Origin of the sequence: Jiangella aurantiaca (genome assembly GCF_004349105.1) — a bacterium.
GTDB lineage: Bacteria > Actinomycetota > Actinomycetes > Jiangellales > Jiangellaceae > Jiangella > Jiangella aurantiaca.
The window spans coordinates 1-55,728 of record NZ_SMLB01000040.1 but is presented as its reverse complement, the minus strand read 5'-3'; the positions used below and the strand labels follow the sequence as shown (position 1 = coordinate 55,728).

Sequence of the window (55,728 nt, the reverse complement as noted above, 5' to 3'; positions counted from 1 at the left end):
GCCGATCCCCCGTCCGGAGCGGAGGATCGGCAGCCCACCGAGCTGCCACAGCCCGGTGAGCAGCGGCCCTGACGATTCGTCGGCCGCCCCGGGGCGCGTCCGGTGACCCCACCATCACCGGACGCGCCCCTTTCAACTCGGTGCCTCTTCAATAGGCGCTCATCCCGAGCGCGTCCTGGACCTCGGTCAGCGTGGACTCGGCCAGCGCCGACGCGCGCTCGGCCCCGTCGGCCAGCAGTGACCGGACCAGCCCCGGCTCCGCCGCGAACGCCGCCCGCCGCTCTCGTACCGGCCGCAGCTCCTCGTTCACGACCTCGGTGACCAGCGCCTTCAGCAGTGCCGACCCGCCGGCGCCGACCTGTGTCGCGACCTCCTCCGGCGCGACGCCCAGGCACAGCGCCGCGACCTCGACCAGCGACGACACGCCCGGCCGCTCGGCCGGGTCGTAGGTGATGTCACGACGAGCATCGGTCACCGAGCGCCTGATCAGCCGCGCCGTCTCGTCCGCCGTCGCCTTGAGCGCGATCGCGTTGCCACGGCTCTTGCTCATCTTGCGGCCGTCGACGCCGAGCAGCCGCGGGGCGGGTGACAGCAGCGCCTGCGGCTCGCCGAACACCGCCCGCCCGCCGGCGTACCGCTCGTTGAACCGCCGCGCGATGGTCCGGGTCTGCTCGACGTGCGGCAGCTGGTCGTCGCCGACGGGGACCAGATTGCCGTGGCAGAAGAGGATGTCCGCCGCCTGGTGCACCGGGTACGTCAGCAGGAGCCCGCTGATCGACGCCAGGCCGGACGCCGCCGCCTCGTCCTTCACCGTCGGGTTGCGTTGAAGCTCGGCCACCGTCGTCAGGGAGAGGAACGGCAGCAGCAGCTGGTTCAGCGCCGGCACCGCGCTGTGCGCGAACACCGTCGTCCGGTCCGGGTCGATGCCGGCGGCGAGATTGTCCAGGACGACCTCGCGCACGTTCGCGGCGATCTCGCCCGGCGACAGCCGGTCGGTGATCACCTGGTAGTCGGCGACGACGAGGAAGGTCTCGACGCCCTGGCGCTGCAGGCGGACGCGGTTGAGCAACGTCCCGAAGTAGTGGCCGAGGTGCAGCGGGCCGGTCGGCCGGTCGCCGGTGAGCACGCGGTACCGCGACGGATCGGCCGCCACGTCGGCCGGATCGGCCAGCAGCGGGATGTCGAGGGTGGTGGTGAGGGTCATGACGCTCTCCGATCGGTGGGCAGGGCCACCGCGAGAGCTGTCACCTGTCCGGCCGCCGTCGCGGCGGCCGATGAGCATGCTGAAGTGGGCCGCCTACGAAGGCAGCCACCACACCAGCACGAGGGACTTCACCCCCCTACCTTACCGTGCGGGCGTCAGCCGATCGGCGCGCAGTTCGCCCCGAGCTGCGTCATGCCCTCGACGAAGCCGGCGGTCAGCTCGGCGGCCTGGGCGACCTGCTCCGCGCTCGTCTCGGCGGAGCTGTCCGTCAGCGCCGTCCACGCCTGCGCGGCCTGGTCGCCGACAGCCACTGCGGCGCTCGCCTGCGCCTGCTCGGCCTCGTCGGCCGGCAGCGGCACGTCGTGGACGGCCGCGACCAGCGCGCTGGTCCCCGTCTGAACCGCGGCGAGGTTTGCGACGTCCAGCCGCACCTCGGGACCCTGCGCCATGATCGGCTGCTCCGCCGCGACCGTCGTGCAGGCGTCGGTGACGCCGGCGGCCCAGTCCGCGATCGTCCCGGACGGACGCGGCTCGCCGTCCGCGGCCGAGCCACCCGACCCGCCGCTGGACGCGACCAGCACTACGCCGACAACGGCCGCCACCAGCAGGAACGCCGCGGCCAACCCGAGGGTCAGCTTGGTGCGGCGCGGCGGCGGGCGGTGGGCGACGGCCGAGGGGACGTCCTCGAGCAGTTTCACGACTCACACCTTTCGAGCCTGACGTGGTTCCGGGTCTCTTTTCGTGCCGGAACCCTCGCCCCCCGTGACCGGCGACACTCTAGTCCAAAGCCGACCGCGTGGTCCCGGGCGGCGGCGAGTCCCACAAGGGAATGGAAACTACGCCATGGCTCCGGCCGGCATGGCACATACCCGGTTGCGCGCCGGAGACCCGGTTCGGACAAACCGGACGGCCTGCGGTTAAACCTGTGCACGTGTTCGGCTTGCCTCCCCACGCGGGCGGGGTTCGCGAACTAACCTCCGGGGTGTGAGGCATCCGGTTCCCCAGCTCCCGATCCCGTGAGCGCGATGCGCAGCGACGCGGTCGCCGGCCCCGTTCCGACCCGGTCGGAGCTGGTCGCTCACGCCGTCGAGCGGTGGAGTGGCGAGCTCGCCGCGCTCGGCGGGCGGGATCCGCTGCTGTCCTATCGCGACCTCAAGGTCGGGACGCTCGACCTCGCCGCCGCCGAGCCGGAGGCACGCAAACTGCTGCTCGAGGGCGAGCCCGTCCTGGTCTCCAAGCTGTTCCCGTACGAGCCACTGCGCACGTCGGCGCTGCGGTCGGTGCGGGCCATCCGCGACAAGTCCCACGAGCTGGCCGAGGAGCGCGGCATCGCCGTGTGCTACCTCGCGGTCGGCATCGCGACCTGGGCGAACCCGTTCGCGGCCCGCCGGCCGACGGCGCCGGTCATGCTCCGGTCGGCGGTCGTCGAGGCGCGCGACCCGGCCGAGACAGACTTCACCATCACCATCGCCGACGACCCGTTCGTCAACCCGGTCCTGCTGTGGGCGCTGGACTCCCAGCTCGGGCTGCGGTTCGCCACCGACGACCTGCGCGACCCGGCCGGGCGGATGCGGTATGCGACGGTCGTCGAGCGGCTGCGCGAGTTCGCCCCGCCGCACGTCGTCGACGGGTTCGCCATCGCGCACCGGGCGGTGCTCGCGACGTTCACCACGGTCCCGCTGGCGCTCAGCCGCGACCTCGCCGCGCTCGGCGTCGACCTGCAGGGCAACGACGTCGTGGCCGCGCTGGCCGGCGACCCCGCCGCGCTGTCCGCCATCACCCGGCCCGGCAGTCCGGGCGAGCTGCGTTATCGCGTGCTCGACACCGACAGCGAGCAGGACGAGGTGGTTGCAGCCGCCGCCGGCGACGGCCACCTGCGGGTCGCCGCGGCGCCCGGCACCGGTCGCACGCAGACCGTCGCGGCGCTGGTCGCGGAGCTGGTCGGACGGGGTCAGCGGGTGCTCGTCGTGGGCGAGAAGCGGGCCGTCCTCGACGACCTCGTCGCCCGGCTGGACTCCGTCGGCCTGCGCGACGTCGTCCTCGACGCGGGCCGCACGCCGCCAGCTGTCACCGTCCAGCAGATCGCCGAGACCGCCCGCCGGCTGCGGCAGGCTCGTCCCGGCGAGTTCGAGCACGTCACGCCCGGCACCGCCGCCGCGCTGGCCGCGGAGCTCGACGCCTACCGCGACGCGATCCACGCGATCCGCCAGCCGTGGGGCTCGACGGCGCACGAGGCGATGGTGCTGGTCGCGACGGCGCAGGAGTTCGCCCGGACGTCCGCGCGGGTCGATCCCGACGTCCTCGCGCGGGCCGGCAGCACGGCGCACGTCCGGCTGCAGCTGCGCGACTTCGCCAACATCGAGGGCCTGACGCTGACGGAGTCCGGCTCGCCGTGGTTCGGCTCCGACGTCCCCGACATCCGCGCCGCCGACGCCCTGCTCGGCACCGTCACCGAGCTGCGCGAACGGGCGCTGCCGCGGCTGAAGAACGCCGCCACCCGGGCCGCCGTCGAGGTCGGGCTGGCCGGGCCGGGCACCGTCGCGGAGTGCCTCGAGACCGTCGACCTGCTGGCGTCGGTCGGGCGCACCGTCGAGACGCTCGGCGGGCAGATCTGGGACGAGCCGCTCGACGAGCTCGCCGCGGCCAGCGGCGACCGCGCCTACCGCGCGTCGCACGGCATGGCGACCGGCTTCTTCGCCCGCCGAAAGCTGCGCAAACGCCTCGCCGACCTCACCGGCAAGGCGGGCCGGCAGCACCGTCCGCGGCTGCACGAGGGCCTGATCGCCGCGCAGCAGCAGTTGGCCACGTGGCGCGAGCGGTCCCGCGACGGCAAGCCGCCGCGCACCGGGCCGCACCTGGCCAACGCTGTCGACGCCGCGAAGGGCGTCCGGCACGCGCTGGCCTCGCTGGCCGAGGGCAACCCGCGGACCGCCGACCTCGAGCACCTGTCCTTCGCCGATGTGGCGAAGCGGCTGGACGAGCTGATCGCCGACAGCGGTCACCTCCGTTCGCTGCCACGGCTGTACGAGCTGCAGGCCGAGCTGTCCGCCGCCGGGCTGGACGACCTCATCGCCGAGCTGCGCCGCCGCGGCATCGGCCCGGACCACGTCGAGGCGGTCTTCGATTACGCGTGGTACTCGTCGCTGCTGGACCTGTGGCGCTCCACGGACCCCGCGCTCGGCCGGTTCGACCGGTACGCGCACGAGCGGCGGCTGGAGGAGTTCCGCGCCGCCGACATGGTCGAGGTACGGGCTGCCGCCGGTCGCGTGCTGGAGGCGCGGCGGGCGCTGTTCGCCGAGGCCGCCGAGCAGCACGAGGGTCAGGCCGCGGTCCTGACCGAGTCGCCTGACAGCGCGCTGCCGGTCGCTCCGCGCGCGCTGGTCGAGGAGGCGCCGGAGCTGGTGCTGGCGACCGTGCCGTGCTGGGTGGCGTCGCCGCTGTCCGTCGCCGAGCTGTTGCCGCCGCGGCCGCTGTTCGACGTGGTCGTCGTCGAGGACGCCGGCCGGCTCGCCGTCGCCGAGGCCGTCCCGGCGCTGGCCCGCGGCGCCCGCGTCGTGCTCGTCGGCGACGATGACGTCGCGCGCCCCCCGTTCACCACCGCCGTCGAGCCCGCGCCGGATCCCGACGAGCAGGAGGGTCCGTGGGGGCAGGACCCGCCCGCCTCCGTCGTCGACCTGCTCCGCGACGCACTGCCGGAGCGGCTGCTCACCGGGCAGTACCGCGTCCGCGACGACCGCCTCGTCGGATTCGCCGAGCGCACTACGCACGCCGCCCGGCTCACGACCGTCCCCGGCGTCGGCGGCAACGACCGCGTGACCATGGAGATCGTCGACTCCGACCCGATCGCCGACGACCCCGTCGACAGCTCGTCCGACGAGGTCGACCGCGTCGTCGAGCTGGTACTCGACCACGTCCGCAAGCGGCCGCACGAGAGTCTCGGCGTCGTGACGCTCGGGCCGCGGCACGCCGAGCGGCTGGACGCGGCGCTGCGGCACGCGCTGATCCGGGCCCCCGAGGTCGCGCCCCACCTGCGCGGCGACCGCGCCGAGCCGTTCTTCATCAAGGACGTCGAGCGCGTCTCCGGCGACGTCCGCGACGCGATCATCCTCACGCTGGGGTACGGCCGGTCGGTCGACGGCCGCATCCTGTACCGGTTCGGAGCGCTGGGCCGGCCCGGCGGCGAACGGCGGCTCAGCGCGGCGACCCTGTGCTCGCGCGAGCGGCTCACCGTCGTTGCGACCTTCGGCGCCGACGACCTCAGCCCCCGGCGGCTGACCACGCCCGGTGCGCAGGCGCTCGGCCAGTTCCTGGCGTACGTGCAGAAGGGGCCGCAGCCCGACTGGGTCGAGGGCGCGACGGCGGCGCCCGGCCGCTCCGGCGTGCTGGCCGAGACCGTCGCCGAGCGTCTCCAGGAGGCCGGCGTCGAGGCGGACGTCGTGCTCGGCCACGGCGGACCCGGCGGCGTCGCCGTCGCGGTGCGCCACCCCACGCGGCGGTCGCGGTTCGTGCTGGCGATCGAGACCGACGGCGAGACGTACGCGGCCCGGCGCGGCGCGCGCGAGCGGGAACGGCTGCGGCAGGAGCAGCTGACCCGGCTGGGCTGGACGGTGCACCGCATCTGGTCAGCGGCGTGGGCGGCCGATCCGGACGCCGAGACCGAGCGGCTGCTGGCAGCGTACGAGCAGGCGGTCAAGGACGCCGACGCCTACGACTGGGCGGTCGCGGCGGCCGAGGCGGACATCGTCGCGGGGATGCCGGAGGACGAGCCGGTGCCGGCTCAGGGCGCCGTCGCCGCTCAGCGGCCGCCTGTCGGTCAGCGGTCGATAGCTGGCCGAGGGGCGAAGGGCGCTGCGTCCAACGGCGACGGCGCCGCGGCGGCGGGGCCGGCCGGCGACTCGGCCGCGGGCACGCCGTCCGGTGACGGCGCGACGGCGGAGGCATCGCCGCAGGCCGAGTCCGCCGGCCAGGAGCCGGCGGCCGGATCGTCCGGCGTAGGATCCGCGGACACCGAGGCACAGTCCGAGCCGGTGCGTCAGGGCAACCGCCCGCTGATCGTCAGCGGGCGCTCGGTCAGCGACTACACCGGTCGCGAACTGGCCGCCCTGGCCCGCTGGACCGAGTCCGACGGCGTCGCCCGCCGTGTGGACGACGTGGTCGCGCTGCTCGCCACGGACCTCGGCCTCGACGTCGCCGAAGCGCGCACCGCCGACGTCTTGCGCCACGCCGTCCGCGTCGCACGCGCCGGCTCGCCCGCGGCGTAGACCCCGCCCCCTGATCAGGGGAGCGGGTCGCGCTGCCGGAGGTGGTCGGCCCACGCGGACTCCATCCGCTGCTGGTAACCGTCCAGCCAGACGAGCCGGTCGTGCAGGCGGGTCAACCGCCGGCGGGGACCGTCCTGGTCCGGAGTGAGGCTCGCCAGCAGCTCCGTGATGATCGCCGCAGACCGGAGCAGCTGTGGCCGGTCGTGGCCGACCGCGCCGTCGCCGAGATCGTCTGCTGCCCGGAACCAGTGCCGGCGCGACGCGGCCACCCGGACCTCCCGGACGTCGCCGCGATCGGTCAGCTCGCGGATCGCCGTCGACACCGAACCGGCGCTGGCGCCCAGCTCGGCGGCCAGATCGGCGCTGGACAACGGCTCGTCCGTCAACATGAGGACGGCCAGGACGCGGGCGGCCGCGCGGCTCCAGCCGGCCCGGGTCAGGACGGCCGCGAGGTCGTCCGCCGGCGTCATGTCGAGACCGGGCCCGTGGGGAAGAACCAGTACAGCACTCGGACCGGCCGGCTGCCGGGCGGACGGTCCGTAGCGTGCGCCCGCCGGGAGCGGGGGAGGATGTGCTCCTGCAGGAGCCGCTCGTAGGCCGCCTGGAACTCCGCCGCCTCCTCGGCGGTGAGCCAGGTCCAGCAGTCGCTCTCGACCGTCGTCTCGGCCCAGGCCGGCTCCTCGCGGCGGCGCGCACGCCAGTCGCGGATCGCCTGCACCTGGCGCTCCAGCTGGACGTCCTGGACGGCGTCGAGGGCGCGCTCCAGTTCGCCCGACATCTGGTCGACCCGGCGAAACTCCAGGACGAGCCGCCAGCGCCGGGTGCGTCCAGGCCCGGTGCCGGCCTCCTCGACGTAGCCGTAGCGGGCCAGCTGCCGCAGGTGCCACGAGCAGTTGGCGGGCGACTCGTTCAGCCGCGCGGACACCTCGGTGGCGGTGGCGGTCCCGAGCTCCGCCAGCAGGTCCAGGATCGCCAGGCGCAGCGGATGCGCGAGCGCGCGCAGCTCGGCGGGGTCGCGCAGCTCACGCCGCGGCACGGCGGGCGGCTGGTCGCTCATGGCGCGCAGGGTAGCCCTCGAAGGACTCCTTTCGCAACAGTCCTTTCGACGTGACCCCAGACGGTGGTCCGGTCGCTGACCGGCGGATCCAGAAATCAGGCGCCGGTCTCACAGGAAGGTGTTCTACGCTGGTGATCTTCCAGCAAGTGGGTCGTTCAGGGGGAGCAGAGAACAGTGCGCGTCGCCGAGATCATGACCAATGCCACCATCACCGACTCCACCACGGGGACGCTGCGCAGTGCCGCGGAGCAGATGTGGAAGCAGCAGACCGGGTCGGTGGTCATCGTCGACGGTGACGCGATCGTGGGCATCGTCACCGAGCGCGACGTCATGCGGGCGGTCGGCCGGGGCGCGGACCCGGACGAGGCGTCGATCGCCGAGGTCATGACCCGCGACGTCATCACCGCCGAGCCCGACACCCACGTGCGCGACGCGGCCCGCCTGATGGCTCAGCACTGGATCCGGCACCTGCCGATCGTCGAAGCCGGCCGCCTGGTCGGCATCCTGAGCCAGCGCGACGTCACCGGCGTGTTCGCGGCGCTCTGGCACGAGACCGGGGCGCCGGAGATCGACGTCGACAACCTGGTCCGGGAACGCCGCCTCGCCCGTGTCGAGGCCGGCGACCTGGACTGAACCGCGGATCGACCGGCCGGCACCGGAGCCGGCCGGAGGGTTCGAGCAACGAGAGGAACCACGGGCATGAGCAGTGCATCCGGGTGGGAGGACGACCTCGAGGTCCTGCCCGACACCACCTCTGACGAACGCCCCACCGGTTGGGGCGACGACGACTCCTCCAACGACGCGCGGCTGCTCGAGGAGCGTCCGCCGCACTGGTGACCACCGTGACCGCCGGGGCGCCACCCGCTCGAGGCGGCGCCCCGGCGATCGCCGGTCAGACGCGGTCGCGCAGGGCGTCGCGGATCTCGCGGAGCAGCAGGATGTCCTCCGGCGGCACCGCCTCCTCCTCGGCCTCCGGCTCCTTGGCCCGCATCTCACGCAGCTTGTTGATCGGCAGGACGATGAAGAAGTAGACGGCCGCCGCGACGCAGAGGAAGTTGAAGATCGCGGCCAGGACGACGCCGATGGAGAACTGTGCGTCGTTGATCTCGAAGTTGCCGACGGCCGCAAGGTCCGGCCGGCCGAAGACCGCCGCGATCAGCGGGTTGATGAACCCCTCGACGATCGCGGAGACGATCGCCGTGAACGCGGTGCCGATGACCACCGCGACGGCGAGATCGACGACGTTCCCCCGGCTGATGAACTCCCTGAAGCCCTTGAGCATCCGCTGTCCCTTCTCCCGTCCGAGGACGCTTGGCCGGGGCCACCTTAGTCGCAGAACAGCCGTGATCAGGGGAAATCACGACACACCGACGGTGAACGACAGACGTGACGTGACAGCGGCAGCGGCGAGCCCTGCGGCCTGATCGGGGGTCGCGGCGACGAGGACCAGCGCACCTTCGGCGAGCGTGGCCTCGCCCGCCGCCGGCACCGCCAGCACCGGGACGTCCGCCGCGACGACGTCGGTGCGCGCCGCGCCGTCCAGGGCCGTCGCCAGTAGGTCGATCCGGTCACCGGGACGCAGGTAGCCCGCCGCGCCCGCGTCGGCGACCCGCACGGGAGCCGCGACGACGTCCGGACCCCACCCGTCGAGCAGGCCCGGCCCGAGCAGTCGCCGGTCGGTGATCGGCTCGCCGGCCCGGACGGGCGCCGCGAGCAGCGCCCCCTCGGCGTCTGGCCGGGCGACCGCGCCCCTGGGGACGGCGCCGGGCGGGAACGCCGCTGTGGTCAGGTCGTCGTCGGCGAGGACGGTGCCGCCGGGCAGGTCGCGGGCGGCGACGAGCACGTCGACGGTGGCCGGAGCGGCGGGCGAGGCGGCCTGGATGGCGAACGCCACCGCCGCCGCGGCCAGCCCGCCGGCGAGCAGCCGGCGATGCCAGCCGGCCGCGCGGACCAGACGGTGCAGAGCGGAGCGGGGGTCGTCCATGCCGACGACGCTAGGCGCTCCGGAGGCCGCCGAACGGCTTGTCCACAGGCCGGGTTCGAGGAATCCCAGCCATCCACAGGAAGCCGTCGCGGCTGGACGATCAGGCGGCGGGGGAGGAGGCCTTCGAGCCGGAGGAGTCCTTCGAGGTCTTCGTGGACGAGTCGCCGCTGCTCTTGCTGGAGTCGCCGGACGAGCCGTTGCTGCTGGCCGAGGAGCTGGAGGACGTGGTGGAGCGGCTGTCGTTGCGGTAGAAGCCCGAGCCCTTGAACACGACGCCGACGGCGGAGAACACCTTGCGCAGGCGGCCGCCGCACGCGGGGCACTCGGTGAGCGGGTCGTCGCTGAACTTCTGCACGGCCTCCAAGGGCTCGCCGCAGTCAGTGCAGACGTATTGGTAGGTGGGCACGCGTGGATCCTCCTGGTCGCCGTCGAAGGCCGACGGCTCTTAGCACTCTCAACCCTCGACTGCCAAGAATAATGCCCGTTTCGGTGGGTCGTTGTCCACGCGGGCGCCTCACCGCTGCAGGGTGAACACGACACCGACCGCGGCGACCGCCCAGAGCACGCTCGCCAGCGTCCCGATGATGAACCGCTCGGACGCGGCCGACTGGCTCAGTTCGGGGAACCGGCCGATGCCCTTGCCGCCCAGGACGATCGCGATGCCTTCCGGCCACCCGGCCAGGATCGTGACGGCGACCGCGATCCGCTCGAGCACCCCGATGGACGTGCCGCCGCGCAGCGTCTGAGGGTCGGAGACGCTCGCGGACGCGTCGCCGGTGACACCGTCCTCAGCGGTGACGGTCTTGCCGCGGTCCGCGACGCGCAGCAATGCCGTGACGACCAGGCTGCCGCCGGTGATCGCGGTGACCACGGCCGCCACCCGCGCGACGTTCAGGAGTGCCGGACCCGCCGGGTCGCCGGCCAAGCCGAACAGCGTCGCCGCGGCCACCAGCGTGACCGGGACGGCCGCGCCGAGCAGCCAGGTCCGGGTCGTCGCCTCGGGCCGGCGTTCGTGCTCGACGAGGTACCAGACGATGCCACCGGCCACGGCCGCGACGGCCAGCAGGACCACCGCCACCGCCGTCATGCGGCCTCCTGGAGCAGCCGCGCCACGACCGGCCGGGCGTCGCGTTCCTGCTGCCAGAGCGCGACCGCCAGCCGCTGCCCGACGGCCTGTCGGGTGACACCCAGGATGTCGGCGGCCTCGGCGAACGTGTGGCCGGCCTCGACGAGGTCGATGGCGGCCCAGCCGGCGGTGCTGCGCCGCGCGACGACGGCCGCGATCAGCGTCAGGACGGCATCGGCCTCCTGCGCGCGCCCGGCGTCGGGCCCGGCGACGGCGACGTGCTGCGGCCGCTGCTTGGCGGCGTCCAGCGCCTCGCGTGCGTGGATGAAGGCCGGGCCGCGCGCCGACCGGGTGCTGTTGGGCAGGGGCTCCTCGACCGGCCCGGCGCCGATGCCGATGCTCCACGCGTCGACCCGCAGCAGCAGCCGCGCCGCCTCGACCGCCGCCTCGGGCTCGGCGAGCACCCCCTGGAACTCGTCGCCGGCGGTGCGCTCGAACGGCAGCAGCGGCTCGTGGACCAGCTGCTTCAGCGTGGACAAGGCGTCTTCGACCAGATCGCGGCTGCGGCGGCTGCCGCGCTGGTCGACGGTCAGGACGAACGGCACACTGCAAGGCTACGACCTGGCGTCCAGTCGCGCAAGGCTGAAACCTTGCTAGCCACAGCGAAAGGCCCAGACGTTGCCAACCGCTATGCCAGCCGGACGGCTTGACACCCCGCGAATCGGGCGCCGAGCGGAACCCGGCGACGGCAGTCGGGCGGCCGTGATCGGTCGCCTACTCTGTCCCGGTGACTCGTCGCCGCATCGCCGCCGGACTCGCCGTCCTGGCGGGGCTGGTCGTGCTGGCGCTCGTCGCCACCGCGTCCGTCGGCGTGTGGTCGGTGCGCCGCGCCTACCCCGACTACGAGGGCACCGCCGAGATCCCGCGGCTGACGGCCGAGGCCGAGGTCATCCGCGACGAGAACGGCATCCCGCACGTCTACGCCGACACCCCGGAGGACCTGTTCCGGGCGCAGGCGTACGTGCATGCGCAGGACCGGTTCTGGCAGATGGACTTCCGCCGGCACGTCACGTCGGGCCGGTTGTCCGAGCTGTTCGGCGAGGACCAGGTCGAGACCGACGCGTTCGTCCGGACGCTCGGCTGGACCGAGGTCGCCCGCGCCGAGCTGCCGCTGATCAGCCCGGAGAGCCGCCGCTACTTCGACGCCTACGCCGACGGCGTCAATGCTTGGCTGGACCAGACCGACGGCGGCGAACGCGGCCTCGCCTACACGTTGCTGGGCGTGACCGGCGGCGACGACGCGCCGAGCCGCTGGACCCCCGTCGACTCCCTGAGCTGGCTGAAGGCGATGGCGTGGGACCTGCGCGGCAACATGCAGGACGAGCTCAGCCGCTCGCTGCTCGCGGCCAGCGGGCTGCCGGCCGACCGGGTCGAGCAGCTCTGGCCGGACCCGCCCGACTCGCTCACGCCGCCGATCGTCCCGGACGAGTACGTGTCGCCGCGGCTGCCCGACGCGCTGACCGGGACGGACGGCGCGCCCGTGTCGCTGACGCCCGCGGCGGCCGACGCGATCAGCCGGGCCGCCGTGGGCCTCGACGCCGCGCCGGTCACGTTCGGCGACGGTGACGGCGTCGGCTCGAACTCGTGGGTGGTCGGCGGCGACCACACCGAGTCCGGCGCGCCGCTGCTGGCCAACGACCCGCATCTGGCCCCGTCGATGCCGTCGATCTGGTACCAGGTCGGCCTGCACTGCCGCGAGGTCGGCCCGGCCTGCCCGTTCGACGTCGTGGGCTACTCGTTCGCCGGCCTGCCGGGCGTGATCATCGGCCACAACCAGGACGTCGCGTGGGGGTTCACGAACCTCAGCCCGGACGTCACCGACCTCTACCTCGAGCAGGTCCGCGGCAACTCCTACCGCGTCGGCGACGACTGGGTCCCGCTGGAGGCACGCGAGGAGACCATCCGGGTGGCCGGCGCTGACGACGTCACCATCACGGTCCGCAGCACGCGGCACGGTCCGCTGCTGTCCGACCGCGACGACGACATCGAGGACGTCGGCGAGGCAGCCCGCGTCGAGGGCGAGTCGCCGCCGGAGGACGGGTACGAGGTCGCGCTGCGCTGGACGGCGCTCGAACCGGGCCGCACGGCGGACGCGATCTTCGCGCTGAACCGGGCCACCGACTGGGACACGTTCCGGGCCGCCGCCGCGCTGTTCGACGTGCCCTCGCAGAACCTCGTCTACGCCGACACCGACGGCAACATCGGCTACCAGGCGCCCGGGCGCATCCCCGTCCGCACGACGTACGACGGCCGCTACCCGGTCCCGGGCTGGACGGGCACCTACGAGTGGGCCGGCTACATCCCGTTCGCCAGCCTGCCGAGCGTGCTCAACCCGGCCCAGGGCTACGTCGTCACGGCGAACCAGCCGGTCACCAGCGACCGCTACCCGTTGCTGCTCACTGCCGACTTCGACCCCGGGCACCGGGCCGGGCGCATCAACGAGCTCCTCGCCGAGCGGATCGACGACGGCGAGCCGCTCGACGCCGCGGACATGGCCGCGATACAGGTCGACGCGCACAGCGACGCCGCCGACATCCTGGTGCCGTACCTGCTGGAGCTCGATGCTCCCGACGGCTACTACGGCGACGGCCTGCGGCTGCTGCGCGACTGGGACCGGTCGATGACGGCGGACTCCGCGGCGGCGGCCTACTTCAACGCCGTCTGGCGCAACCTGCTCGAGCTGACCTTCCACGACGACCTGCCCGAGGACGAGTGGCCCGACGGCGGCGGCCGCTGGTTCGAGGTCATGCGCGGCCTGCTGGAGGTCCCCGGTGACCCGTTCTGGGACGACGTCGAGACCGAGGGCGGCACCGAGACGCGCGACATCGTCCTCGTCGAGGCGGTCCGCGACGCCCGCGACGAGATGACCAGGGAGCAGGGCAAGGACGCGTCGAAGTGGGAGTGGGGCCGGCTGCACGCGCTGGAGCTGACCGAGCCGACGTTCGGCACGTCCGGCATCGGGCTGATCGAGTGGATGTTCAACCGCGGGCCGGTCGAGGTCGGTGGCGGCGACTCGATCGTGCTGGCCAACGCGTGGGACGCCGCCGAGGGCTACGAGACGGTGTGGTCGCCCTCCATGCGGATGATCGTCGATCTCGGCGACCTCGACGCGTCGCGCTGGATCGACCTCACCGGCGTCAGCGGCCACCCGTTTCACGACAACTACGGTGACCAGACCGAGCTCTGGCGCGACGGCGAGACGCTGCCGATGCGCTGGGACGAGGACTCCGTCCGCGAGGCCGGCGAGTTCAGGTTCACGTTCCAGCCGCCCGAGCCGACCCAGTCCCCGTAGCGCGGTCGGTCGTCTCGGTCGTCCTCTGCAATGGGGCTCTCCGACGTGTTCCGTGGGTCATCGCCGCTCGGTTCGGCCGGGCGTGTAGCGGATGGTGAGTGATCCGGGGTTGCCATAGCTGCACGAATCCCGCAACCATGCCATCGGAGTCGGCCGCCGGCCCAGTTCGGGGCAGGGACGCGAGCCCCTTGCGACCGGAGTCGTCTGGACGGCCAGCCGGCACTCGCCCGAGCGACACCTCACCCGCGTCAGGGCCGTTGCGGGGACCCGAGCGCCCGGTGTGTGAGGTACTCACGCGAGTGAGGTGTCCGCATCACGGGTGACGACACAGCGCGCCGCACACAACTGTCGTCCCGCCCCGCACACGGGCCGGCTCAGCGCAGCCGGTGCACCCCGCTCGGAGTCGCGACGGCGTCGACGGGGACGTCGTGCGGCTCGCGGGGGACCGGGATGTCCAGCACCTCGCCGTCGTGCAGCAGCACGCAGGTGAACACCGGCGTCGTCGACCCCAGCACCCGGGCCAGCACGCGGTCGTACGACCCGCCGCCCCGGCCCAGGCGGTGGCCGCGCCGGTCGACGGCCAGGCCCGGCACCAGCAGCACCGGCGCCGCCGTCACCGCCGCGGGCCCGAGCCGCTCGCCGTCCGGCTCCAGCAGTCCACGTGCGGCCGGCACCAGGTGCTGCGGCCCGGTGTAGCGGGCCCAGTCCACGTCGCCGCCGGGCAGCAGCACCGGCAGCAGCACGTCGACGCCGTCGTCGCTGAGCGCCTCGACCAGTGGCCCGGTGCCGGGCTCGCGGCCGACCGAGACGTACGTGGCCACGGTGGAGGCGGCGGCCACCTCGGGCAGGCCGAGGACGACGTCGCGCAGCCGGCTCGCCGCCGACGCCAGCGCCGTCGCGTCGAGGTCGCGGCGGCGGGCCAGGATACGCTCGCGCAGCGCCCGCTTGGCCTCGCGCACCGTCGTCGTCACGTCTTCACCGTACGGCCGACCGCACGTCGCCCTTCTGCCTGTCCGCCGGTGTTTGTAGGGTGACGCCCAGAATGGAGGGCCATCCATACCGGCGACGACCGGGGGCCGGAGGCTCCCGCGAGTTGTCGGTCGGGACGGAGCGGGTACCTCAGCCTTGGAACGAGGCATGCATGGCCCGACTGGATGAGGAGAGCAATGACTGCAGCGCGAACGGAACAGGACGCTCCGGCCGGCGCGGTGACGAAGGTGGTCATCCCGGTCGCGGGGCTCGGGACGAGATTCCTGCCGGCCACCAAGGCGACGCCGAAAGAGATGCTGCCCGTCGTCGACAAACCAGCCATCCAGTACGTCGTCGAAGAGGCGGTCGCGGCCGGGCTGTCCGACGTGCTGCTGGTCACCGGGCGCAACAAGGACGCCATCGAGAACCACTTCGACCGCGCCTGGGAGCTGGAGAAGGCGCTGGAGCAGAAGGGCGACCAGGAGCGGCTGCGGCGGGTCATGAAGTCGCAGATCCTGGGCGACATCCACTACGTCCGCCAGGGCGACCCGCGCGGCCTCGGCCACGCCGTCCTCTGCGGCGCGCTCCACGTCGGCGCCGAGCCGTTCGCCGTCATGCTGGGCGACGACCTCATCGACCCCCGCGATCCGCTGCTGCCGCACATGCTCGACGTCCAGAAGCGCTACGGCGGCAGCGTCATCGCGCTCATCGAGGTCGACCCCGCCTTCGCCCACATGTACGGCTGCGCGTCGGTCGAGCCGGCCGAGGACGACGTCGTGCGGGTCACCGACCTGGTCGAGAAGCCCGAGCCCGGCACGGCGCCGAGCAACCTCGCCGTCATCGGCCGGTACGTACTGCACCCGGCGATCTTCGACGTGCTGCGGCGCACCGAGCCCGGCCGCGGCGGCGAGATCCAGCTGACCGACGCGCTCAAGACACTGGCCGGCATGCCCGCCGAGCAGGGCGGCGGGGTGCACGCCGTCGTGTTCCGCGGCCGCCGCTACGACACCGGCGACCGCCTCGACTACCTGCGCACGACCGTCAGTCTGGCCAGCGAGCGCAGCGACCTCGGCAAAGAGTTCCGGGCGTTCCTGCGCGAGTTCGTTGCGCAGCTTCCGCCCGAGGTTGAGGATGACTGAGTGAAGCGTGTCGCCGACCATCTCTCTGACATCCTCGCAGCGGTCCGGCCGCTGAGCGAGCTGGACTTCCAGCTGCTCGACGCGCACGGCTGCGTCGTCACCGAGGACGTCATCGCACCGTGGTCGCTGCCACAGTTCGACAACACCGCCATGGACGGCTACGCGGTCCAGGCCGACGACGTCGCCGCGGCGTCCGCGGACGAGCCGGTCGAGCTGCCCGTCGTCGCGGACATCCCGGCCGGCGACACGCGCGTCAACGCGATCGGGCCGGGGTTGGCCGCGCGCATCATGACCGGTGCGCCGGTGCCGTCGGGCGCCGACGCCATCGTGCCGGTCGAGCAGACCGACGCCGGCACCGCGCGGGTCCGCATCACGGCGCCGGCGAAGCCGGGCGCGCATATCCGGCGGGCCGGGGGCGACGTCCAGGAGGGCGACGTCGTGCTGGGCGCCGGGACGTACCTCGGCGCCGCGCAGATCGGCCTGCTCGCCGCGGTCGGCCGCGACCGCGTCGTCGTCCGGCCGCGGCCCCGCGTCGTCGTCATCTCCACCGGCAGTGAGCTGGTCGAGCCGGGGTATCCGCTGACCACCGGGCAGATCTCCGACTCCAACTCGTTCACGCTGACCGCCGCCGCGCGCGAGGCCGGCGCCGTCGCGTACCGCGTCCCGCCGGTCCCCGACGACAAGGACCGGCTGCTCGGGCTGATCGAGGATCAGCTGATCCGCGCCGACATGGTCATCACGACCGGCGGGGTGAGCGCCGGCGCCTACGACATCGTCAAAGAGGTGCTCTCCGGCCTCGGCACGGTGCAGTTCGACAACGTCGCCATGCAGCCGGGCAAGCCGCAGGGGTTCGGCACCATCGGCGACGACCACACGCCGATCTTCGCGCTCCCCGGCAACCCGGTCAGCGCGTTCGTCTCGTTCGAGGTGTTCGTGCGGCCGGCGATCCGCAAGATGCTCGGTTCGCCGCGGCTGCACCGCCCCAGCGTCAAGGCTGTGCTGCAGGAGCGGCTGCGCTCGCCGGAGGGCCGCCGGCAGTTCGCCCGGGCCCGCGTCCAGACGGCGCAGGACGGCTCGCACCAGGTGCGGCCGATCGGCGCCCAGCAGTCGCACCTCATGGGCGACCTCGCTTACGCCAACGCGCTGATCGTCGTGCCTGAGCACGTCACCGAGGTCGCGGCGGGCCAGGTGGTCGACACCGTCCTGCTCGAACGGCGGCGAGAGTGAGCTCGTCCGGTTTCACGCACCTGGACGATGAGGGTGCGGCGCGCATGGTGGACGTATCGGCGAAGGACGTGACGGTCCGGACGGCGACGGCGTCGGGCCGCGTGCTGGTATCGCCGGCCGTGGTGACGGCGTTGCGGGCCGGGGACGTGCCCAAGGGTGACGCGCTCGCCGTCGCGCGGCTGGCCGGCATCATGGGCGCGAAGAAGACCCCTGACCTCATTCCGCTGTGTCACCCGCTGGCGCTGCACGGGGTGGACGTGACGCTGACGGTGTTGGATGACGCCGTGCGTGTGGTTGCTGTGGTTCGGACAGCCGATCGGACCGGCGTCGAGATGGAGGCGCTGACCGCCGTCGCGACCGCCGCTCTCACCGTCGTCGACATGGTGAAGTCGATCGACAAGGGCGCCGTCATCTCCGACGTCCGGCTCGAGGAGAAGACCGGGGGCAAGTCCGGGACCTGGCGGCGACCATGAGAGCCCTGGTCGTGACGGTGTCGACGCGCGCGGCCACAGGGGTGTACGAAGACCGCGGGGGACCGCTGATCGTGGCCGGGCTGGCCGCTCTGGGGTTCGCGGTGGCCGACCCGACGGTCGTGCCGGACGGCGACGAGGTCGAGGCCGTGCTGCGGTCCGCCGTCGCCGAGGGCTACGACGTCGTCGTCACCACCGGCGGCACCGGCCTCAGCCCCACCGACCACACGCCCGAGATGACCCGTCGCGTCCTCGATGCCGAGGCGCCGGGGCTGGCCGAGGCGATCCGGTCCTACGGGGTCGCGCAGGGAGTGCCGGCGGCGGCGTTGTCGCGCGGCGTGGCCGGCCGGGCCGGGCGCACGCTCATCGTCAACCTCCCGGGCTCGCCCGGCGGCGTGCGTGACGGTCTCGCCGTCCTCGCGCCGGTCCTCCCGCACGCAGTCGACCAGCTCCGCGGCGGTGACCACGCGCCTGGAGGTGGGGCGTGAGGTCCCGGTCCACGCGGCTCGGCTGGCCGGTCGAGCTGAACGAGGGCCCCGTCGGGCTGCGGCCGCTGCACGGGCGCGACCTGCGCGCGTGGACCGAGGTGCGGCAGCGCAGCGAGTCGTGGCTGCGGCCGTGGGAGGCGACGCCCCCGCCGCCGGCCGACCCGTACACGATGAGCTTCCGGCAGATGGTCCGGCTCCACGCCGCCCAGGGCCGCGCCGACGAGTCGCTGCCCTGGGCCGTCACGTACTACGGGCGGCTGGCCGGGCAGCTCAACGTCTCGAACATCATCTGGGGCTCGGCGCGCATGGGCACGGTCGGCTACTGGCTCGACGTCGACCTCGCCGGCCGCGGCATCATGCCCACCGCCGTCGCCATGGCCGTCGACTACTGCTTCTTCGTGTGCGGACTGCACCGGCTCGAAGTGAACATCCGCCCCGAGAACCGCGCCTCGCTGCGCGTCGTCGAGAAGCTCGGCTTCCGCGAGGAGGGGCTGCGGCCGAAGCTGCTGCACATCGACGGCGAATGGCGCGACCATCGTTCGTTCGCGCTGACCGCCGAGGACGTGCCCGAGGGCCTGTTGCGCCGGTGGCGTTCGTCGCGTCTGGCTCCCTGAGCTGTGCGCTGGCGCCGTCGCTGAGCTGCGGCGATGACGCTGCGTGACCGTTTCGATGTGTTTTGCCACCATCTGCAGTTGTTTGACTGTGCGATTATTGCTGCGTACCGCAATGTGGCGACGTCGAATCGAGGCTCTCGGGGGATTGCATGAACGACTCTGCTGGTGTGCGGCTCTGGAACGGGGCGATGCTCCCTACGCCCGGGGTCTTCCAGATCGATCCCGCGCACACCACGGCCGGCTTCGTCGCCCGTCATCTCATGGTCACCCAGGTGCGTGGCCGGTTCGAGAAGGTCGAGGGCACCGTCCACATCGCCGACGACCCGCTGGACTCGTCCGCGAGCGCCGTCATCGACACGGGCTCGATCACCACGGGCGCCGCTGAGCGGGACGCCCACCTGCGCAGTGCTGATTTTCTGGACATCGAGGCGTTCCCGAAGATGAGCTTCATCTCCCGCCAGGTGCACGGTGGCTCGTCGGGACCCAAGTGGTCGGTCGTCAACGGCCAGATGGTCCGCCGTCGCCGCGGCGGCGCCGGCAAGTTCGTGTGCGTCGGCGAGCTGACGATCAAGGGTGTCACCCGTCCGATCGAGCTGGATGTTTCCATCGACGGCGTCAAGGGCGACCCCTGGGGCGGCGAGCGGCTCGCCCTGTCGGCGACGGGCGAGATCGACCGCGAGGCGTACGGCATGACCTGGAACGTGGCGCTCGAGGCCGGCGGCTGGCTGGTGTCGCAGAGGGTCCAGATCGAGATCCGGGCACAAGCGATCAGGATGACCTGAGGTCCCTCTGGTCACACCCGTCACGTGCGTTGCGGACGACACACCGAAGCAGGTCCACCGTGTGAGTTGCATTGCACCGTAGCGTTTTGAGGCATGGGGTACAGCGGTCTCATCTATGCGGCGATCGTCGCAGCGTGGGCCGCCTTTCTCGTGCCCCGCTGGATCCGTCGCAACGAAGAGGTCGAGCGCGCCCGCGAGGCCGATGTCGAGCGCGGCGTCCGCGTCCTGTCGCGTCGCGCCGGCCCGCCGCAGGCTCCCCACGGCGCCGTGACGCTGCCCGCTGCGCCTGCCGCGGCTTCTGAGGCGGCGGTTGCGGCCGCGACCGCGCCGCCCGCTCCGTCTGATGATGCCTTCGCAGTAGCCGCCCGCCGCCGTCGTCGCATGCTCGGCATGCTGCTGGTTCTGCTGGTCGCTTCTGTCGCCCTTGTCGTAATCGGCCGCGTGCCCGCCTGGGCGCCCGCTGGCCCGGCGGTGCTCCTGGTCCTCTTCCTCTTCGTCGCCCGCCGCGCCGCTGTCGTCCAGGCCCGCCGGCGACGCATCCAGGCCCGCCGTGCGGCCACCCAGCGCCGTCGCCCGGAGGCCCGTGACGCCTCCGCCGTCTGGGCCTCGCCCTCCGAGTCCGAGGAAGGGGCTCCTCGCCGCCTGGTGCTCCCTGACGAGCTCGTGGCGCCGGCGCCGTCGGTTGGTGAGGGCGAGGAGTGGTCGCCCGTCGCCGTCCCGCTGCCCACCTACCTCACGAAGCCCAAGGCGACGCGCCCGGCGGCCCGCAAGATCGACCTCACCCAGCCGGGCGCCTGGACCTCCGGCCGGCTGGACCCGGCCAGCTCCATCCAGCTCCCTCACCGCGCCCCCGGCGAACGCCCCGCGGCGTCCTCCGAAACCGCCGCGACCGCCGACGCAGACGAGTCCATTGAGCAGCCCCGCCGCGCCGTCGGCGACTAGGGCCCGATTGGGTGTCCGGCCGGTCCGGGTGGTAAAGTCGCGGGGGTTCCAGGGGCTGTGGCGCAGCTGGTAGCGCACCTCGTTCGCAACGAGGGGGTCAGGGGTTCGAGTCCCCTCAGCTCCACCCTCAGCTCCACCCAATGAGGCTTACTAGAGCCCTCACCGAAGGAGTCAGGGCGTGAGCCCATGCGGGTTGCAGAAGAGGGGCCGGTCCGCACGGACCGGCCCCTTCTTCGTTTGCCTGCCTGCTCGTGGGTCAGGATCGCCGGAAGGCAGCGCCTCCAGCTGGTCAGGGCTCATCTGCCGGTCGACGGCTCGTGCGGCCGCCTGGCTGGCCAGCAGGGCGTGGTGCACGGTTCGTTGGCGTCGCTGGCGCCTACTTCGGTATCCTCGTCCAGCTCGGTAACAACTCCACGGTAGTCGCTCATCTACCGGTAGCGGTGCGTCTATGTCGTGGCTGCAGCCGTCCTGTTTGCTCCGAACTGACGACGCATTGCTCATGGCCAGACGCATCGTTGACACTTCAACAACCGGTCATGGGCGTCCAATGAAGGGAGCTTGTCGAGTTTCTGTATAAGGAGCCGGTCGTTTCTTCTCTCGTGAGTGGTGTTAGAGGTGGGGATTGATGCGGTCGGGGTAGGTGATGGCCAGTTGGGCAAGGGCCTGTTTCCAGTTGGTGACGACCTGGCCTTCGACGAGTCGGCGGGAACCTGTCGGTGCGTCCCGCTAAGTTGAGTCTGAGACCGGTACAGAACCTAAGCACACGCCGTCGGGGTGAAGGAGATACACCTGAAGATGAGCCACCTGACAGCAGCCTGCACCACCAACCTCAGTGCGAGGGTGGTGACGTAATAGTGGCTCCATCGAGCAAGGAAGCTCAGCGCGCTGAGCTTCACAAGACAATCTGGCGCATCGCCAACGACCTGCGTGGCTCGGTCGACGGCTGGGACTTCAAGAGCTATGTCCTGGGTATCCTCTTCTACCGCTTCATCTCGGAGAACCTGACCGCCTACATCAACGAGGGCGAGCGCAAGGCTGGTGACGAGTCGTTCGACTACGCCAAGCTGAGCGACAAGCAGGCCGAGTTCGGTCGTCGGGAGACGGTGGCCGAGAAGGGCTTCTACATCCTGCCGAGCGAGCTGTTCGCCAACGTCCGCAAGCGGGCGGCCAGCGACGAGAACCTCAACGAGACGCTCGAGCGGATTTTCGGCAACATCGAGGGCTCGGCGAAGGGCGCTGACTCTGAGGACGACCTCAAGGGTCTGTTCGACGACCTCGACGTCAACAGTGCCAAGCTCGGCAACACGGTGGCTCGGCGGAACGAGAAGTTGGTCAAGCTGCTCAACGCCATCGGGGACCTGAACCTGGGCGACTTCAATGGGCACACCATCGACACCTTCGGCGACGCGTACGAGTACCTCATGCAGATGTACGCCGCCAATGCCGGCAAGTCGGGTGGCGAGTATTACACGCCCCAGGAGGTCTCCGAGCTCCTCGCACGCATCACAGTGGTCGGCAAGAAGTCGGTCAACAAGGTCTACGACCCGGCGGTCGGCTCGGGCTCGCTGCTGCTGAAGTTCGCCAAGATTCTCGGCAAGGAAAACGTCCGCCAGGGCTTCTTCGGTCAGGAGATCAACCTGACCACCTACAACCTGGCCCGCATCAACATGTTCCTGCACGACGTGAACTACGAGAAGTTCAGCATTGCGCACGGCGACACCCTGATTGATCCGGCCCACTGGGATGACGAGCCGTTCGAGGCGATCGTCTCCAACCCGCCTTACTCGATCAAGTGGGAGGGTGACGCCAACCCGCTGCTAATAAACGATCCGCGCTACTCGCCCGCGGGCGTACTGGCCCCGAAGTCCTACGCTGATCTCGCGTTCACGATGCACATGCTCAGTTGGCTCGCAGTGAACGGTACTGCGGCCATCATTGAGTTCCCCGGCGTCCTCTACCGTGGAGGCGTTGAGCGCAAGATTCGCAAGTACCTCATCGACAACAACTACGTCGATACTGTGGTCCAGTTGCCGCCTGACCTCTTCTTCGGTACGAACATCGCCACCTGCATCCTGGTGCTCAAGAAGTCGAAGAAGGATGCCTCAGTTCTGTTCATTGACGCATCTGCGGAATTCGAGCATGTGGGTAGCAAGAACAAGCTTCAGCCGCACAACCAGGAGAAGATCCTGGAGGCTTTCGTGTCGCGCAAGGACGTAGATCACTTCTCTAGGCTCGTGCCAACAACGGAGATCGCGGAGCGTGAGTACCTCATTTCGGTATCCGCCTACGTCGCAAAGGCAGATACGCGTGAGGCAGTCGACATCGCCGAGCTCAACGCGGAGATCGCTGAAATCGTGGCTCGCCAGGCCGAGCTCCGCGCCATTCTCGATGAAATCGTTGCCGAGCTAGAGGACGCGTCGTGACTCCAATTGAGGCCGCCATATCTAGGCTTTGTCCACAAGGTGTCCCGATGCGCACTCTCGGTGAAGCGGGCACCTGGTACGGAGGTGGCACGCCGTCGAAGGCCGTTTCCGAGTACTGGGAGAACGGTACGGTGCCTTGGTTGTCGCCAAAAGACATGAACGGCGGCAAGGTGCTGGCTACCGAGGACCACATCACGGAGGCAGCACTCGGCAAGTCGCCAGCCAAGCTAGTCCCTGCCGGTTCGGTCGCATTCGTGATGCGGTCGAACATCCTCCGCCGACTGCTCCCTATCGCGCTAGTGCCGTTCTCGGTGGCGCTCAATCAGGACATGCGCGCAGTCGTCCCCCATGAGGGTGTCCTGCCTGAGTATCTGGCTCACGTGTGCCGCGCCCGTGCGGCGGCAATCCTGGGTATTGCGGGTCGCACAGACGGATCGATGGCTGCCATCCAGACCTCAATGTTGATGAACTACTCCATCCCTGTTCCACCAGTGAAGGTGCAACGTGAGATCGTCCGGATCTTGGATGCTTTCGCCGCGTTGGATGCTGGAATCGAAGAAGAACTGGCGGTCCGCAAACGGCAGCGTCTCGCGCTGGCCCGTACCTTGCCACACGCGCCATACGCTTCTTCTTCTAGGTCTGGTGATCGGCAGCATGTAGAGCTTGGCGAGGTGGCGACGCACTACGTGGATCCGGTGCGTGTAGAGTCGGATGGCACGTACACGAACCTCGGAGTTAAGTGGTACGGCGAAGGTGCCTTTGCTCGGGAGCCAAAGCTTGGCCGCGCCATCAAGGGGACGACGCTCTACCGAGTTAAGCCGCAACAGCTCATCTACAACAGAATGTTCGTCACTGAGGGATCGTTCGCGGTTGTTCCCGCAGAACTGGCTGATGGAGTTGTTTCCAACGAGTTCCCCGTTTACGACCTCGATACCTCGCGCGTGCTGCCTGAGTGGCTACTGCTCTACTTCAAAGACGAGTACACGCTCAAGCGCATCGAGGGAGAGGTCACGGGTACCGAGCGAGGCTCAACTAAGAGTCGTCGACGCTGGAAGGAAGACCAGTTCGAGGCGTTCGAGATCGAGCTGCCACCGATCACCGCTCAGAGAGAGTTCTTGCACGTAATCGGCACCATCACCGCTCTAGAGTCGGCTTTGAGTGACGAGCTCGCCGCCCGTCGGAAGCAGCACGAGTATCACCGCGACAAGCTCTTGACCTTCAAGGAGCTGGCGGCATGAGTGATGCTCCAGCACGTCAGTACGACCCGATCGCCGTCAGCTCCGAGAGCACGGTCGTCGCGGAGTTCGTCCCGGACGTCGCCACCGCCACGGCCTACCAGTCAGAGGCCGAGCTTGAGAAGGAGTTCATCAAGCTCCTGCAGGGCCAAGCCTACGAGTACCTACCGATCACGTCGGAACAGCAGCTCGTCGCCAACCTTCGCGCCCAGCTCGAGCTTCTGAACGGCATCTCGTTCAGCGATTCGGAGTGGGACCGGTTCTTCACGGAGAAGATCGCCGGAGCCAATGAGGGCATCGTCGAGAAGACCGTCCGCATCCAGGAAGATCACGTTCAGATCCTCAAGCGCGACGACGGTACGACCAAGAACGTCACGCTGCTCGACAAATCCAACGTCCACAACAACCGCTTGCAGGCGATCAACCAGTACGAGATCGGAGCGGGCGAGGGCGGTGCCAAGCACGCCAACCGCTACGACGTGACTGTCCTGGTCAACGGCCTCCCGATGGTCCACATCGAGCTGAAGCGTCGTGGTGTGGACATCCGCGAAGCGTTCAACCAGATCGACCGCTACCAGCGGGACGGCTTTTGGGCCGGCTCCGGGCTGTTCGAGTACGTCCAGCTGTTCGTCATCAGCAACGGCACGCTGACGAAGTACTACTCCAACACGACCCGTCGTCAGCACATCAACGAGACCGGCGGCAAGAAGACCCGCAACACCAGCCACTCGTTCGAGTTCACCTCATGGTGGGCCGACGCGCAGAACCGGCCGATCCAAGACCTGACCGCGTTCGCCAAGACGTTCTTCGCTCGCCACACGCTGCTCAACATCCTGGCGAAGTACTGCGTGCTGACCGCTGACCGGCTGTTGCTCGTCATGCGTCCGTACCAGATTGTGGCGGCCGAGCGGATCCTGAACCGCATCGAGATCTCTACCAATTACAGGCAGCTCGGCACCCTCAAGGCCGGCGGCTACGTTTGGCACACGACCGGGTCGGGAAAGACGCTGACTAGCTTCAAGGCGGCCCAGCTCGCCAGTCGAATGCCTAGCGTTGACAAGGTGCTGTTCGTGGTCGACCGCAAGGACCTCGACTACCAGACCATGCGTGAGTACGACCGATTCGAGCGAGGAGCAGCCAACTCCAACACCTCGACCGCCGTGCTCAAGCGCCAGCTCGAAGACCCGACTGCGCGGATCATCATCACGACGATCCAGAAGCTGTCGACCTTCATCAGTGGCAACAAGGGCCACGACATCTACAGCGGCCATGTCGTGATCATCTTCGACGAGTGCCATCGCTCGCAGTTCGGTGACATGCATTCGGCGATCACGAAGGCGTTCAAGCGGTACAACCTGTTCGGCTTCACGGGCACCCCGATCTTCGCCGTCAACGCGGGCACCAGTGGCAACCCGAAGCTGCGCACCACGGCTCAGGCTTTCGGGTGCTTCCTGCACGGCAACCCGACGAACTGCCCGCCAGAGAGTCACCAGATGGCCATCCACGCCTACACGATCGTCGACGCCATCAGCGACAAGAACGTCCTGCCGTTTCGTATCGACTACGTCAACACGGTCAGGCTCCCTGACGGCATCCAGGACAAGCAGGTGCCGGCCATCGATACTGAGCGTGCCCTACTTGCCCCGGAGCGCATTGGGCAGGTGGTCGAGTACACGCTTGGACACTTTGACCAAAAGACCAGGCGGTCGAAGCGGTACACGCTGGGTGAGCGCCGTGTCCACGGCTTCAATGCACTGTTCGCGACCGCCTCGATTGAGGCCGCCAAGCGCTACTACAACCACTTCTATCTACAGCAGTGGGACTTGTCGCCGGACCGCCAGCTGAAGGTCGGGCTCATCTACTCCTACGCTGCCAACGAGGCTGTGGCCGACGACTATCTCGATGAAGAGGGCTTCGACACGAACGGTCTCGACCAGTCGTCGCGTGACTTCCTGGAAGATGCGATCCAGGACTACAACGACATGTTCGGCACGAGCTTTGACACATCCAGTAACAAATTCCAGAACTACTACAAGGACCTGTCGCTACGTCTCAAGAACCGCGAGATCGACCTGGTCATCGTGGTCAACATGTTCCTGACCGGCTTCGACGCCACGACGATCAACACACTGTTCGTCGACAAGCGTCTGATCAATCACGGCCTCCTCCAGGCCTACTCGCGGACCAACCGCATCCTGAACTCGGTCAAGACCTACGGTAACATCGTCAGCTTCCGCGACCTGGAGGAAGAGACGAACGACGCCATCGCCCTATTCGGCAACAAAGACGCCAAGGGCATTGTCCTGCTCAAGCCATACGCCGAGTACTACGACGAGTACGCCGAGAAGGTCCAGGAGCTGCTGGAGCGGTTCCCGCTCGGCCAGCCGATCATCGGAGAGGCGGCCCAGAAGGCGTTTATTGCCCTCTTCGGCCAGATCCTGCGCCTGCAGAACATCCTGACCAGCTTCGATGACTTCGCTGGAAACGAGATCCTGACCGAACGCCAGGGCCAGGACTACCGCAGCGTTTACCTCGATCTCTACGCCGAGTTCAAGAAGGACGCGACCGTCGAGAAGGAGTCGATCGTCGACGACGTCGTCTTCGAGATCGAGCTGATTAAGCAGGTCGAGATCAACGTCGACTACATCCTGATGCTGGTCCAGAAGTACCGCGAGGCCAAGGGCGACGGTGATGATCGTGAGATCCGGGCAACTATTTCGCACGCCATCGATGCCAGTCCGAGCCTGCGCAACAAGAAGGATCTGGTCGTGGACTTCGTCGACTCCATCTCCGCTACCGGCGACCTCGACGAGGAGTGGGCGGCCTACGTCGCCAAGCGCCGTACTGAGGAGCTCAACGCAATCATCGAGGACGAGGACCTCAAGCCGGAGGAGACCCGGGCGTTTATCGACACCGCCTTCCGTGACGGCGAGATCGAGACCACCGGCACCGCCATCACGAGAGTGCTTCCGCCGGTCTCACGCTTTGCGGTTGATGGCGGCCACGGCGAGAAGAAGCAGCGCGTGCTAACGAAGCTCGGCGCGTTCTTCGAGCGGTTCTTCGGTCTCAGCTCTAGCGGAGGCGAGGTATAGGAGTGCCCATCACGGTGTCTGACCCTGGCGACGATGACCGGGCGATGAGCTGACGCCAGAGCAGGGTGAGCGCCTCCAGAGGCAACTTCAGGGCATCTACAAGGACCTGATGGCGAAGTTCGACATCAAGGTGCCGCAGCTGGATCTTGGCATGAGTGCGATCCCCAAGATTGTCGCCGACGTGGCCAAGATCGGCCGGATTTCGATGCCTGAGTCCGTCCTCAAGAACCTGTGTGGCCTCCGTTTCGCCGAGCAGAACCCCAGCTCGTCGCTCAGCCGATCACCGGCTGGCCACCGCCGCGTGTCAACGGACGACGGCGGCACCGTGCCGAGCGGCTCGCCGACTCCAACGACGTCAGGGCCGACGGTTGAGTCACCGATGACTGGCGGAACTCCCACGCAAGAGGATACGCATAATCGGGTGATATCTTCGGCTCATGCGTAGTGAGGGGCCTGTCCTTGCGCCGACGTTCCGGTCGCGCCTGCAGGGCGACCTGCTTGCGCTCGTCCTGCCATGGCCCGACCGGGAGTGGTCCATCTCGGAGCTCGCAGCGCGACTTCACGCGCCGTTGACGACCGTTCAGAGCGAAGTCATGCGCCTCATTGACGGCGGCGTGCTCGCCACGCGGCACGTGGGTCGCAGCCGGCTCCTCCGCGCCAACGGCGACAATCCTGCAGTAGCGCCGCTGACGCAGCTGACCTTGATGACCTTCGGGCCGCATTCTGTGATTGCCGACGAGTTCGCGGACCTAGGTGCTGACCTCGTGTTGCTGTTCGGATCATGGGCGGCGCGCTATCACGGCGAGCCCGGTCCGCCGCCGGCCGACATCGACGTGCTCGTGATCGGGGATCACGTCGATCGAGCAGCGCTGTATGAAGCGGCGGAACGTGCCGAACGGCGCCTCCAGCGGCCCGTGAACCCGGTCTTGCGCAAGAGCTCTACGTGGGCGCAAAGAGACGGTGATCCGCTGTTGAATGAGATCGTCCGCCGGCCGTATGTCGAGGTCATCGGAGAGGCAGAATGAAATGGACCCGCGGTGCAGAGACCGTGGAACGCCTGCTGAAGGAGGGCCGTCTCGAACCGATTACAGGCGCCGCTGCAGCGGGCGACATGCATCTGCAGTCGGCCCGGGCCATGCTGGCGTCAGCCGAACGCGAAGCTGACCACAATCCCGAGGCTGCCTACGTCCTTGCCTATGACGCTGTGCGCAAGGCGGCCACTGGCCTGTTGGCCCAGCAGGCCCTGCGGCCGAGGCAGAACGGCCACCACGTCACCGTGGAAGAGGCCGTGCGTGCGCAGTTCAACGGTGACTTTCATGAGATGGCGGCTTTGCGTCGGCGCCGTGGGGAGATCGAGTATCCGATAGCGCCCGGCGACAACGTCACTTCTGAGGAAGTCGCCGACGCCATCCAGGTCTCGGCTCGGATTGTGGCGGCTGCTGGAACGATCCTGCCCACACTCAGCTTCTACCGATGAGCGCCTGCCGGAAGACGCGGGACCGGGCGCGAAGGACTTCACCGACCGGCTCATACCCGCAAGGCCTCGGGGGCCGCGAGCACGGATCGTGTCGCTAACGTTTGGCTATGGCGGCTGGGCCTAGCTGGAGATCGGTGGTGCGCTCGACCGGGGTGACCGCCGACTCATTGATGGACGGCGTGCTGGAGGCGGGTCCGAATGCTTGAGGCTGTGTGCGATGCGGCGGGCCGGGCGGCTGCCGATCTTGACGCGCAGGGACGTCGCCTTGGCGCTGCTGGCCAGGCCGGCTGCGGAGGCTCTGGCCGAGCTCCCTGCGCTGCGCCGGGAACTGATGGCCGCCAGCAACCCGATGTCGACGACGTTCTGGGCGAGCGCCGAGGCCGTGCTGTCGTCGATCAGGGCGGGTGGCGCGAGCATCGGGAGCGTGCGGGAGTGGCTGGAGGCAACGGGCACCGAACCGATCCAACTGATTCCGGGCGAGATGTTCATGTGGCCGGATGAGAACGAGCGCAGCGCGCTCGCCGCGGAGTTGCATGCGCTGCTGGTGGCTCATCTCGAGGCGCTCGTCGCCGACGGGGTGATCGACCCGGATCGCCTCGCGGCCGGCGACGCGGCAGCGCTCGCGGCCTATCGGCAGATCCAGGTCGATTGGCTGCGTTCGCCGCTGCCGGACGGGCGGGTGCCGGCCTCTGCGCTCGATGAGGAGGGGATCGCCGAGTTCGTAGCCGAATGGAACGACGCGCAGGCCGACGCGCGTCACATCCTCGGCGAGATGCTGGAGGAGGTCGGGCCGCGCCCCTGCCCGGAGGATTAGCTGCGGGCGGCCTGTGCCCGGATCCGCGACCGGCTGGACAGCGACGATCCGCGGTACCGGTTGTTGCGCACGGCCGCAGACGTGGATTCCGCGGGTCTGCCCGCTGACGACCGCCAAGCACGGCTCACCCTGGCGGCTGCAGTCGTGTCGCAGCGGGGCGAGGTCCCCGAGGACGTACTCGACCGTGACAGCCAGGTCGCGCGGATGATGCTCGAGCTCTCGGACTGGATCGCCGCCGCCGTCGTGCTCGCCCGCGGCGGCCCGGGGACGGTGGTGGACCAGGACAGCTTGTCCAAGGAGATCGTCGCGTTCGACCTCGACCAGGCGGACGACGACCTCCTCGACGTCGACGTCGACGTCGAGGACGAGGACGAGGACGAGTGGTTCGACGACGAGTCGTTGGAGGACGCCGCATTGACGGTGAGCCTTGGCCTGTTCGCCGCCGTCCTCGTGTGGCGGGTGCTCGGAGCCATCGACGAGGACGACCGCCTCACCCGCCTCGGCTGGTGGGGTGTGCCCGAGTCGTTCCTTCACGCGTGGCAGCCCCGCGACGAGTCTGCTTGAGGCGACGTAGTGTCGCCGATTGACGGTGCCTCGCCGTGTCGGCGTGGCTGGACCTCGGCGGCCGAGGCGCCCCGATAGGGTGCTGCCTCGTGCGGGGGAGGAAGGGTCCTGCGCGGAATGCTGGCAGTCCATGGGTTCTGGCGGAGTGGGCACGGTCTGTGCCTATGGGCCGAGGACTCTGAACGAACGGTCAAGAGCCCGAGCCAGGCGTTGCGCTCCGCGCGGGAGCATCCGTTCGCCGCACCGGCCGACGAACTGGGCGCGATCCACCCGGGCAAGGCCGACAGTGTGACGCTGCTGCTGCCGTCGTTACGCACCGAGCCGCTGGATTCCCCTGAGCTGGTCAGGGTCGCGCCTCGCCCGGAGCCGGCGAAGGGCCCCATGCTGCTGGCTTGGTCCGTGCCGGTCGTCCAGTTCGATCCGGTGGCGTCTTTGACCGTCCTCGATGTCCTGGCCGACCAGGTGCGTTATGGCGCGTCTGTGCGGTTCATGGGTGAGGTGACGGCGTTTGCACGCGAGCTCGCCGAACGCGGGCGCGTGCTCCCGGCCGTCGAGTGGGACGCCGAAGCGCCGGTGGCGCGCTGGCGGCCCACGTTGCAAGGACCCGACGTCGTGACGATGCAGTCTCTGGTCGCTGCCATGCCGCCGGTCTTCCGGGCCATGACGGACTCACCTGCGAACACCGTCGGCCAGAACCCGACCGACGTGGTCGCTGACGCCGTGCATGCGCTCGTCGACGCGGCCGTGCGCGAGCGTCTCGCCGCCGAGTCCACCGTGGAGGTGCTTCCGCCGAGGCGGGGACGTCGGCCGAAGCGGATCCCGGCCCCCGAGGCGTGGGTGCAGGCTCTGACCACCGCCGACGGACGGTTCGACGCCGAGCCCGGCGACGTGGAAGGTCTGGAGCAGGCGCTGGAGCCGTGGGCCGGGTTCGGTGTCGGCCAGACCGGCCCGGCGAGGCTCACGTTCCGGCTCACCGACCACCGGCCAAGCGACGCCGCCGCCGAGGACGGCGACTCGGTCGCCACGGTCTGGCGGCTGGAGTTCCTCCTGCAGTCGATCGAGGACCCGAGCCTGTTGGTACCGGCCGAGCAGGTCTGGCGATCCGGTGGAGAGCTGCGCCGGTGGCTGGACCGGCCGGACGAGCTGCTGCTGGCCGAGCTCGGACGTGCCAGCGCGATCTTCCCGGAGCTGTTGTCGTCGCTGCGTGAGCGACGCCCATGCGCGCTCGATCTGGATGTCGACGGTGCCTACGACTTCCTGTCGGCCAAGGTGGCGGTCCTGGACCAGGCCGGGTTCGGTGTCCTGGTGCCGTCGTGGTGGGACAAGCGGAAGAAGCTCGGCCTGGCGGCCCAGGAATCCACGCCGCAGGACGGTGTCGTCACGGGTGGCTGGTTCAGCCGCGAGGCGCTTGTTGAGTTCGAGTGGCGGCTCGCCATCGGCGACGAAGCGCTGAGCGAGGACGAACTGGCCGCGCTGGCCGCCACCAAGGCGCCGTTGGTGCGGCTACGGGGCAACTGGGTCGCCGTCGATCCGGAGCAGCTCGAGCGCGGCCCGGAATTCCTGCGGCGCCAGCCGGCGGCACCGACGACCGCCGGGGAGATCATCGCCCTGGCGGCCGCTCATCCGGGTGATCTGGACACGCCGCTTCCGGTGACGTCGGTGCAGGCGGACGGCTGGCTGGGCGACCTGCTGTCGGGTGCGGCGGAGCGTTCGCTGATGCCGCTGCCGGCGCCGGACGGGTTTCGCGCCAGCCTGCGCCCGTATCAGGAGCGCGGGCTGTCCTGGTTGGTGTTCCTGTCCGGTCTCGGCCTCGGGGCGTGTCTGGCCGACGACATGGGCCTGGGCAAGACGATCCACCTCTTGGCGCTGGAGCAGCATCGGCGCGGGGAGACCCCTGATGCTCCTCCCACGCTGTTGCTGTGCCCGATGTCGCTGGTGGGCAACTGGCAGCGGGAAGCGGCGAAGTTCGCCCCGGACCTGCGGGTGTATGCCCACCACGGCCAGGCCCGCAAACGCGGGGAGGAGCTCGCCGCCCAGCTCACCGACGTGGACGTCGTCGTCACCACGTACGCCACGGCGGCGCGCGACATCGATGAGCTCTCGAGCTACGACTGGGATCGAGTCGTTCTCGACGAGGCACAGGCGGTGAAGAACAGCCTGTCCCAGTCCGCCAAGGCGATGCGTCGGTTGCGGGCCGGGCACCGGGTCGCGCTGACGGGGACTCCAGTCGAGAACCGGCTGAGTGAGCTGTGGTCGATCATGGACTTCCTCAACCCGGGCATCCTCGGATCCTCCGAGCGCTTCCGCGCCCGTTACGCGATTCCGGTCGAGCGGTACGGGCACACGGAACCGGCCGAACAGCTGCGCACGATCACACGTCCGTACGTTCTGCGCCGGCTGAAGACCGATCCGCGAATCATCGACGACCTTCCCGAGAAGATCGAGATCAAGCAGTACTGCCAGCTCACCACCGAACAGGCCTCGCTGTACCAGTCGGTAGTCGACGACATGATGGAGAAGATCGAGAGCTCCGAGGGCATCGAGCGACGCGGCAACGTGCTCGCGGCGATGGCGAAGCTCAAGCAGGTCTGCAACCATCCGGCACTGTTGTTGCACGACCGCTCGCCGATGGCGCGCCGATCGGGCAAGGTCATCCGGTTCGAGGAGATCCTCGAGGAGATCCTGGCCGAGGGCGACAAGGTGCTGTGTTTCACTCAGTACACAGAGTTCGCCGAGATGCTGATGCCGCACATCTCAGCCCGCTTCGACCAGGACGTGCTTTACCTGCATGGTGCAACCCCGAAGCGGCGGCGCGACGAGATGGTCGAGCGTTTCCAGTCCGACGATCGGCCGTCGATCTTCCTGCTGTCGCTGAAGGCCGGCGGCACGGGTCTGAACCTCACGGCGGCCAACCACGTCATCCACCTGGATCGCTGGTGGAACCCGGCAGTCAAGAACCAGGCAACGGACCGCGCGTTCCGGATCGGGCAGAAGCGCAACGTCCAGGTACGCAAGTTCATCTGCACCGGCACGCTCGAAGAGAAGATCGACCAGATGATCGAGGAGAAGAAGGCGCTGGCCGACATGGTCATCAGCGACGGTGAGAAGTGGCTGGCCGAGATGTCCACCGGCGCGCTGCGCGACGTGTTCGCGCTGTCGGAGGGGGCGGTAGGTGAGTAACTGGTACCCGCCGCCGGCCAGGCCGAAGCCGGTCGAGGGCGGCATCAGGGCCCGCAGCAAGCGCGGCGCGATCGCCCAGACGTGGTGGTCCGAGCGATTCATCGACGTGCTCGAGTCGATCGGCGTCGGTGGCCGGCTGGAACGTGGGCGCCACTATGCCCGTCGTGGCCAGGTGATCGACCTGGACATCGACGCGGGCACAGTCACCGCGCGCGTGCAGGGCAGCCGAGCCAGGCCATACCGGGTACGCATTGGTCTGGCGGCGTTCGACAAGACGGCCTGGACCAAGGTCAGCGAGCTGCTCGCGGACAGTGCCTGGTACTCGGCGAAACTGCTGGCCGGGGAGATGCCCGACGACATCGAAGACGTCTTCGGGTCGGTCGGCTTGTCCCTGTTCCCGGATCGCGCCGACCAGCTGTCCATGGACTGCACGTGCCCGGACTGGGAGGTACCGTGCAAACACCTGGCTGCGGTCTTCTATCTGCTGGCCGAGTCGTTCGACGGTGACCCGTTCGGCATTCTCGCCTGGCGCGGACGTGACCGCGACGACCTCCTGGAGACGCTGAGCGCGCTGCGTTCCGGCCACCTTCCGGCCGATCGCCAGGAGCAATCCGACGCCGCGATACCGCTGGCCGACTGCCTCGACACCTTCTTCACCTGTCCGGGTGCGATACCACGGCACAACCCAGCGCGGGCGGCCAGCGATGCGCTGCTCGATCAGCTGCCGACCATCGATGTGACGGTCCGAGGCCAGAGCGTCGTCGAGGTGCTCCGGCCGCTTTACGTGACGCTGGCCGGCTCTAGATGACGTTCGTGGAGGTCGACGGCGAGGTGTGTCAGCCAAGGAAGGCAGCAACGATCGGGGGGACCGCCCAGCTCGGTGATCGAGGTCGACGATGGATTCTTGCGCCACAGAAGGCCGGGGGTTTCGCAGTTGTAGTGCCATAAAGAGGGGCAGTATGAGGCGAAGAATGCCACAAAACGGGGATGGTCGCGTTCGCAACGGCTGTCACCGAATCTAAGTGCGCGCCATGCGAACGTTCATCTGCGTACGGTCGCGCGGCGAGGATTCGGGAAGCCGAGGCTGGTGTATCCGGGCGTACGTTTGGCCAGTGACGCCGCGAGAACCGGTGTCAGGACGTCGTGGTAGTCGTGCACCTCCGCCGTCGCCTTGCCAGGGTGCGGCCGCAAGATGCGTCCCGCGTACTGCACGAGCCGGCCCTTCGACGAGATGGGCGCGGCCAGGAAGAGTGTGTCCAGAGCTGGGGCGTCGAATCCTTCGCCGACGTATTGGCCAGTCGCGACGGCCAGCAGCGGCGGCCCGTCCGAGTCCTGAGTGAGCCGTTGCATCGCCGCGGCTCGCTTCTTTGCGGGCATGCCACCCTTCAAGACCACCGGGTCGTAGCCGTGGTCGCGAAGAGCATGCGCGAAGCGGTCCACATGGGTAGTCCAGCTCGTCAGGACGAGGCAGTGGCGCCCACGCTCGAGCGCAGCCACGACGTCGGCGATCACCTGGCCGATTCGATCTTGGTCGGCGACGAGATCGCGGTAGATCGCTGCCATCCCGCCAGGTTCTGCCGGATTCGCGTCGCCGGTGTATCGGAAACGCGTCGGATGCACCTGCAGGACGGCCCTCGGCGTGGCACGTCCGTGCTCAGCCGCCGGCAGGGGTTCTGTCATCTCGCCGGCTCGGTCGTTTCGCGGGACCGGTCGCGTGAGCGTGTGCCGGATCGGCCCCACCTGCAGAACGATCAGCTCTTCGAGCTTGTCGCGCCGATAAGGCGTCGCCGTCAAACCCAGCCAGCGGCGCGCCGGAATCTGCTTCACCGCGTGTTCGAAGCTCGCCGCAGGGACGTGATGGCATTCGTCGACGATGACGAATCCGTAGTCCCGCGTGAGCTCCGCGATGTCGTCGCGACGGCTCAGCGTTTGGAGGGTGGCGATGTCGATCGTTCCGCGTGTCTTGGTGCGCCCTCCGCCGAGTTGCCCTGGCTTGACGTCCAGCAGGTCGGTCACGCGGGCGCGCCACTGGTCGGCCAGGACCTTGCGGTCGACCAGTACCAAGGTCGAGGTCCGATGCGCAGCGACGAGTGCGCAGGCGATCACGGTCTTGCCTGCGCCGGGTGGCGCCTCCAGCAGGCTCTGGTCATGCGCGACCAGGTCGTCGAATGCGGCAGTCTGCTCGTCGCTGAGTCTCGCGGTGAACGCGAACTCCTGGTCGTGCCCGGTGGCACGCTCGTCCACGATCTCCAGCCGGCTCCCTGCCTGTTCGACGAGGCCACGGGCTGCATCGACCAACCCGCGCGGCAGAACCAGTCCGCCGTCGAGCGTCTCGTCGAAGCTGCGGATGAACCGCGGCGTGTCCCAGGTCGAACGGCGTAACCGCTGACGCTCGTAGAACAGCGGGTTCGGCATCGACGCCGCGTGCTTCAGCGTGGCCAGCAGTGCGGGCGCCAGTGTGTCGATCTCGAGCCGCAGCCCCGCACCGAGCCGCCCAGGCACGGTCAGTGGCATCGCGGGACGGATGCGGGTCGAGGCAGGTGCGGTGACCCGGTCGACTCCCGTGCCGGCCCTGACGCCGCCCAGCTTGTCGGCCAGACGACCGACCTCTCTGGGACTCATGCGCGACAACGCCGACAGGTACGCCCACTGATCCTCGTGTGGCTCCAGTGTCGCGACATCGAGGAACACGGTGGCGCCGTCGGTCCGGGATCTGCCGTGCAACGGCGCGGCGATCAGATTGCCGACGCCACCGGCAGGCAGCACATCCTGGGATGGGAACAACCGGTCGTAGCTACGGAGGTCCATGCGTCCACGTAGCGCCATTGCCTCGCGCAGCAGTCCGGTACCCACTCTGCGGGCGGTCTCGGCCGGTACCGGGGCAGTGAAGAAGAACCACACGTGCGCGCCGACGCCGGATCGTGAGATCTCCAAGGCTGCCGGTACGCCGGCTGCCCGGCACGCCTTCAGGTACGCCAGCGCGTCCAGCATCGCGGTCTCGCCGTCGAAGTCAGCAGCCAGCCAGCAGCATCGGTCACCGTCCAACAGCGGATACAGGCCGATGTGGACGTCACCGCGCAGATGGGCGGTGAGGACGTCCGGAGTCAACGGCAGATAGTCGCGGTCTTCGTGCCGCACACCGCGACTCCAGCCACCGCGCACTGCGGGCAGCCAACCAGATCGTCCGGTCCGCTGGTTCTCCCACCTCGTGGCGTAGAGGTCTTGACGCGCTGCGAACAGCGCGCCGAAGAATGCCACCTTGGCCTCCGGCGGCGAGGAGGCATGCACCGAGCCGGGCGCCGCCTCGAAGATGCCTGTCTGTGCCGGACCGGGTGGCGTTCGATCCGCGCGACTCATGTTCAGGAGTCGAGCCAGCCGTAGGTTCTCTGCCGACAGCCGGGCCACCCGCTCGCGCAGTGACGCCAACTCGTCACCCAACGCGTGTCGCGCAGCGGCCTCGTCCCGTGTCGTCACCTGATTCACGGTAGTTGCGCCACGTCTGCGCTGGCCATCGATGAACGGCGAGGATCGACCGGCCCGTTGCCGAGAGACTGTCGGTGGGGGCGGCTAGCGTGATCAACATGTGGCCGGGAATCCAAGCGAACGACGACGCGGGTCTGCTGAAGGTGGTGGACCCGTCCACGTTCGTGCGCGGCCTGATGTACGCCCAGAGCGGTGCCGCAATCGAGGTCGAGTGGGAGCCGAGCGACGGCATCATCACCGGCCGGGTCGTCGGCAGCGCTCGCCAGCCGTACTCGACGCTCGCGTTCGTGAGGCCGGCCGGGCCGCGTAACTATGTGTTCGTCGAGGGGCGCTGCAACTGCCCGGTCGGCTTCGACTGCAAGCACGTCGTCGCGCTGGTCATGACGGCGCTGAGTGACGGCGGGCCGGTGCGGGGCCGCCAACCGGAGCCGGTGGTGGACTGGAAGCGGTCGCTCGACTCGCTCCTCGGCGACGGCACCAGGCCGAGCGCCGATGGGGCGGGCCCGGTCGAGATCGCCGTCCAGTTGACGCTGTCCAGCAAGCCGCGGGCGACCGGCAGGTGGGACGACGCCGCCGGGACGCAGCCGCGGCTGATGGCGAGGCTGGTCCGGCCCGGACGCAGCGGCTGGGTGGCCGGCGAGCTGAATTGGTCGAGACTGCGGCATCGGCCCGAACTCGTCGCCGGCCCCGCTGACCAGTTGCGCTGGCTGCGTCAGTTCTTCCTGCTCTACGACGCCGGGCGGGACGACGCTGGCTACTACTCGCCGTACGGCCGGGACGAGAAGGACCTCGATCTGACGGCGTTCGAGTCCAGCCAGCTGTGGCCGCTGCTGGACGAGGCCGCCAGGCTGGGCGTCCGCCTCGTCTATGGCAAGAAGCGCTCCGGTGACGTCGACGGCTACCGCATGGCGCGGCTCGAGCTGGACGTCACGACAGGCAAGAACAGTGACCTCGTGATCGTCCCCGTCCTCACCGTCGAGCGCATGGAACGCGAGGTCGTGCCGGTCCGCTTCATCGGCGCCGACGGACACGGCGTCGTCTACGCGCCGCGCGACAACCTCGAGACCACGGATGACCCGCAGAACTGGCGTTTCGGTCTGGCCAAGCTCGAGCGTCCGGCGGGCGAGCAGTTGCAGCAGTTGGCGCTCGACGGCGGCCGGCTGGTGGTGCCCGCGGCCGACGCGGAACGGTTCCGCGACGAGTACGTCCCGCGGTTGCAGCGGTTGACGACCGTCGTGTCGTCCGACGAGTCGTTCACGCCGCCCGACATCTCCGGACCGACGCTCGTCGCCCGGGCGGACTACGGCGACGGCCACGGGCTGGAGCTGGACTGGGAGTGGCGCTACCAGGTCGGCGACGCAGCGAGGCGGATAGCGCTGGACGAGCCGTTCCCGGACGGCGCCGATGACGGGTTCCGCGATCCGGCGGCGGAACGGGCACTGCTGGCCAGCTTGGATCCGGGATTGTTGGATCTCGGCCCAGCCGGGGACGACAACGGTGCCGGTTCGCGCACGCGGCCGAGCGGACGTCCACCGGTTCCGCGCCGTCGTTTCGACGGGCTCGAGACCATGCGGTTCAGCACCGAGGCGCTGCCACGGCTGCGCGACCTGGACGACGTCGAGGTCGAGGTGTTGGGGGAGCCGGCCGACTACCGCGAGGTCGGCGACTCCGTGGTCATCGGCGTGTCGACGGAGGCCGCACCGGGCGAGACCGACTGGTTCGACCTCGGTGTGAACATCACCGCCGAGGGGCAGGAGGTCCCGTTCACAGACCTGTTCCTGGCACTGGCACGGGACGAGCCGTACCTGCTGCTCCCGGACGGCGGGTACTTCTCGTTGGAGAAGCCGGAGCTGCAGGCGCTGCGCCGGCTGATCGACGAGGCTCGGGCGCTGGGCGACCACACCGGCGACGGGACCAGGATCAGCCGGTTCCAGGCCGGACTCTGGGAGGAGCTGGCGGCGCTGGGTGTGGTGACGCACCAGGCCGACGCTTGGCAACGGCAGGTGCAGGGACTGCTGGCACTCGGCGAACTCGACGACACCGTCGCGCCGCCGAGCACGTTGCGGGCGCAGCTGCGTCCGTACCAGCTCGACGGATACCGCTGGCTGACGTTCTTGTGGGAGAACGGGCTCGGCGGGATCCTGGCCGACGACATGGGGCTTGGGAAGACGCTGCAGACGCTGGCGCTGATCTGCCATACCAAGCAGGCCGACCCCGACATGCCGCCATTCCTCGTGGTCGCGCCGACCAGCGTGGTATCGAACTGGGTGACCGAGGCGGGCCGCTTCGCTCCCGGGCTCACGGTCGTGCCGGTCACTGACACGCTGCGGCGCCGCGGCGAGACGATCGACCAGGTGGTCGCCGGTGCGGACATCGTCGTCACCACGTACACGCTGCTGCGCCTCGACGCCGAGGCGTACGGGCAAGCGCAGTGGTCCGGGCTCGTGCTGGACGAGGCACAGCACGTGAAGAACCACCAGTCCAAGACGTACCAGGCGGCGCGGAGGCTGCCGGCGACGGTCAAGCTGGCGATCACCGGGACGCCGGTGGAAAACAACCTGATGGAGCTGTGGTCGCAGCTGTCCATCGCGGCACCCGGCCTGTTCCCGCACCCGAGCCGGTTCGAGGAGTACTACAGCCGGCCGATCGAACGGCAGGGCGACGCCGAGCGGCTGGCGCAATTCAAGCGGCGCATCAGGCCACTGGTGTTGCGCCGGACAAAGGAACAGGTGGCCGCCGATCTTCCGGCGAAGCAGGAACAGGTGCTCGAGGTCGACCTGCACCCGAAGCACCGCAAGGTCTACGACAAGCATCTGCAGCGGGAGCGGCAACGCGTGCTCGGCCTGCTCGACGATGTCGACAAGAACCGGTTGACGATCTTGCGGTCGCTCACCCTGCTGCGCCAGCTCAGCCTGCATGCCAGCCTGGTGGACGAGGACCATCGCGACCTCGCCAGCGCCAAGATCGACCTGCTGATCGAGCAGCTCGGCGACGTCATCGACGGCGGGCATCGGGCGCTGGTGTTCAGCCAGTTCACCGGCTTTCTCGGCCTGGTGCGCGGACGGCTCGAGGCGGCCGGCATCGAGTACTGCTACCTGGACGGGTCCACGCGTCACCGCGAGCAGGTGATCGCGGAGTTCAAGGAGGGCACGGCGCCGGTCTTCCTGATCAGCCTCAAGGCCGGCGGATTCGGGCTCAACCTCACCGAGGCCGACTACTGCTTCATCCTCGATCCGTGGTGGAACCCGGCGACGGAGGCCCAGGCGGTCGACCGCACGCACCGCATCGGCCAGACCCGCAACGTCATGGTGTACCGGCTGATCGCCGCCGACACCATCGAGCAGAAAGTCATGGCGCTCAAGGACCGCAAGGCCAAGCTGTCGGCGAGCGTCATGGACGACGGCAACGCCTTCGGCGGCCGCCTCGACGTCGACGACATCCGCGGCCTCCTCGAATAGTGCGGCGTGGGCTGCGGCGCGGGTGCGCGGCGGCGGCATGGGGTGGGCGCGGCCGTGGAATCGGGTCAGCGCGGCCAGGGCATCTGGTCAGGTCAGGTAGCCGCAGCCTCCCGTGACCAAGGTGTACGCTCAGACCCTAGGCGCTGATATGTGGGCAGGTCGGTCCCCAGCCGCGCCGACACCAGGTACGTCGGCCGCAGAGGCCGGAGATTGGCCGCGCTCATGCGCCAGTTCCTCAGTACACATCTCCCCGATGATTCAGCGACGCGAGTCGCCTACCGCGTGTCCCGGCCGGGCCAGGATCCGAGTCTGCACGGCGTGTGGTGGCCCCGTTCCAACGATCTCGGTGCGGAACTGCCCGCCGTCATCGCGTCCCTGGACAGCAGGGGATTCAGGACCGAATGGGTTTCCTTCAGCCGGAAGACCTGGAGTAGCACGGGGCAGCAGCTCCTGATCGCCGGCCGGATCATTCGGGTGGCCTCGTACCGCGCGATCGACCCGAACATGGTGAGCCTGAGCGGACGCGACGGCCGCGCCCGCATCGATCTGCTCGTCGTACCGCCCGACAGCCACCCCGAGACGGCGGCTCGGGCATTCGCGCGCATCGTCGACTGGGACAACCGCATCACCGCCAGCGATGTGCTGACGGCGGCCGAGGCTGGGTGGGCCGATGCCGAGGACTCGGATGCGCTCCTGACGTGGCCGATGGCTCAGGCCGTGCCCTCGTGAGCCGCAGGGGACCGACGTCCGCCGGAGCAGGCCGGCCACGACTGTGTCGTCGATGTTGACGCGTAAGCCCGACTCGCGCGCACTGGCGTTGGCGATCTTCCTCCGCCGCTGGGCAGGTGCGTTCTCCTTCTCCGCCGACGCCCTCGACTCGGCGGACACGGCTCGCGTTGGCATGACGCTGCTGGATGCGGCGCAGCGTGCGGAGCAGTTGGCTCCTGACGATCCGATCATCGTCGTGCTGTCGGAGGCGGGCCACTTCGAGCCCATGCCGGGCGGCCACGCACGGTTCGTCGAGACGGTCGAGATCCGGCATGCCGTGCTGCGGCTCGTCGTCGGGCCGGCGATCGACGCCAACCAGATCCTGGCAGCCATCGCGTCGGCGAGTGGACCGCCGTGACCGCGCCCAACGTCCTTCCGCATCCGCTGGGCGCCCTGTTCGCGGACATTCTCACTGCGCGGGCGGAACAACGCAGACAGTCGGCGCAGAAGGTGAACGACCCGGGTGCGCGGGCCGCCGCTCGCCGGGAGAGCCTGCGTGCTCTGGAGGCATACGCGGACGAACTGGAACGCCGGTGCTGGCCGGTGCCTCGCCAGATCCAGCAGGACATCCGCCTGCACCGGGCGTTGTGCCAGCGGCCCAGGAGCTGACGCGGCGCGCAGGCCGCGTGCCGGCTCAGGCGTCGGCGACGGTGATGAGGACCTTGCCGGTGGCGCCGTCCTCGACGGCGCGGTGGGCGTCGGCGGTCTGCTCCAGCGCGAAGCGGTGCAGCGGGAGGCCGGCGTCGTCGCCGATGCGGAGCGCGCCGGCGGCGATCGCGGCGTTGACGTCGTCGCCGGCGGCGCGGAGCTTATCCCAGCCGACCGTGTACAGCAGTACGAACTGCAGCCGCGCATTCAGGCCCATGTACTCGCGCACGTTGACGTTGAACGGCTGGTCGCCGTTGTTGGCGTAGATCGAGACCGTGCCGCGCGGTTTCAGGACGGCGGTGTCGGTCGCGGCGTTGGCGCCCGCGGCCACCTCGACGACGAGGTCGACGCCGTCGGGAGCGATCGAGCGGACGGCGGCCGCGACGTCGGCCCCGCCGCCGTACTGCACGACGTGGTGGGCGCCGGCGGACGTGGCCAGCGCGCCCTTCGCGTCCGAGCTGACCGTCGCGATCACGGTCGCGCCGGCCCAGCGGGCGAGCTGGATCGCGGCATTGCCGACGGCGCCCGCACCGCCTGCCACGAGCACCACACGGCCGTCGAGCGCGCCGGGGCTCAGCCGCGCCGGCCCGTCCTCGGCGACCGTCAGCGCCCGGTGCGCCGTGATCGCCGGAATGCCCACCGCCGCGCCCAGGTCGAAGCCGGCGCCGTCGGGCAGCGGGAACGCCTGTTCCACCGGCACGACGATGAACTCCTGTGCCGTCCCGTTGTCCGGACGCTGGTACGCCGCCAGCGTCACCCACACGCGATCGCCCACGGCCAGTCCGCCGACCCCGTCGCCGACCGCCGCGATCACGCCTGACCCGTCCTGGTTCGGCACAGCCTCGGTTCCCGAGAGGGCGCCGTAGCCGCCGCTGCGCAACTTCCAGTCGGTCGGGTTCACCCCCGAGACGACGACGCGCACCCGCACCTCGCCGGGACCGGGATCAGGAACAGGCCGCTCGGTGAGCCGGAGAACGTCGGCGGGGCCGGACTCGTCGTGCACGATCGCCTTCATCGGGTTGTCGCATCCCTTCAACGGACGGTGCCTTCGCTAGGGGCAACCGGTCTCGCTGCGGCGGCATTCCAACAGCGACAGCCACGACGCAAGAAGCCCCGGCGCGGAACCACGACAGCACGCACCGGGGCCTAGCCGGGATCGTCGGTGTTAGAGCACCTCCCCTGGCCGTGTACAAGGCTAGCAGTTGACGTGGCGACTGTCTCCCTGTCATTCTGGTCGGCTAACTACATCGGGAATCCGCCCGGCGTAGTCCAGAGATGGGCTACCGGGCGGGCTGTTAGAGCGGTTCACCGGTGCCCTCAGCACTTGGGAGGAATCCAAGTGAACCACGACAACAGGCGAGGAACGCTGCTGAGCAGGCTACGAAAGCTGCGTCAGTACACCGAGGTCATCGGCCAGATCCTGAGGGATCTGTGGCCGTTGGGCGTGGTGATCTCCTCGATTCTGGGTGCTGCCCTGCACCAGTTCGGCTGAGGCCGAACCGCAGGGAGCGAACGGGGTCGGCCCAGGCCGGCCCCTTCGTGCATCTGAGGCCGGGCCGATTCCTCCGGAACACCTCGCCGGTCTGTCCGATCAGCGACCGCAACACAGCGGCGCGGACGGAAGGAATCGGCATGTCCCTGGAATTCGGCATCTTCCTGCCGGTCGGGTTCGGCGGCGAGCTGGGTGCGGACGGCGACCCGGTCGAGGCTGCGGAGCGGGTCCTCGAGCTCGCCCGGACGGCGGAGGAGTGCGGCTTCGCGGCGGCATGGCTCCCGGACCACCTGCAGACGATCCCACCGTCGCAGGGGTACGCGTTCGAGTCGTGGTCGATGCTGGCGGCGCTGGCTCGGCACACCGACCGGATCCGGATCGGGCCGCTGGTCAGCTCCAACAGTTACCGCAACCCCGCGCTGCAGGCGAAGATCGCGTCGACGGTGGACGTGCTGTCGGGCGGGCGGCTGACGCTCGGCATGGGCGCCGGCTGGTACCAGCCAGACTACGAGGCGTTCGGATACGAGTTCGGCGACGCACCCGGCCGGCTGCGAGCGCTGCGCGACGGGGTGCGGACCATCAGAAGAATGTGGGAGCACCCGACGACGTTCCCGCGCGGCGTCCAGCAGCCGACGATCCCGCTGATGATCGCCGGCGGCGGCGAACGAGTGACGCTCAAGATCGTCGCGGAGTACGCCGACGCCTGCAACGTCATGGTCTCGCCGGCCGAGGCGGCGCGGAAGTTCGCGATCCTGCGCGAGCACTGCGAGACGGCGAAGCGCGACTACGACACCATCCTGCGCACCGCCACCACGGCCTGCCTCATCGCCGGCTCCGATGAGGAGGCGCAGGCCGCGCTCTCGCCGGCGATGGGCGCGTTCTACCCGGGCGACTTCGCGGACTACCTGCTGTACGGGACCGCCGAAACGGTCGGGAACCGCATCGCGGCCTACGAGGAGGCCGGCGTCCAGCAGCTCATCGTCGGCTTCCACGAGGCGACCGACCCGGAGGCGATCCGGCGGTTCGCGAAGGAGTTCATCGGGTGACGACGGGGTCAGCGGCCGGCCGGCGTCACGCGAGCGACGCCGGCAGGCCGAACCGCGGCAGCAGGTCAGCACCGGCGAAGACGGTGACGCGCGCGATCCCCGCAGGCGTCGCCGTCAGCACCGCGAGCCCGAACGCCGAGCCGTCGCGGTGGTACGCGCCGAACGCCGGCTGGCCGTTCGCCACCGTCGGCAGCTTGCGCCAATCGCCCGGCGCACCGACGACCTCGCTCATCAGGTACTCCACGCAGGCGACCTTTCCAGCGAACCACATCGCCGCGGCCGGCATCTCGAGGACGGCGTCGGCCCGCAGCGCCTCCTCGAACGCGCGGGCGTCGGCCGTCTCGAACGCCGTCATGTACCGCTCCAGCAGCTCCTGGGCCCGCGGGTGGTCGGGTTCGAGCACATCGTCCATCGACGGCGTCACCTCGCGCAGTCGCGCCCGGGCCCGCTGCAGCAGGCTCTTCACCGCGCCGACCTCGAGGTCCAGCGCCGTCGCGACCTCCGCCGCCGGCCAAGCCAGCACGTCGCGCAGGATCAGGACGGCCCGCTGCCCCGGCGTCAGGTGCTGCAGTCCCACGATCAGCGCGAGCCGGACCCCGTCACGTACGACGGCGACGGCGGCGGGGTCGGCGGACTCCGGCGTGACCAATTCGTCGGGCAGCGGCTGCAGCCAGCCCACCCCTGCGGCCGGGCTCTCCGGCCCGCCGCCCGGTCCGGTGCCCAGCCCGACGGGGACCGCCCGCCGGTCGCTGCGCTGCAGCGCGTTCAGGCAGGCGTTCGTCGCGATGCGGTACAGCCAGGTGCGCAGCGACGACCGCTCCTCGAACCCGTCGTACGACCGCCAGGCGCGTAGGTACGTCTCCTGCACCAGGTCCTCGGCGTCGTCGAGGGAGCCCATCATGCGGTAGCAGTGCGCGAGCAGCTCCCGCCGATAACCCTCGGCTCGCCCCATGAACTCGTCTCCGCCTCGCATGGTCCTCCTCGCAACATCGTGCCGCGCTCCACCTCGTACAGACCGGCGCCGGCCCGGAAAGGAATCGCGATTCCTCCCGGTCGACGAGCCGGTCGATAGAGACGGCACTGCTCAGACACGATGATGGAGGAACGATGCGCAAGCTCAGAGTCGGTTGCCTGGTCACACTCGACGGCGTGCACGGCAACCCGCGGTCGTGGGCGTTCCCGTACTTCGACGCCGAGGCCGGCGAGAAGTCGCTGGCACAGCTGCAACGCAGCGACGCGATGCTGATGGGCCGCACCACGTACGAGTACTTCGTGCAGTCGTGGCCGAATGAGACCGGGCCGTACCCGGACCGCGTCAACGAGATCCGCAAGTACGTGTTCTCGTCGACGCTCACGACCACGACATGGACGAACTCGGTTGTCGTCGGTGACGACCCGGTCGGCGCGGTCGCCGAGCTCAAGCAGCAGGGCGACGGCGACCTGGTCGTCTACGGCTTCGGCCGGTTGGCGCGCACGCTGCTCGACCACGGACTGGTGGACGAGCTGGCTGTGTCGGTCTTCCCGATGCTGCACGGCAGCGGCGAGCCGCTGTTCCGGCCGGGCTCCGCGCCGCACCACCTGGACCTGGCGGCGGTGGAGCGGAGCGCGACCGGTGTCGTGACGCTCACCTACGTCCCGGCCTGACGCCCGGCGCGGCCCGGCTCGCCCGGCGTGGTCAGTGGTATGCCTCCGGCGGTGGCGCCAGCTCGAGGCCGGCCGGCAGGGCGCGGCGGATGGCGGCGGAAAGGTCCGCGGCGTCCGTCGCGCCGCCGTGCACCACCTCGGACCGGTGCGCCGGCCGGACCCGGCGCGGGTCGAACACGCACCAGCCGGAGCGCCAGCGCCAGGCCAGCCGGCCCTGCGCGTCGGCCTGGCGGTCGGGCCAGACGACCAGCAGGTAGCGCCACCGGTACTCACCTCGTCGCCGTCCCCAGGCGACCAGCCGCCCCTGCACCCGCCGGCTCGACCGGTCGCCCATGACGATGGGCACGGCGGTGTAGAGACCGGACGGCTCGGCGTAGGCCCGGAGCTTGATCTCCAGCCGCCCTGGGTCGATCTCGAGGAGGTCGAGCGGAGGATCTTCCAGCCAACGAGCAGACGTCATGTCGCTAGTATCGAACAAGTGTTCGCATGATCGGTAGTTCGTCGCCCTCCGTGGCCGGTCCGTCACGGAGGGCGACATGGAAGGGGACGGTGTCAGGTCGTCCAGGGGCGGAGCTTCTCCGGGTTCCGGACCGCCCAGACGCGGGTGATCCGGTCGCCGGCGACGTCGAAGGCCAGCACCGTCCCGACGACCCCGTCCTGCTGGAGCACGAGACCGGGCTGGCCGTTCACCGTCCGCTCCAGGAACACCAGATCGGGCGCTCTCGCCGCGAGCTCGACCAGGGCGCGTGCGATCGGCTCGCCGCCCTCGAGCGGCTCGAGGGCGCTGGCGCGGCCGCCTCCGTCGGCGATCGCGACCGCCTGCGGGTCGAGCAGGCTGATGAGCGCCTCGATGTCCTTGGCCTCCCATGCCTGCTTGAACTCGCGGACGAGGCCGGCGCGCCGGGCGGACGGGGCCGCCGGCGCCTGGGCGGCGCGGAGCCGGCGGCGGGCGGATGAGGCCAGCTGGCGGCAGGCCGCGGGCGTGCGGCCGACGATATGGGCGACCTCGGCGAACGGGTAGCGGAAGACGTCGTGCAGGACGAACGCGACCCGCTCGGCGGGCGTCATCGAGTCGAGGACGACCAGGAAGGCCATGCTGATCGACTCGTCGAGCGTGACGCGGTCCGCGGGATCCGCCGGGTCGCCCGCGGCGCCGCTCGGCGCGAGCCCGCCGACCCACTCCGTCCGGTCCGGCACCGGCTCGGGGATCCACTCGCCGACGTAGCGTTCCCGCCGGGCTCGCGCCGAGCCCAGGAGGTCCAGGCAGATCCGGCTCGCGACCCTGGTCAGCCATGCGCCGGGGGACTCGATGGCCTCCTGCTGCTCCGGCGACATCGCGTACCAGCGGGTGTACGTCTCCTGGACGACGTCCTCGGCGTCGGCCAGCGAGCCGAGCATCCGGTACGCGAGGTTGATCAGGTGACGCCGTTCGCTCATGATCGCGGCGAGGCCGGGATCGAGCCGGTCCGCGCCCGGTCCGGATCGCTCGGTCATGGTGCGACCTCCTCGGTCTCGGGGTCCCTTCCTGATCCGACGAGACAGCGCGCCGGTATGTGAGGCCTGACGTCCAGACCGGCTGCGTCGTCGTACTGCAGTCCAGGCATCGCCACCAGAGTGACAGCAGGAGGAACACCATGACGACGGAAGAGACGACGGCCGGCGCCCCGGACCGGCGATGGGCCGCGCTGGCGGTCGCGGGGGCGACGGTGGCGGCGGCCGTGCCGTGGGCCGTCGCGTCGATCGCCGGGGCCGACCTCGAGGTCACCACCGGCGGCTGGACGATGGACGTCGGGCTGCCGCTCGTCCTGGGCGCCGCGCTGGGCATGTCGCTGGCGGGCTGGGGGCTGCTCATCCTGCTGTGGCGGCGGACCGGCGACGCCCGCCGCACGTGGACCGGTATCGCGCTGGCGGTCCTGCTGCTGTCGCTCGGCGGCCCGCTGACCGCGGACGCGCCTGCGGAGACCCGGGTGTACCTGACGCTGATGCACGTCGCCGTCGGTGCGGTGCTGATTCCAGGCCTGTGGGTCGCCGCCGGTCAAGGCGCGCGCTCGGCGAGGAAGACGAACTCGCGGCCCGGCCGGTCCGGCGCGTCGCGCACGTCCGTCACCCGGTAGCCGGTGGCGGCGAGGCTCGCCGTCACCTCGTCGTGATCGCGGAACCTAGCCGGGCCGCCGCATGCGGGTTGCATTCCCGGCGCTCGGCTGATCATCTGGGACGATGGACGAGACTGGCTCGCACAAGATCGCCTGGAGCCGCCAGCTCGCCGACGCGCACGCGACGCTCCGCGCGCGGCTGCGTGACCTGCGCGACGGCTCCGACGACCTGCTGACCCACTGCCTGGGCTTCTGCTCGGCGCTCACCACCCACCACGAGGGCGAGGACACCGGCCTGTTCGCCGAGCTCGTCCGCGCCCGTCCCGACCTCGCCGCCACCGTCGCCGCGCTGCGCGAGGACCACCGGCTGATCGCGGACATCATCGGCACCGTCCGCGACCTCGCGGCGGAGTCGGAGGAGGCGACGTCGGACCGGCGGGCCGCGATCCAGCGCGAGCTCGACGGCCTGGCCGCGATCATGGAGTCGCACTTCCGCTACGAGGAACGCGCGATCGGCGCCGCCCTCGACGACGGCGTCGAGGACACCGGCTGGAGCCGGCCGGTCTTCGCGCTGCGGACCTGAGCGAACCGGGACCGGACGGTCAGATGGCGAAGGCGCCGGCGTCGATGCCGCCCAGCCGGTCCGGGTCGTTGAAAATGTCGATCGTGGTGATCCGGCGGTCGACGACGGTGAAGGCCATCACCGCGAACACCCGCCCGCCGATGACGGCCACCGCGCCGGCTGTGCCGTTGACCAGCGCCGGCCGCACGTGCTGGGCCAGCCTCCGGGCCAGTGTCGCCTGACCGGCGACCGTCCGGGCGCCGCGCAGCAGCACCGTCGGCCGGGTCGGGTGCGCGCCGCCGTCGGCGCGCAGCACCACCTCGGGGTCGAGCACCGTCACCAGCGCGTCGAAGTCGCCGTCGCGGGCGGCCGCGTAGAACGCGTCGACCGCGGCCCGCTGCCCGGCGAGGTCGGCGTCGGGCGTGGGGGCGGCGTCCTGGACCCGGCGCCGGCCCCGGCTGGCCAGCTGCCGGGTCGCCGCGGGGGACCGCTCGACCAGCGGCGCGATGTCGTCGAACGGGACGGCGAACAGGTCGTGCAGCACGAACGCCAGCCGCTCGGCCGGGCTCAGGGTGTCCAGGACGACCTGCATGGCCAGGCCGACGGAGTCGGCCAGCAGCGCCTCCTGCTCCGGATCGGGGCCGCTCAGCGGGCTGACGATCGGATCGGGCAGACGCACTTCGGGCTCGCTGTCGTCCAACGGCACCTCGCCCCGGGTGGTCCGCGACCGCAGCAGGTTGAGGCACACCCGGCCGGCGACCGTCGTCAGCCAGGCGCCGAGGTTCTCGACGTCAGAGGTGTCGGTGCGCTGGTAGCGCAGCCAGGTCTCCTGGACGGCGTCGTCGGCCTCGGTGAGCGAGCCCAGCATGCGGTACGCGACGGCGCGCAGGTGCGGCCGATGTCGCTCGAAGACTTCCTCGCTCATCCGGTCACATATCTCCGTCGCCGCGGGTCAGCGCAGTAGAGAGCCTCTTCGGCAGAGAACTGGAGCTGACAGTGACCACACCCCTTCTGGTGACCGGCGGTACCGGCACCCTCGGACGCCTCATCGTGCCACGGCTGGTCGCGGCCGGCCGCAACGTCCGGGTGCTCAGCCGCACGCCGCACGAGCCGGCGGACGGTGTCGAGTACGTGGCGGCCGACCTGCGCTCGGATGATGCCGATCGCGCCGTCGCGGCCGCCGTCGACGGCGTCGGCACGATCCTGCACCTGGTTGGCGGGACCAAAGGCGACGAGGAGGCGACGGCGCGACTCACGCGGGCCGCCGCGGACGCGGGCGTACGGCATCTCGTGCACATCTCGGTGATCGGCGCGGACCGGGTACCGCTCGCCTGGTTCCGCATGAAGTTCGCAGCTGAGCAGGCCGTGACCGGCTCCGGCGTCCCGTGGACCATCCTGCGCGCCGCCCAGTTCCACGACCTGGTGCTGAAGACGGCCGCCGGGATGGCGAAGCTGCCGGTCGTCCCGGTGCCCGGCGGCCTGCGCTTCCAGCCCGTCGACGCGCGTGACGTGGCCGCGCGGCTGACCGAGCTGACTCTCGGCGAGCCGGCCGGGCTGGTCGCCGACCTCGCCGGACCGCGGGTCGCGCCTATGGGCGATCTGCTGCGCTCGTACCTGCGTGCGACCGGCAAGCGGCGGGTGCTGCTGCCGGTGCGGCTGCCCGGCAAGGTGGGCCGCGCCTACCGGGACGGCGACAACCTCACGCTGGACGGCGCCGACCGCGGGACGCGGACGTGGGAGGACTTCCTCGCCGAGCGCCTCGGCCAGCGGTCGCCGTCCACCCGCCGATAGACACGCCCACCCCTGTCGACGTTGATCTTGGAGTTGTTCGGGTATCAATCGGACGTTTCGCCCTTCATTGGCCGAACAACTCCAAGATCAACTCGGGTGGGGAGGCGGACCCAAGTGTCCGGCCGGGCTGCGACACTGCGGACGTGACGGACACCCGGGACGCGCCGCCGCTCGACGGCCACACGTGGCCGGCCTGGGCGCTGCCCGCCGCGGCCATCGCCGGGCCAGGCGCCTCGGGCGCGGGCGTCGGCATGGTCGTGGCTCGCTACTGGAGCGACCCGGGGCCGCTGGCGCTGATCGTCGTGATGATCGTGGTGGCGACGCTGTGCGGTGCCGGCGTGGTGTCGCGGGCGATGCGGCACGAGCGGCGGCGGTACGCCGTCACCGAAATCGCCGTGATGCTGGCCATCGCCCTGCTGTTCTACGCCGACGGCCCGCTGGGCCGGGCGGTCCTCGCGGCGCTGGTCGGCGGCGGGCTGCTCGCGACGGCGCGGCGGATCCGTGGCGACCGCCGCCGTCAGGCCACGAAGATGCAGAACGGGTGGCCGGACGGGTCGGCGTAGACGCGCAGCGGCTCCTGCGGGTGGTCGATGCGGTCGAAGAGCATCCGGCCGCCCAGCTCCAGCACACGGTCGTGCTGGAGCAGCAGCTCCTCCAGCGACGGGACGGTCATGTCGAGGTGCAGCTGCTGCGGGACCGCGCCGTCCGGCCACGTCGACGGCGTCAGCTGGTCGACCTGCTGGAAGGCGAGCCGGCGGTGGCCGTCCTGGTCGAGCAGGACCAGCCAGTCGTCGCCGGCGGGGTCGGGGGTCTCGTCGCCGGGCCGGTACACGTAGCCGAGCAGCTGCCGGTAGAACTCCGCCAGTCCGCGCGCGTCGGTGGTGTCCAGCACGGTCTGCAGCACGCTGGGGTAGGTCGTCATGGCGGCGACCGTACCCGTCGGGTCCGACGTTCATCTCGCGTCGGCGCAACTGTCACCGGTGCGCACTACCGTTCGCCCATGAGCAGGCTCACCGGTCTTCTGGGCGCCGGCGCCGTCGCTGCGGCCCTCATCCCGACGACGGCGGGCGTGGCGGCTCCGGTCGCGGAGAACCCGTGGCTGGAGCGGCGCGTCCTCAACATCGCGCACCAGGGCGGCGAGATCGAGGCGCCGTCCGACACCCTCTACGCGTTCAAGACGGCGGCCGACAAGGGCGCCGACGTGCTCGAGCTGGACGTCCACGCGACGGCCGACGGCGAGCTGGTCGTGCTGCACGACACCACTGTCGACCGCACCACGAACGGCACCGGCCGGGTCGACCGGTTGACGCTGGTGCAGATCCGGGCGCTGGACGCCGCGCACTGGTTCGTCCCCGGCTGCGGCACTTGCCACAACGGCGCGCCCGGCGACTACGTGTTCCGCGGCGTCGCGACGGGCGAGCGGCCGGCGCCTGACGGGTACACGGCGGCTGACTTCCGCATCCCGACGCTGCGCGAGGTGCTCGAGGCGTTCCCCGACGTGCTGCTCAACGTCGAGATCAAGCGGACCCGGCCCGAGACGTCGCCGTACGAGCGGTCGATGGCGGAACTGCTGCGTGAGTTCGGCCGCGGCACAGACACCATCGTCGCCTCGTTCTCCGACAGCGCCGTGACCCGGTTCAAGCTGTACAACCGTGACGTCAGCACGTCGCCGGGCTCCGAACAGGCGACGGCGTTCTGGCTGAACACGCTCGGCCCGCTGACCGGCATCACGCTGCACGGGCACCACGCGCTGCAGGTGCCGCCGTCGCAGTCGGGCATCCCGGTGGTGACGGCCGACTTCGTCGCCGACGCGCACCGCCGGGGCCTCGCCGTCCACGTCTGGACCATCAACGACCGCGCGGAGATGGAACGGCTCATCGACCTCGGCGTCGACGGCATCATGACCGACCGGCCGACGCTGCTGGAGCAGGTGCTGGACGAGCGCGGCATCGGCACGTAACCGTCGTGCGTAGCAACCGGGCCAGCGGCAACGCCGAGGCGGCCCAGTGCTTCGGGGTGGTGTGCACGGCCTGACTCTCGGCCGGTGGATGCGGCGGTTCGGGCCCGTCGGGCATAGTTCGGGGCTGTGTGCGCTTGTAGCAAGGCAGTCGCGACGAGACGACTGGACGAGAGGACACCGCTCCGATGAACTCGCAGGCCCGCCGCATCCAGGGTGTCTACATCACGCTCATGCTCGGCAACACGCTGGCCGCGTCATTCATCTGGGGTATCAACACGCTGTTCCTGCTCGACGCCGGGCTGAGCAACCTGGAGGCGTTCGCCGCCAACGCGTTCTTCACCGCCGGCATGGTGCTCTTCGAGGTCCCGACGGGGGTCGTCGCGGACACCGTCGGGCGGCGGGCGTCGTATCTGCTCGGCACGCTGACGCTGTCCGGAGCGACCGCGCTGTACTACCTGATGTGGCAGATCAGCGCGCCGTTCTGGGCGTGGGCCGTGGTCTCGGTGTTCATCGGCCTGGGGTTCACGTTCTTCTCCGGCGCGGTCGAGGCGTGGCTGGTCGACGCGCTGCACTACGCCGGCTACGACGGCAGCCTCGAGACGGTGTTCGGCCGCGGCCAGATGGTCAGTGGCGTGGCGATGCTGGGCGGGTCGGTCGCCGGTGGCGTGATCGCGCAGGCGACCTCGCTGGGCGTGCCGTTCCTGGTCCGCGTCGGCGTCCTGCTGGCGATGTTCGTCGTCGCCTTCCTGCTGATGCGCGACCTCGGCTTCACCCCGGACCGGTCGGCCGGAACCAGGCAGGCGGTGCGCGGAATCTGGTCAGCGTCCATCGAGCATGGCCTGCGTAATCCGCCGGTGCGCTGGGTCATGCTGGCCGCGCCGTTCGCGTCGGGCGTCGGCATCTACACGTTCTACGCGCTGCAGCCGTACCTGCTGGAGCTCTACGGGGACCCGGACGCGTACTCGATTGCCGGCCTGGCCGCTGCAGTCGTCGCCGGTGCGCAGGTGGTCGGCGGGTACGTCGCGCCGCACGCCCGTGGGCTGTTCCGGAAGCGGACCACCGCGCTCATCCTGGGGACGGTGATCAGCGCCGTCATCCTCGGGCTGCTGAGCATCACCGAGGTGTTCTGGGTCGCGCTGCTCCTGCTGGTGGTCTGGGCGCTGATCTTCGCCGCCGAGATGCCGATCCGGCAGGCGTACCTCAACGACATGATCCCGTCGAAGCAGCGGGCGACGGTGCTCTCGTTCGACTCGCTGATGGGCAACACCGGCGGCGTCGTCATCCAGCCCGTTCTCGGACGCGCCGCCGACGTGTACGGCTACGGCGCGTCGCTGGGGATCGGCGCCGCCATCCAGCTGCTGGCGGCACCGTTCCTGGTCGGCAGCCGGCGGCAGCAGTCGCCCGCGGACACTGCGGTCACCGTCCCCGCCTCGCCGGTCGCTCCGGCCATCGAGCCGCAAAGCGACGAACAACAGCGTTGACTTATATAAGTAAGCGGCGATAGCTTGTGGATGTGCATGCCTTCGACGTGCTCGGCGACCCGGTTCGTCGCCGGATCCTGGAGCTGCTCGCCGACGGCGAGCTGACCTCCGGCGCCGTCACGTCGGTCATCCAGCAGGAGTTCGGCATCTCGCAGCCGGCGGTGTCGCAGCATCTCAGGGTGCTGCGCGAGTCCGGGTTCGCCACCGTGCGGCCTGACGGCGCCCGCCGCCTGTACGCCGTCAGCACCGACCCGCTCCGCGACGTCGACGCGTGGCTCGACCGCTTCCGGCGATTCTGGACCCCTCCTCTGGACGCGCTGGCCACCGAGCTGGCCAGGGGCAAGCGCCAACGCCGCCTGCAGGAGCAGGCCGGCCAGGACCCGGACCAGGAGCAGTCCCCATGATCGATGTCGTCCAGCAGATCAACGCCGTGCGCCGCCAGGTCGGCTCGCGCACCATCGAGGCCGGCGAGGCCCGCGCCGTCACCATCAGCCAGACGTACCCCGCAGCGGTCGAGGACCTCTGGGACGCGGTGACCAACCAGGAGCGCATCCCGCGCTGGTTCTCACCCGTGAGCGGCGAGCTGAAGCTCGGCGGACGGTACCAGGTCGAGGGCAACGCCGGCGGCGTCGTCGAGCGCTGCGACCCGCCCAAGAGCTTCGCCGCCACGTGGGAGTTCAACGGACAGACCAGCTGGATCGAGGTCCGGCTCACGCCCGAGGGCGACGGGCGGACCCGGTTCGAGCTCGAGCACATCGCACTCGTCGACGAGGAGGGCCTCGCCTTCTGGGACCTCTACGGCCCCGGCGCCGTCGGGCTCGGCTGGGACCTCGCGCTGATTGGGCTGACGCGGCATTTCGCGTCGGGCGGCGAGGCCGTCGACCCGAACGCGGTCGAGGCCTGGACCATGTCCGACGACGGCAAGCGGTTCGTCGCCGAGGCCAGCGAGCGGTGGCGGGACGCCAACGTTGCGGCAGGGTTCGCCACCCCCGAGGGCGCCCAAGCCGCCGCCGACCGGACGACCGCTTTCTACACCGGCGCCGAGGCGCCGCAGGAGGGCTGATCCCGGCCGCTGCCCGATGATCACGGGTTGGCCGGACCTTGTCGGACCGTCGAACTACTGTTCGGCCCATGACGATCTTGGCGGAGGCCGGCCAGACGGTGCGCTGGCGCGGCGGGTACGGGCGCCTGTGGTCGGCCGCGGTGCTGTCCCGGTTCGGCGACGCCGTGCGCAACGTCGCGCTGCCGCTGGTCGCCGCCGGGCTGACGACGTCGCCGTTCCTGCTGTCGCTGGTGTCGGCGGCCGGTTATCTGCCCTGGCTGGTGTTCGGGCTGCTCGGTGGCGCGCTTGCCGACCGCGTCGACCGGCGCCGGGCGATGTGGACGGTCGACGTCGCGCGCGGGCTCCTGGTGGCGGCGTTCGCGACGGCGCTGGCGTTCGGGCAGGCGCACCTGGCCGTGCTGGCGGTGCTCGCGTTCGCCCTGACCACGCTGCAGACGCTGTTCGACAACGCGGCGACGGCGATCCTCCCGACATTGGTGCCGCGGACGGCGCTGCCCTCGGCGAACGCCCGGCTGATGACCGGGCAGGCGCTGGCGGGCACGTTCCTCGGCGCGCCGGCGGCCGGCCTGCTGGTGACGGCCGGGGTGGCGTTGCCGTTCGCGGTGGACGCGGCGACGTATCTGGTGGCGGCGGCGCTGATCGCGTCGCTGCCGCGGTCGGCGGTGGCCGTGGCGAGCCGGCCGCCCGGGTCGACGCTGCGCTCGGAAATCGCGGTCGGCGTGCGGCGGCTCTGGCGCGACCGGTTGCTGCGCGGCGGCTGCCTGGCGAACCTGCTCGGCAACCTGGTGATCGGCGGACTCCAGGCGCTGCTGGTACTGATCATCACCCGCTGGGCCGGCGCCTCCGACGTCGTGTTCGGCCTGGTGCTCGCGGCGTACGGCGCGGGCGGGGTGGTGGGC

The 55,728-nt window shown here is 70.2% G+C and carries 52 protein-coding genes, 1 tRNA gene and 2 pseudogenes; 37 read left to right on the top strand and 18 right to left on the bottom strand.

All coding sequences use genetic code 11. The features are described from left to right. Nucleotides 1-148 precede the first annotated feature (148 nt). Together trpS and E1262_RS22520 are read right to left on the bottom strand one after the other, a co-directional pair. Nucleotides 149-1,204, bottom strand: coding sequence for a tryptophan--tRNA ligase (gene trpS / locus E1262_RS22525; protein ID WP_132105831.1), 1,056 nt, complete (start codon nucleotides 1,202-1,204; stop codon nucleotides 149-151). A 155-nt stretch (nucleotides 1,205-1,359) separates the two neighbouring features. Continuing rightward, nucleotides 1,360-1,902, bottom strand: coding sequence for a hypothetical protein (locus E1262_RS22520; protein WP_132105829.1), 543 nt, complete (start codon nucleotides 1,900-1,902; stop codon nucleotides 1,360-1,362). A 327-nt stretch (nucleotides 1,903-2,229) separates the two neighbouring features. Between E1262_RS22520 and E1262_RS22515 the strand changes: the two genes are divergently transcribed. Further along, on the top strand, nucleotides 2,230-6,465 hold the full coding sequence (locus E1262_RS22515) for a DUF4011 domain-containing protein (RefSeq protein ID WP_132105827.1): 4,236 nt from the start codon (nucleotides 2,230-2,232) through the stop codon (nucleotides 6,463-6,465). Between the two features lie 14 nt (nucleotides 6,466-6,479). Here the strand turns inward: E1262_RS22515 and E1262_RS22510 are convergent, their stop codons facing one another. Both E1262_RS22510 and E1262_RS22505 read right to left on the bottom strand, forming a co-directional pair. Further along, the gene (locus E1262_RS22510; protein ID WP_132105825.1) at nucleotides 6,480-6,935 is read right to left on the bottom strand and encodes a GbsR/MarR family transcriptional regulator; all 456 of its coding nucleotides are present in this window, start codon (nucleotides 6,933-6,935) and stop codon (nucleotides 6,480-6,482) included. Further along, a complete protein-coding gene (locus E1262_RS22505; protein ID WP_132105823.1) occupies nucleotides 6,932-7,522 on the bottom strand; it encodes a winged helix-turn-helix domain-containing protein in 591 nt (196 codons plus the stop codon). The genes E1262_RS22510 and E1262_RS22505 overlap by 4 nt, the downstream gene beginning before the upstream one ends. A gap of 174 nt (nucleotides 7,523-7,696) precedes the next feature. Between E1262_RS22505 and E1262_RS22500 the strand changes: the two genes are divergently transcribed. Both E1262_RS22500 and E1262_RS31020 read left to right on the top strand, forming a co-directional pair. Then, complete coding sequence (locus tag E1262_RS22500) at nucleotides 7,697-8,155, top strand: CBS domain-containing protein (RefSeq protein WP_132105821.1); 459 nt, start codon at nucleotides 7,697-7,699, stop codon at nucleotides 8,153-8,155. A 66-nt stretch (nucleotides 8,156-8,221) separates the two neighbouring features. Beyond that, on the top strand, nucleotides 8,222-8,359 hold the full coding sequence (locus E1262_RS31020) for a hypothetical protein (protein ID WP_203454219.1): 138 nt from the start codon (nucleotides 8,222-8,224) through the stop codon (nucleotides 8,357-8,359). 55 nt (nucleotides 8,360-8,414) lie between these two features. Here E1262_RS31020 and mscL read toward each other — a convergent pair whose 3' ends face one another. The 5 genes from mscL to E1262_RS22475 all read right to left on the bottom strand — a co-directional run bounded on the left by mscL (nucleotide 8,415) and on the right by E1262_RS22475 (nucleotide 11,177). Then, nucleotides 8,415-8,804 (bottom strand): large conductance mechanosensitive channel protein MscL, encoded by a 390-nt coding sequence (gene mscL / locus E1262_RS22495; RefSeq protein ID WP_132105819.1) that lies wholly within the window; start codon nucleotides 8,802-8,804, stop codon nucleotides 8,415-8,417. A gap of 75 nt (nucleotides 8,805-8,879) precedes the next feature. Then, the gene (cpaB, locus tag E1262_RS22490) at nucleotides 8,880-9,506 is read right to left on the bottom strand and encodes a Flp pilus assembly protein CpaB (RefSeq protein WP_132105818.1); all 627 of its coding nucleotides are present in this window, start codon (nucleotides 9,504-9,506) and stop codon (nucleotides 8,880-8,882) included. A gap of 100 nt (nucleotides 9,507-9,606) precedes the next feature. Continuing rightward, nucleotides 9,607-9,912 (bottom strand): FmdB family zinc ribbon protein, encoded by a 306-nt coding sequence (locus tag E1262_RS22485; RefSeq protein WP_132105816.1) that lies wholly within the window; start codon nucleotides 9,910-9,912, stop codon nucleotides 9,607-9,609. Nucleotides 9,913-10,020: 108 nt separating this feature from the next. Next, a complete protein-coding gene (locus E1262_RS22480; protein WP_132105814.1) occupies nucleotides 10,021-10,593 on the bottom strand; it encodes a hypothetical protein in 573 nt (190 codons plus the stop codon). Then, a complete protein-coding gene (locus tag E1262_RS22475; protein ID WP_132105812.1) occupies nucleotides 10,590-11,177 on the bottom strand; it encodes a hypothetical protein in 588 nt (195 codons plus the stop codon). The genes E1262_RS22480 and E1262_RS22475 overlap by 4 nt, the downstream gene beginning before the upstream one ends. A gap of 182 nt (nucleotides 11,178-11,359) precedes the next feature. Here E1262_RS22475 and E1262_RS22470 point away from each other — a divergent pair, with 182 nt between their 5' ends. Continuing rightward, nucleotides 11,360-13,924, top strand: coding sequence for a penicillin acylase family protein (locus E1262_RS22470; protein WP_203454218.1), 2,565 nt, complete (start codon nucleotides 11,360-11,362; stop codon nucleotides 13,922-13,924). Nucleotides 13,925-14,298: 374 nt separating this feature from the next. Here E1262_RS22470 and E1262_RS22465 read toward each other — a convergent pair whose 3' ends face one another. After that, a complete protein-coding gene (locus tag E1262_RS22465; RefSeq protein WP_238993015.1) occupies nucleotides 14,299-14,895 on the bottom strand; it encodes a 5-formyltetrahydrofolate cyclo-ligase in 597 nt (198 codons plus the stop codon). 195 nt (nucleotides 14,896-15,090) lie between these two features. Between E1262_RS22465 and galU the strand changes: the two genes are divergently transcribed. The 18 genes from galU (at nucleotide 15,091) to E1262_RS22375 (ending at nucleotide 34,148) form a co-directional block, all read left to right on the top strand. Next, nucleotides 15,091-16,032 carry a UTP--glucose-1-phosphate uridylyltransferase GalU gene (gene galU, locus E1262_RS22460; RefSeq protein ID WP_132105808.1) on the top strand — a complete coding sequence of 314 codons (942 nt, stop codon included), beginning with the start codon at nucleotides 15,091-15,093 and terminating at the stop codon, nucleotides 16,030-16,032. Beyond that, complete coding sequence (glp, locus tag E1262_RS22455) at nucleotides 16,033-17,259, top strand: molybdotransferase-like divisome protein Glp (RefSeq protein ID WP_132105806.1); 1,227 nt, start codon at nucleotides 16,033-16,035, stop codon at nucleotides 17,257-17,259. A gap of 44 nt (nucleotides 17,260-17,303) precedes the next feature. Beyond that, entirely contained in the window at nucleotides 17,304-17,732 is a 429-nt protein-coding gene (moaC, locus tag E1262_RS22450; RefSeq protein WP_203454216.1) for a cyclic pyranopterin monophosphate synthase MoaC, read from the top strand. Next, complete coding sequence (locus E1262_RS22445; protein WP_132105802.1) at nucleotides 17,729-18,217, top strand: MogA/MoaB family molybdenum cofactor biosynthesis protein; 489 nt, start codon at nucleotides 17,729-17,731, stop codon at nucleotides 18,215-18,217. The genes moaC and E1262_RS22445 overlap by 4 nt, the downstream gene beginning before the upstream one ends. Next, nucleotides 18,214-18,831: a GNAT family N-acetyltransferase gene (locus E1262_RS22440; protein ID WP_132105800.1), complete on the top strand. Its 618-nt coding sequence runs from the start codon at nucleotides 18,214-18,216 to the stop codon at nucleotides 18,829-18,831. The genes E1262_RS22445 and E1262_RS22440 overlap by 4 nt, the downstream gene beginning before the upstream one ends. A gap of 149 nt (nucleotides 18,832-18,980) precedes the next feature. After that, nucleotides 18,981-19,613: a YceI family protein gene (locus tag E1262_RS22435; protein ID WP_132105798.1), complete on the top strand. Its 633-nt coding sequence runs from the start codon at nucleotides 18,981-18,983 to the stop codon at nucleotides 19,611-19,613. Nucleotides 19,614-19,706: 93 nt separating this feature from the next. Next, nucleotides 19,707-20,555, top strand: coding sequence for a divisome protein SepX/GlpR (gene sepX / locus E1262_RS22430; RefSeq protein WP_132105796.1), 849 nt, complete (start codon nucleotides 19,707-19,709; stop codon nucleotides 20,553-20,555). Between the two features lie 51 nt (nucleotides 20,556-20,606). Next, a tRNA-Ala gene (locus E1262_RS22425) sits at nucleotides 20,607-20,679 on the top strand. A 730-nt stretch (nucleotides 20,680-21,409) separates the two neighbouring features. Beyond that, entirely contained in the window at nucleotides 21,410-22,978 is a 1,569-nt protein-coding gene (locus tag E1262_RS22420; RefSeq protein ID WP_132105793.1) for a type I restriction-modification system subunit M, read from the top strand. A 47-nt stretch (nucleotides 22,979-23,025) separates the two neighbouring features. Continuing rightward, nucleotides 23,026-24,216 (top strand): restriction endonuclease subunit S, encoded by a 1,191-nt coding sequence (locus E1262_RS22415; RefSeq protein ID WP_132105791.1) that lies wholly within the window; start codon nucleotides 23,026-23,028, stop codon nucleotides 24,214-24,216. Continuing rightward, a complete protein-coding gene (locus tag E1262_RS22410; protein ID WP_132105789.1) occupies nucleotides 24,213-27,305 on the top strand; it encodes a type I restriction endonuclease subunit R in 3,093 nt (1,030 codons plus the stop codon). Before E1262_RS22415 ends, E1262_RS22410 begins: the two co-directional genes overlap by 4 nt. 109 nt (nucleotides 27,306-27,414) lie before the next feature. After that, nucleotides 27,415-27,750 (top strand): hypothetical protein, encoded by a 336-nt coding sequence (locus E1262_RS22405; protein ID WP_132105787.1) that lies wholly within the window; start codon nucleotides 27,415-27,417, stop codon nucleotides 27,748-27,750. After that, nucleotides 27,743-28,330 (top strand): ArsR family transcriptional regulator, encoded by a 588-nt coding sequence (locus E1262_RS22400; protein ID WP_132105785.1) that lies wholly within the window; start codon nucleotides 27,743-27,745, stop codon nucleotides 28,328-28,330. Before E1262_RS22405 ends, E1262_RS22400 begins: the two co-directional genes overlap by 8 nt. A gap of 23 nt (nucleotides 28,331-28,353) precedes the next feature. Next, a complete protein-coding gene (locus E1262_RS22395) occupies nucleotides 28,354-28,782 on the top strand; it encodes a hypothetical protein (RefSeq protein WP_132105783.1) in 429 nt (142 codons plus the stop codon). 265 nt (nucleotides 28,783-29,047) lie between these two features. Continuing rightward, nucleotides 29,048-29,596 carry a hypothetical protein gene (locus E1262_RS22390; protein WP_132105781.1) on the top strand — a complete coding sequence of 183 codons (549 nt, stop codon included), beginning with the start codon at nucleotides 29,048-29,050 and terminating at the stop codon, nucleotides 29,594-29,596. Between the two features lie 81 nt (nucleotides 29,597-29,677). Further along, nucleotides 29,678-30,160 carry a hypothetical protein gene (locus E1262_RS22385; RefSeq protein ID WP_132105779.1) on the top strand — a complete coding sequence of 161 codons (483 nt, stop codon included), beginning with the start codon at nucleotides 29,678-29,680 and terminating at the stop codon, nucleotides 30,158-30,160. Nucleotides 30,161-30,277: 117 nt separating this feature from the next. Next, on the top strand, nucleotides 30,278-33,340 hold the full coding sequence (locus E1262_RS22380) for a DEAD/DEAH box helicase (RefSeq protein WP_132105777.1): 3,063 nt from the start codon (nucleotides 30,278-30,280) through the stop codon (nucleotides 33,338-33,340). Then, nucleotides 33,333-34,148, top strand: coding sequence for an SWIM zinc finger family protein (locus tag E1262_RS22375; RefSeq protein WP_132105775.1), 816 nt, complete (start codon nucleotides 33,333-33,335; stop codon nucleotides 34,146-34,148). The genes E1262_RS22380 and E1262_RS22375 overlap by 8 nt, the downstream gene beginning before the upstream one ends. A gap of 233 nt (nucleotides 34,149-34,381) precedes the next feature. Here the strand turns inward: E1262_RS22375 and E1262_RS22370 are convergent, their stop codons facing one another. Next, a complete protein-coding gene (locus E1262_RS22370) occupies nucleotides 34,382-36,814 on the bottom strand; it encodes a DEAD/DEAH box helicase (protein ID WP_203454210.1) in 2,433 nt (810 codons plus the stop codon). 107 nt (nucleotides 36,815-36,921) lie between these two features. On the opposite strand from E1262_RS22370, the gene E1262_RS22365 reads away from it, so the two are divergent. The 3 genes from E1262_RS22365 to E1262_RS22355 all read left to right on the top strand — a co-directional run bounded on the left by E1262_RS22365 (nucleotide 36,922) and on the right by E1262_RS22355 (nucleotide 41,407). Next, nucleotides 36,922-40,281 carry a DEAD/DEAH box helicase gene (locus tag E1262_RS22365; protein WP_132105773.1) on the top strand — a complete coding sequence of 1,120 codons (3,360 nt, stop codon included), beginning with the start codon at nucleotides 36,922-36,924 and terminating at the stop codon, nucleotides 40,279-40,281. Nucleotides 40,282-40,503: 222 nt separating this feature from the next. Next, the gene (locus tag E1262_RS22360; RefSeq protein WP_132105771.1) at nucleotides 40,504-41,010 is read left to right on the top strand and encodes a DUF5994 family protein; all 507 of its coding nucleotides are present in this window, start codon (nucleotides 40,504-40,506) and stop codon (nucleotides 41,008-41,010) included. Nucleotides 41,011-41,098: 88 nt separating this feature from the next. Beyond that, a complete protein-coding gene (locus E1262_RS22355) occupies nucleotides 41,099-41,407 on the top strand; it encodes a hypothetical protein (RefSeq protein ID WP_132105769.1) in 309 nt (102 codons plus the stop codon). A gap of 276 nt (nucleotides 41,408-41,683) precedes the next feature. On the opposite strand, the gene E1262_RS22350 is transcribed toward E1262_RS22355, so the two are convergent. Further along, nucleotides 41,684-42,712 (bottom strand): NADPH:quinone reductase, encoded by a 1,029-nt coding sequence (locus tag E1262_RS22350; RefSeq protein ID WP_132105767.1) that lies wholly within the window; start codon nucleotides 42,710-42,712, stop codon nucleotides 41,684-41,686. 324 nt (nucleotides 42,713-43,036) lie between these two features. On the opposite strand from E1262_RS22350, the gene E1262_RS30480 reads away from it, so the two are divergent. Further along, on the top strand, nucleotides 43,037-43,189 hold the full coding sequence (locus tag E1262_RS30480; RefSeq protein ID WP_162606033.1) for a hypothetical protein: 153 nt from the start codon (nucleotides 43,037-43,039) through the stop codon (nucleotides 43,187-43,189). 140 nt (nucleotides 43,190-43,329) lie between these two features. Beyond that, complete coding sequence (locus E1262_RS22345; RefSeq protein WP_132105765.1) at nucleotides 43,330-44,235, top strand: LLM class flavin-dependent oxidoreductase; 906 nt, start codon at nucleotides 43,330-43,332, stop codon at nucleotides 44,233-44,235. Nucleotides 44,236-44,260: 25 nt separating this feature from the next. Here the strand turns inward: E1262_RS22345 and E1262_RS22340 are convergent, their stop codons facing one another. Next, complete coding sequence (locus E1262_RS22340) at nucleotides 44,261-45,316, bottom strand: RNA polymerase subunit sigma-70 (protein WP_275261798.1); 1,056 nt, start codon at nucleotides 45,314-45,316, stop codon at nucleotides 44,261-44,263. Nucleotides 45,317-45,342: 26 nt separating this feature from the next. Between E1262_RS22340 and E1262_RS22335 the strand changes: the two genes are divergently transcribed. Continuing rightward, nucleotides 45,343-45,879: a dihydrofolate reductase family protein gene (locus tag E1262_RS22335; protein WP_132105761.1), complete on the top strand. Its 537-nt coding sequence runs from the start codon at nucleotides 45,343-45,345 to the stop codon at nucleotides 45,877-45,879. A gap of 31 nt (nucleotides 45,880-45,910) precedes the next feature. On the opposite strand, the gene E1262_RS22330 is transcribed toward E1262_RS22335, so the two are convergent. Beyond that, nucleotides 45,911-46,339, bottom strand: a complete 429-nt coding sequence (locus tag E1262_RS22330; protein WP_132105759.1) for a hypothetical protein — start codon at nucleotides 46,337-46,339, stop codon at nucleotides 45,911-45,913. 92 nt (nucleotides 46,340-46,431) lie between these two features. Continuing rightward, a complete protein-coding gene (sigJ, locus tag E1262_RS22325) occupies nucleotides 46,432-47,373 on the bottom strand; it encodes an RNA polymerase sigma factor SigJ (RefSeq protein ID WP_132105757.1) in 942 nt (313 codons plus the stop codon). 140 nt (nucleotides 47,374-47,513) lie between these two features. Between sigJ and E1262_RS22320 the strand changes: the two are divergent. Beyond that, nucleotides 47,514-47,900: pseudogene (locus E1262_RS22320) on the top strand (DUF6069 family protein); the annotation flags it as partial. Nucleotides 47,901-47,914: 14 nt separating this feature from the next. On the opposite strand, the pseudogene E1262_RS32180 reads toward E1262_RS22320, so the two are convergent. Further along, nucleotides 47,915-48,040: pseudogene (locus E1262_RS32180) on the bottom strand (SAM-dependent methyltransferase); the annotation flags it as partial. 56 nt (nucleotides 48,041-48,096) lie between these two features. Between E1262_RS32180 and E1262_RS22310 the strand changes: the two are divergent. Further along, entirely contained in the window at nucleotides 48,097-48,555 is a 459-nt protein-coding gene (locus tag E1262_RS22310; RefSeq protein ID WP_132105755.1) for a hemerythrin domain-containing protein, read from the top strand. Nucleotides 48,556-48,574: 19 nt separating this feature from the next. Here the strand turns inward: E1262_RS22310 and E1262_RS22305 are convergent, their stop codons facing one another. After that, complete coding sequence (locus E1262_RS22305; RefSeq protein ID WP_132105753.1) at nucleotides 48,575-49,459, bottom strand: sigma-70 family RNA polymerase sigma factor; 885 nt, start codon at nucleotides 49,457-49,459, stop codon at nucleotides 48,575-48,577. Between the two features lie 71 nt (nucleotides 49,460-49,530). Between E1262_RS22305 and E1262_RS22300 the strand changes: the two genes are divergently transcribed. Both E1262_RS22300 and E1262_RS22295 read left to right on the top strand, forming a co-directional pair. Further along, nucleotides 49,531-50,325, top strand: a complete 795-nt coding sequence (locus tag E1262_RS22300) for an SDR family oxidoreductase (protein WP_132105751.1) — start codon at nucleotides 49,531-49,533, stop codon at nucleotides 50,323-50,325. 143 nt (nucleotides 50,326-50,468) lie between these two features. Then, the gene (locus tag E1262_RS22295; RefSeq protein WP_132105749.1) at nucleotides 50,469-50,888 is read left to right on the top strand and encodes a hypothetical protein; all 420 of its coding nucleotides are present in this window, start codon (nucleotides 50,469-50,471) and stop codon (nucleotides 50,886-50,888) included. On the opposite strand, the gene E1262_RS22290 is transcribed toward E1262_RS22295, so the two are convergent. Further along, complete coding sequence (locus E1262_RS22290) at nucleotides 50,843-51,247, bottom strand: VOC family protein (protein WP_132105747.1); 405 nt, start codon at nucleotides 51,245-51,247, stop codon at nucleotides 50,843-50,845. The two genes, E1262_RS22295 and E1262_RS22290, sit on opposite strands and share 46 nt — an antisense overlap. 78 nt (nucleotides 51,248-51,325) lie before the next feature. Between E1262_RS22290 and E1262_RS22285 the strand changes: the two genes are divergently transcribed. The 5 genes from E1262_RS22285 to E1262_RS22265 all read left to right on the top strand — a co-directional run. Further along, nucleotides 51,326-52,285 (top strand): glycerophosphodiester phosphodiesterase family protein, encoded by a 960-nt coding sequence (locus E1262_RS22285; RefSeq protein WP_132105745.1) that lies wholly within the window; start codon nucleotides 51,326-51,328, stop codon nucleotides 52,283-52,285. Between the two features lie 185 nt (nucleotides 52,286-52,470). Beyond that, a complete protein-coding gene (locus E1262_RS22280; RefSeq protein ID WP_132105743.1) occupies nucleotides 52,471-53,766 on the top strand; it encodes an MFS transporter in 1,296 nt (431 codons plus the stop codon). A gap of 32 nt (nucleotides 53,767-53,798) precedes the next feature. Beyond that, the gene (locus E1262_RS22275; protein ID WP_132105741.1) at nucleotides 53,799-54,170 is read left to right on the top strand and encodes an ArsR/SmtB family transcription factor; all 372 of its coding nucleotides are present in this window, start codon (nucleotides 53,799-53,801) and stop codon (nucleotides 54,168-54,170) included. Next, complete coding sequence (locus E1262_RS22270) at nucleotides 54,167-54,829, top strand: SRPBCC family protein (protein WP_132105739.1); 663 nt, start codon at nucleotides 54,167-54,169, stop codon at nucleotides 54,827-54,829. Before E1262_RS22275 ends, E1262_RS22270 begins: the two co-directional genes overlap by 4 nt. Nucleotides 54,830-54,897: 68 nt before the next feature. Beyond that, on the top strand, nucleotides 54,898-55,728 hold an 831-nt coding region (locus tag E1262_RS22265), incomplete at its 3' end, for an MFS transporter (RefSeq protein ID WP_132105736.1).

Coding starts and splice junctions, on each gene's coding strand:
- E1262_RS22410 (WP_132105789.1), top strand. CDS start 24,213: ATGAGTGATGCTCCAGCACGTCAGTACGACCCGATCGCCGTCAGCTCC.
- sepX (WP_132105796.1), top strand. CDS start 19,707: ATGGGGTACAGCGGTCTCATCTATGCGGCGATCGTCGCAGCGTGGGCC.
- E1262_RS22365 (WP_132105773.1), top strand. CDS start 36,922: ATGTGGCCGGGAATCCAAGCGAACGACGACGCGGGTCTGCTGAAGGTG.
- E1262_RS22310 (WP_132105755.1), top strand. CDS start 48,097: ATGGACGAGACTGGCTCGCACAAGATCGCCTGGAGCCGCCAGCTCGCC.
- E1262_RS22360 (WP_132105771.1), top strand. CDS start 40,504: ATGCGCCAGTTCCTCAGTACACATCTCCCCGATGATTCAGCGACGCGA.
- E1262_RS22415 (WP_132105791.1), top strand. CDS start 23,026: ATGCGCACTCTCGGTGAAGCGGGCACCTGGTACGGAGGTGGCACGCCG.
- E1262_RS22405 (WP_132105787.1), top strand. CDS start 27,415: ATGGCGAAGTTCGACATCAAGGTGCCGCAGCTGGATCTTGGCATGAGT.
- E1262_RS22330 (WP_132105759.1), bottom strand. CDS start 46,339: ATGACGTCTGCTCGTTGGCTGGAAGATCCTCCGCTCGACCTCCTCGAG.
- E1262_RS22335 (WP_132105761.1), top strand. CDS start 45,343: ATGCGCAAGCTCAGAGTCGGTTGCCTGGTCACACTCGACGGCGTGCAC.
- E1262_RS22350 (WP_132105767.1), bottom strand. CDS start 42,712: ATGAAGGCGATCGTGCACGACGAGTCCGGCCCCGCCGACGTTCTCCGG.
- mscL (WP_132105819.1), bottom strand. CDS start 8,804: ATGCTCAAGGGCTTCAGGGAGTTCATCAGCCGGGGGAACGTCGTCGAT.
- E1262_RS22345 (WP_132105765.1), top strand. CDS start 43,330: ATGTCCCTGGAATTCGGCATCTTCCTGCCGGTCGGGTTCGGCGGCGAG.
- E1262_RS22435 (WP_132105798.1), top strand. CDS start 18,981: ATGAACGACTCTGCTGGTGTGCGGCTCTGGAACGGGGCGATGCTCCCT.
- E1262_RS22505 (WP_132105823.1), bottom strand. CDS start 7,522: ATGAGCGACCAGCCGCCCGCCGTGCCGCGGCGTGAGCTGCGCGACCCC.
- E1262_RS22480 (WP_132105814.1), bottom strand. CDS start 10,593: ATGACGGCGGTGGCGGTGGTCCTGCTGGCCGTCGCGGCCGTGGCCGGT.
- trpS (WP_132105831.1), bottom strand. CDS start 1,204: ATGACCCTCACCACCACCCTCGACATCCCGCTGCTGGCCGATCCGGCC.
- E1262_RS31020 (WP_203454219.1), top strand. CDS start 8,222: ATGAGCAGTGCATCCGGGTGGGAGGACGACCTCGAGGTCCTGCCCGAC.
- moaC (WP_203454216.1), top strand. CDS start 17,304: ATGGTGGACGTATCGGCGAAGGACGTGACGGTCCGGACGGCGACGGCG.
- E1262_RS22280 (WP_132105743.1), top strand. CDS start 52,471: ATGAACTCGCAGGCCCGCCGCATCCAGGGTGTCTACATCACGCTCATG.
- E1262_RS22270 (WP_132105739.1), top strand. CDS start 54,167: ATGATCGATGTCGTCCAGCAGATCAACGCCGTGCGCCGCCAGGTCGGC.
- E1262_RS22305 (WP_132105753.1), bottom strand. CDS start 49,459: ATGAGCGAGGAAGTCTTCGAGCGACATCGGCCGCACCTGCGCGCCGTC.
- E1262_RS22510 (WP_132105825.1), bottom strand. CDS start 6,935: ATGACGCCGGCGGACGACCTCGCGGCCGTCCTGACCCGGGCCGGCTGG.
- E1262_RS22285 (WP_132105745.1), top strand. CDS start 51,326: ATGAGCAGGCTCACCGGTCTTCTGGGCGCCGGCGCCGTCGCTGCGGCC.
- sigJ (WP_132105757.1), bottom strand. CDS start 47,373: ATGACCGAGCGATCCGGACCGGGCGCGGACCGGCTCGATCCCGGCCTC.
- E1262_RS22290 (WP_132105747.1), bottom strand. CDS start 51,247: ATGACGACCTACCCCAGCGTGCTGCAGACCGTGCTGGACACCACCGAC.
- E1262_RS22380 (WP_132105777.1), top strand. CDS start 30,278: ATGCTGGCAGTCCATGGGTTCTGGCGGAGTGGGCACGGTCTGTGCCTA.
- E1262_RS22515 (WP_132105827.1), top strand. CDS start 2,230: ATGCGCAGCGACGCGGTCGCCGGCCCCGTTCCGACCCGGTCGGAGCTG.
- E1262_RS22445 (WP_132105802.1), top strand. CDS start 17,729: ATGAGAGCCCTGGTCGTGACGGTGTCGACGCGCGCGGCCACAGGGGTG.
- cpaB (WP_132105818.1), bottom strand. CDS start 9,506: ATGGACGACCCCCGCTCCGCTCTGCACCGTCTGGTCCGCGCGGCCGGC.
- E1262_RS22400 (WP_132105785.1), top strand. CDS start 27,743: ATGCGTAGTGAGGGGCCTGTCCTTGCGCCGACGTTCCGGTCGCGCCTG.
- galU (WP_132105808.1), top strand. CDS start 15,091: ATGACTGCAGCGCGAACGGAACAGGACGCTCCGGCCGGCGCGGTGACG.